We start from the raw sequence: 56,025 nt of genomic DNA, 5'->3' as shown, positions 1-56,025 counted from the left end.
GTACGGGGTCGGGTCCGAGGGCAGCGGCGGCGTGGACGCGGCCGGGGTAGCGGCGGGCCTCGGCGGCTACGTCGACGTACACGTGGTAGCCCGAGCTGAGCAGGAGCGGTACGACGACCGCCTCGGCCGCGTCCGTGGTGATCCGCCGGACGAGCGACGGCAGCGCCGGGGTCAGGAGATCGACGAAGCCGAGCGAGATCGGGAGATCCGGGCGTTGGGACGCCATCTGGCGGACCAGGTCGTGCAGGACCGTGATGCCGGCCGCGTCGGCCGTGCCGTGCGCGACCGCGACAAGGTCGGGGGCGGGCCCGGGGGCGGTGGGCGAGCGGCGAAGCGGGTCGGTCATGTTGGGACCCCGGCGGGCTCGACAGCCAACCGATAACCGCGACGTACGACGGTGCGGACGAGTTCGGGGCGGCCTACCGCGGTGCGGAGGCGGTTGACCGTGACCTCGACGGCGTGGACGTCCTCTGCTCCGGGGAGTACCGCGAGGAGTTCGGGGCGCGAGACCACGTCGCCGCCGGCTGCCACCAAAGCGGCGAGGACCGCGCGGGGTCCAGGGCCCAACGGCAGTACGACGCCGTCGAGCACAGCGGCGCCGCCACGGATCACCAACTGTCCGAACGCCGTCTCGATCGACCGCGCGTTGTCGTCGGTGAGCCGGTCCGTGACGATCCGGATCAACGCCCCCAGCCGGTACCGATCCGGCACCAGCGGCTCCAACCCCAACGCCACAAAGGGTCCCGCGGTCACCGGGCCGACGCACGCGTTCAGCGCCCGCCCGGTCCGCAAGGCCGCCACCAACTCGTCGTACTGCCCGGCCAGCGCCGCCGCGTCGAGCATCGCCTGCGCGCCGGGCGCCGACGTGTGCACGACGGCGTCGACCATCCCGCCGCAGACCTGCGAGATCATCCGCTCCACCACCACCGGATCCGGCGCCGGCCCCCACCGGTACACCTCCAGCCCACGCACCGAAGCACCCGCGGACCGCAACGCGTCCTGCAGCGAAGGATCCGACAACCCGTGCAGCTGGACGACGATCTTCCGGCCGTCGACGCCCTGGTCCCGCAACCACTCGACGACCTCGGCCGTCGTCTCGGACCGCGCCGACCAGTGCTCGACCAGCCCGGCCGCCCGGATCGCGCCGCGCGCCTTCGGCCCGCGGGCCAGGATCCGCGACTGCTCCAACGTACCGAGCAGCTCGGCCGCGAGCCCCGCGGTGTCGGCCGCCTCGATCCACCCGCGGAACCCGACCGCGGTCGTCACCACGACGTCGTCCGGCGGGTTCGCGATCACCCGCCGGGTCGCCTCGATCAGGGCGTGGTCGTCGGCGACCGGCACGATCTGCAGCGTCGGCGCGTGCAGCACCTTCGCGCCGCGCCGCTCGAACGACGCCACCAGGTCCTCCGCGCGCCGGTGCGCGGAGATCGCGATCGTGCAGCCGCTGAGCGGCCCGTTCCTAGTGCTCACCCGAGCCCACCACGACCTGACCGTCCAGCACCGTCACCGGGTACACCGGCAACGACACCGACGGATCGTCCAGGCACACCCCGGTGCGCAGGTCGAAGACCTGTTTGAACATCGGCGACGCGACCGTCGGTACGTCGCCGCGGCTGCCGACGATGCCGCGCGACATCACGTTCGCCCCGCTGTACGGGTCCTGGTTGCCGATGGCAAACACTTCGCCGGCGTGGGTACGGAACAACGCGATCTGCGCGTCCCCGAGCAGCGCGGCGACCCCGCGCTCCGGCAACAGGACGTCGAACGCACACACCGCCGTCGAACCAACAGCCGCGATACTCATCGGCGTACCTCCAATCGGGGGCCGGCCAGCAGTACCGGCTCGAGCTGCCCGCGTTCGGCCGGGGTGGCCGGGCGCGGCTGGTTCCGCTCGACCACGTACCGCAGGTCGGCGTCGGGCTGGTCCGGTGCGTTCACGAACGACACGAACCGGGCCAGCTTGTCGGGATCGTCGAGCGTCGCCTTCCACTCGTCGACGTACGCGTCGACGTGCTGCGCCATCGCAGCATCCAGGTCGGCGGCGATCCCGAGGCTGTCGTTCAGTACGACGTCGCGTACCTGCTCCAGCCCGATCTCCCGCATCCACACCGACGTACGCTGCAACCGGTCGCCGGTGCGGACGTAGTACATGAGGAACCGGTCGATCGCCTGGAACAGCTGCTCGTCGGTCAGATCGGAAGCGAGCAGTTCGGCGTGCCGCGGCGTCATCCCGCCGTTGCCGCCGACGTACAGGTTCCAGCCTTTCTCGGTCGCGATCACGCCGACGTCCTTGCCGCGCGCCTCGGCACACTCGCGGGCGCAGCCGGAGACGCCGAGCTTGAGCTTGTGCGGCGACCGCAGCCCTCGGTACCGCAGCTCCAGCGCGATCGCCATCCCGACCGAGTCCTGCACGCCGTACCGGCACCAGGTCGACCCGACGCAGGACTTCACCGTCCGCAACGCCTTGCCGTACGCGTGTCCCGACTCGAACCCGGCGTCGACCAGCCGCTTCCAGATCGCCGGCAGTTGCTCGATCCGCGCGCCGAACAGGTCGACCCGCTGCCCGCCGGTGATCTTCGTGTACAACCCGAAGTCGCGCGCCACCTCGCCGATCGTGATCAGCCCTTCCGGGGTGATCTCGCCACCAGGGATCCGCGGCACGACGGAGTACGTACCGTCCTTCTGCATGTTCGCCATCACGTGGTCGTTGGTGTCCTGCAGCGTCGCGCGCTCGCCGTCCAGGACGTGCCCGGCCGGGTCGATGCTGGCCAGGATCGACGCCACCACGGGCTTGCAGATGTCGCAGCCGCGGCCGGTGCCGTGCCGTTCGACGATCTCGCTGAAGGTCCGCAGTTCGGTGATCCGGACCACGTCGAACAGCTCGGCGCGGGACAGCGCGAAGTGTTCGCAGAGCGCCTTGCTGACCTCGACGCCAGCCTTCGTCAGCTCGCTGTTCATCAGGTTCTTGACGATCGGCAGGCAGGAACCGCAGGACGTACCGGCCTTGGTACGCCCGCAGACCGACTTGATGTCGGTGCAGCCCTCGTCGCGTACGGCGCACCGGATCGTGCCGGCCGATACGTTGTTGCACGAACACACCGGCGCGTCGTCGGGCAGTTCGAGCTGGACCGGCCCGGCGCCTTCGGGCAGCAGGAACGCGGCCGGGTCGGCGCCCAGTTCGCGGCCGACCATCGGGCGCAGACCGGAGTACGCCGACGCATCGCCGACCAGGATGCCGCCGAGCAGCGTCCGGGCGTCGTCGGACAGTACGAGCTTCTTGTACACACCGGCCACCGGGTCGGCGTACACGATGTCCAGCGCACCTTCCGTCGTACCGAAGGCGTCACCGAAGCTCGCGACGTCGACGCCGAGCAGCTTCAGCTTCGTCGACGTGTCGGCGCCCGGGAAGGTCGCCTCGCCGCCGAGCAGGCGGTCCGCGACGATCTCGGCCATCGTGTAGCCGGGCGCGATCAGGCCCCACACCCGGCCCTCGATACACGCGACCTCGCCGATCGCCCAGACACCAGGTACGGACGTACGGCACGCCTCGTCGACCACGACACCGCCGCGTTCGCCGATCTCCAAACCAGCCGCACGTCCCAGCTCGTCGCGGGGACGCACACCGGTAGCAAACACCACCACGTCGGCCGGCAGATCGGGGCCGTCGGCAACGGCCATCGCGCGGGCCGCGCCCTGCGAGGTGAGCTTCACCCGCTGGCACGCGGTCTCGGTCAGTACGTCGACGTCGAGGCCCTCGATCAACCGCGACAGCGCCGCGCCGCCGCCTTCGTCGACCTGCAACGGCATCAGCCGCGGCGCGAACTCGACGACCTTGGTCGCGGCACCCAACGCGCGCAGCGCGCCGGCCGCCTCCAGGCCGAGCAGACCACCGCCGACGACCACACCACTGACCTGCCGGCCCTCGCTCTTCAGGCGCTCCACGTAGACCCGCAGCGCGGCGACGTCGTCGATCGTGCGGTAGACGAAGCAGCCCTGCGCGTCGTTGTTCTTCACCGGCGGGACGAACGCGGCGGAACCGGTCGCGAGGACGAGTTCGTCGTACTCGACCAGTTCACCGCGGGCCGTCGTGACGGTCTTGGCGGTGGTGTCGATCGCGGTGATCCGCACGCCCTTGCGGAGGTTGACCGCCGGGTCGTCCCACAGCTCCGGGTCGCCGAGCGAGAGGTCGTGCGGGTCGCGGCCGGAGAAGTAGCTGGTCAGCGCTACCCGGTCGTACGGGAGCCGCGGCTCCTCGGCGTACACGGTGATCCGGTAGTCGACGTTCGTGTCGCGCTGCCGGAGCGCCTCGACCAGCCGGTGGGCGACCATACCCCCGCCGACCACCACCACGTGCTTGGCCTTGTTCAGCTCTGCCATCGTCGCCCTCCTGCTCGGGACTGGTTCGGTCTCGCCGCGCCGGAAGCGGTCGAGCAGTTCGCCGACGGCGCCGGTGCAACTCCCGCACCCGGTCGTCGCCCGCGTCGTGGCGGCGATGCCGGCGACACTGTCGGCACCCCCACGCCAGGCCGCCTCGATCGCGACCCGGGTCACTCCGTTGCACCGACAGACCGTCGGCACCCTCTTCTGCTGCTGAGGTACGTCGGTTGCCCCCAGCAACCCATCCGCCACGACCGGCGTTCCTCGATCCGCCAGCAGCACCAGTTCCGCCGCAACCTCCGGCGCACCCACCGCCACCGCGGCCCGGACGACGCCGTCCCGCAGAACAGCCCGCACGTACCGTTTGTCGTCTTCGAGCCGGACAACGGCCCCGTCCTCGTCCTTGTCCCCGAGAACCAGCACGTCCAGCCCACCCGCAGTAACCCGTACAACCTCGTAATCAGGCACCTCGACCGGCTGTCCGGTCAGGTGCTGCGCGAGCGCCTCGGCCTGCAACCACGCCGACTCGACGGTGCCCCCGACCCGCCCGTCCACCTCGGCGCAGTCCCCGATCGCATGCACGGTGGGGTCATCGGGACTCGTGAAGGTCCGATCGACGACGATCCCCGTACGCACGGTCAGCCCGGTCGCAAGCTCGGTCCGCGGCCGCACACCGCACGCCACCACGACAAGATCGCCGTCGGCGCGCTCGTACGTGCTGTTGAGCAGCACCTCGACACCGAGCCGCCGTACCGCCCGAGTCACCCGGCGACCGGCCGACGCGCGAACGGTCTTGTCGAGCAGCGTCGCACCGTCGTGGACGAGGGTGACTGCGACACCGCGTTCGCGCAGGGCACAGGCCGTCTCGACGCCCAGCACGCCACCGCCGAGTACGACGGCCCGACGGGCAGCGCCAGCTGCCGCAACGACCGCGCGCGCGTCATCCACCGACCTGAGCCGCAGCCCGCGCTCGGCGCCGACGGGTACCACCGGTGCGGCACCGGTCGCGAACACCAGGTGGTCGTACGCGTACTCACGCCCCGCGCTGTCCACGACGACCCGGCGCGTGCGATCCACGCCAGTCACCCGCGCCACCGGTTCGTTGCCAACAGCAACCTCGGCCCGGCCGGCGACATACTCGGTCAAGCGGCTCCGGTTGTACGCCGGCTCGTCACCCAGCACCGTCACGTCGACCGCAGGCAACAGCTCCGCCAGCCGGCGCCCGGCCATCCCGCCGCCGATGATCACGACCTTCATGCCGGCACCCCCGTCGCGCCCAGCTCCGCCGCCGTGACCTCGACCGCGCACGCCTTGAACTCGGGCATCCGCGACACCGGGTCGAGCGCGTCGTTGGTCAGCTCGTTGACCGCTTCCGCGCCGCCGAAGTGGAACGGCACGAAGACGGTGTCCGGCCGTACGTCCGGCGTGATCCGGGCCGGCAGCACCATCGAACCGCGCGCCGTCCGCAACCGCATCGGACGCCCGTCGCCGATCCCCAGCTGCGCCGCCACCCGCGGATGCACCTCCGCGTAGACCTCCGGCTCGGCCTCGGCCAGCTCCGGCACCCGCCGCGTCTGCGCGCCGCTCTGGTAGTGCTGGAGCAACCGCCCGGTCACCAGGTACATCGGCGCCGCCCCGTTGAGGTCGTCCGCCACCGGCCGGTGATCGACCGGTACGACGTGCGCGCGGCCGTCCGCGGTCGGAAACCCGTCGGCGAACAGCCGCGGCGTCCCCGGATGCCCGTCCTGCGGCACCGGCCAGAACAACTCCTCGCCGGCGTCGAGCCGATCCCAGGTGATTCCCGAGTAGTCGGCCCTGCCGCCCGCGCTCGCCCGGCGCAGCTCGTCGAAAACCTCGGCCGGATCGGTCGAGAACCCTGGTACACCGAGCCTTTCGGCGATCCCCGCGAACACCGCGAGATCGCTCCGCACCTCCCCCGGCGCAGCCACCGCCGCCCGCCGCCGCAGCACCCGGCCCTCGAGCGACGTCATCGTCCCGTCCTCCTCAGCCCACTGAGTAACGGGAAACACGACATCCGCCAACAACGCAGTCTCGGACGGCACCACATCCGCAACCACCAACAGTTCCAGAGAAGCCAGCCGATCCCGCACCGAGGAAAGATTCGGCGCCGACACGAGCAGATTGCTCCCATGCACGAACAGCGCCTTGGGCCCACCCGCCGTACCGAGCGAGTCGATCAACTCAACAGCACTCTTACCGGCGCGCGGCAAGTCCTCCGCCCGCACACCCCAGACGTTCGCAACGTACGTACGCGCTGCTGGGTCCTCAATGCTCCGATAACCCGGTAGCTGATCCGCCTTCTGCCCGTGCTCCCGCCCGCCCTGCCCGTTCCCCTGCCCGGTAATACACCCGTACCCACTGCCCATCCGCCCAGGAAGCCCGAGCGCCAGCGCGAGATTGATGCACGCGGTCACGGTGTCCGTGCCCTTACTGTGCTGCTCCGCGCCACGCCCGGTGAGGATGTACGCGCCCGATCCACCATGCACCGGAGCAGCCGCGGCCAGCACCCGCGCGGCCTGGCGGATCGTCGCGGCGGGTACACCAGTTACCCGTTCCGCGCGCTCCGGCCACCACGAGGCAGTCGAACGAATCAGCAAGTCGGGGTCGTCGACCCGATCGCCGAGGAACGCGTTGTCCGCAAGGCCTTCCTGCAGTACTACGTGGGTCAACGCGAGGAGCAGGGCCAGGTCTGTGCCGGGGGTTGGTTGTAGGTGGAGGCCCTTGCCCTCGTCGGTGAGGCCCGCGGTGGCCGAGTGGCGCGGGTCGACGACCAGAAGTCCACCCGCGTCTCGTGCGCCCTGCAGATGCGCCACCGCCGGCGGCATCGTCTCCGCGAGGTTGCTGCCCACCAGCAGTACGGCGCCCGCGCCGCCCAGATCGGCCAGCGGAAAGGGCAGCCCACGGTCGATCCCGAACGCCCGGTTCGTCGCGGCGGCCGCCGACGACATGCAGAACCGTCCGTTGTAGTCCACGTTCGCCGTCCGCAGCGCGACCCGCGCGAACTTCCCCAACGCGTACGCCTTCTCGTTGGTCAGACCACCGCCGCCGAACACCGCGACCGAGTCCCGGCCGTGTGCGGCCTGCAGCGCGGTGATCCGCGACGCGACGAAGTCCAGTGCAGCGTCCCAGCTCGTCTCCTCCAGCTCGCCCGCGGCGTTGCGGACGAGCGGCACGGTGAGCCGGTCCGGCACCGTGAGTACGTCGGGAGCCGTCCAGCCCTTACGGCACAAGCCGCCCCGATTCGTCGGGAAGTCCCGAGGCTGCACCTCCACCGCACCCGGTCGCGAGACCGGGTGCAGCGTGGTGGCGCACTGCAGAGCGCAGTACGGACAATGCGTCGCGATAGCTGTCACACGCGCTCCCGGCTGAGCGGGCCACCCTTGCGCAGGTAGCAGAAGTACGTCACCGCGAGGCAGAGCACATAGAACCCGCAGAACACGTAGAGCGCCGGGATCAGCGAACCGAAGTGGCTGGTCGACATCGCGAAGCCGCGCGGTACCAGGAAACCGCCGTACGCGCCGACCGCGGACGCGATACCGATGCAGGCCGCCGCCTCCCGCCGGGCCCGACCCGGGTCGTCCGCAGTGGTGAGCCGGAAGACGGCCGGGATCATCCGGTACGTCGATCCGTTCGCGATGCCGGAGGCCACGAACAGGACCAGGAAGCTCATCAGGAACGCCGCGAAGCTTTCCGCCTTGAGCGCGAAGATCGCGGAGACGATTCCGAGTCCCATCACCACGAACGAGCAGACGGTGACCCACGCGCCGCCCACCCGGTCGGCCAGCTTGCCGCCGAACGGCCGCGACACCGACCCGACCAGCGCGCCGAGGAACGCGTAGTGCGCGGGGACGACGCCCGGGAACGTGGTCTTGATCAGCAGCGGGAACGCCGCCCCGAACCCGATGAACGACCCGAACGTACCGATGTAGAGGAACGAGATCACCCACGTGTGCGGGCGCTTCGCCGCGGCGATCGAGGTCCGGAACGAGGAGTTCGCGACCGACAGGTTCGCCATCGCCTTCCAGGCCCAGAACGCGGCCAGCACGATCAGCGGCAGCCACATCAGGCCGGACCGGTTCAGCGTCAGGCCGGCACCGGCGACGATCACGATCGGCACCAGGAGCTGCACGACGGCGACGCCGAGGTTCCCGCCGGCCGCGTTCACGCCGAGTGCGAAACCCTTCTCCTTCTCCGGGTAGAAGAAGGAGATGTTCGTCATGCTGCTGGCGAAGTTCCCGCCGCCGACACCCGCGGTCGCCGCGACCAGCGCCATCAGCCAGAACGGCGTGTCCGGCTGCGTCATGAAGTACGACAGCCCGGCCGTCGGGATCAGCAGCAGCAGCGCGGAGAACGTGGTCCAGTTCCGCCCGCCGAACCGCGGTACGGCGAACGTGTACGGCAGCCGCAGCGTCGCGCCGACCAGGCTCGGCAGCGCGACCAGCCAGAACAGCTGGTCCGTGCTGTAGGTGAAGCCGGCCTTCGGCATCGACACCACGACGATGCTCCACAGCTGCCACACCGAGAAGCCGAGGAACTCGGCGAAGATCGAGGGCCACAGGTTCCGGCGCGCGACCGCGCGGCCCTTCCCGGCCCAGAACGTGGTGTCCTCGGGATCCCAGACATCGATCCAGCGCCCGCGCCGCGGGGCCTCGACCGTGCCGACCGCGCCACTGCCTTCGCGGGTGGCGACAGCCGCTTGTCCTGCCTCGAGCGTCATCGCAAGTCTCCGATCATCCGACCTCATCGATTAGGCCTGGACGTTATGACCGGGGTGTTTCCGCGTAGTCATCTTGTTGTTACGCCGCCGAAACGGCTCCCGCACACCCGTCGGCGGGTGGTGAGAGATCCCGGGTACCCTGCGTCAGGTGAACCGGTGGAGGTGGAGGGCGGGGATCGCCGCCGTACTGATCGGCTGGCTCGTCCTGGGCGCGATCGGCGGTCCGGCGGTCGGCAAGCTCAGTGAGGTCCAGCAGAACGACAACGCCAACTTCCTTCCGAAGAAGGCCGAATCGACGATAGTTGCCAACGAGGCGGCCAAGTTCGTCAACTCCAAAGCACTCCCGTACTTCGTGCTGATCGAGCGTGACACCCCGATCACCGCAGCGGACCAGACCGCTGTGCAGGGGTTCGTGGCCAAGATCCCGGCGCTCGAGCTGGGCGACGGCAAGAAGCTCGGCGACTACCTGACCGCCCCGGTCGGGGCCGCGATCCCTTCGGCCGACCACAAGGCGCTGCTGCTCACCGTGCAGATCGACGGCGACCGCGCGGACGAGGTCGTCGGGCAGGGCGAGACCGTGCTGTACGCCGTGGCGAAGGCGCTCCGGGCCGAGATCAAGCAGGACCTGACGCCGAGCGGCCTGCAGGTGTACGTCACCGGTCCGGGCGGGGTGTTCGCGGACTTCGTGGTCGCGTTCAGCGGGATCGACGGGATCCTGCTCGGCGTCGCGCTCGCGGTCGTGTTCGTGATCCTGCTGATCGTCTACCGCAGCCCGATCCTGCCCATCGCCGTACTGCTCACCGCAGTCTTCGGCCTCGCGCTCGCCGCGCTGGTCGTGTACCCGCTGGCGAAGCACGGCGTACTGCAGCTCAACGGGCAGAGTCAGGGCATCCTGTTCATCCTGGTCGTCGGTGCCTCGACGGACTACGCGCTGCTGCTCGTTTCCCGTTACAAAGAGGAGTTGCACGACTACGACAGCAAGTTCCAGGCGATGCGGGTCGCGTGGCGGGCGTCGATCGAACCGATCGCGGCCAGCGCGGCGACCGTCATCCTCGGCCTGCTCTGCCTGCTGCTGTCGAAGCTCGGCAGTACGAAGGGACTTGGTCCGGTCGGTGCGCTCGGGATCGCCGGTGCCTTCGTCGCCGCGATGACGTTCCTGCCGGCGGTCCTGCTCGCGTTCGGGCGGCGGATCTTCTGGCCGTCGATCCCGCGCCTCGATCACGTGCACTCCCGCGACCAGGTCGGCGGGCGCCGGCTCTGGGGCCGGGTGTCCGGGCTGGTCGGCCGGCGGTCGCGGCGGGTCTGGGCGATCACCGCGCTCGCGTTGCTCGCCTGCGCGGCGTTCATCCCGACGTTCAAGGCCACTGGTACGTCCCAGGAGGACCTGTTCCTGAACAAGGTCGAGTCGGTCACCGGCCAGCAGCAACTCGGCAAGCACTTCGACGCCGGCGCCGGTACGCCGGTCGAGATCCTCACTCCGCAGTCGATGGCTGACCAGGTCGTGCAGACCGCGCTCCAGGTCGACGGTATCGGCGCCGCCTCCGCCTCGGTCGCACCCGGCGTACCGCCGAAGGTTGTCGACGGCAAGGTTCTCGTGCAGGCGACGCTGAAGATCCCCGCCGATTCGCCCGGCGCGACCAAGGTGGTCAAACACCTGCGGAGCGAGCTGGACAAGGTGAGTCCGGAGATCCTGGTCGGCGGGAACACCGCCATCAACCTCGACGTACTCGACGCCGCGCAGCGGGACCTGCGCGTCATCATCCCGACGATCCTCGCGGTGATCTTCGTCGTGCTGATGCTGCTGCTCCGCTCACTGGTCGCCGCGGTCCTGCTGGTGATCGCGAACGTGCTGTCGTTCGGCGCGACCGTCGGCGTCAGCGCACTGATGTTCAACCACGTCTTCAAGTTCCCGGGCGCCGACCCCGGGATCCCGTTGTACGCCTTCGTGTTCCTGGTTGCCCTAGGCATCGACTACTCGATCTTCCTGATGACCCGGGTACGCGAGGAATCCCAGGAACAAGGCACCAGACCAGGCATCCTCGTCGGCCTGGCAGTAACCGGCGGCGTCATCACCTCCGCCGGCGTCGTCCTGGCCGCCACCTTCTCGGCCCTGGCAGTCCTCCCCATCCTGTTCCTGGTCCAGATAGCCTTCATGGTCGCCTTCGGCGTCCTCCTCGACACCACCGTCGTCCGCTCCCTCCTGGTCCCCTCCCTGGCCCACGACCTAGGCAAGAAAGTCTGGTGGCCCAGCAAACTCGCGTCCTAGGCTGCGGGGCATGGAGACGTTCGAGGGCAGCATCAGTGTGAATGACGGCGGGGGTGCCTGGGTGGAGGTGCCGGGTGAGGTGATCGCGGCGCTTGGTGGGGGTGGGCGGATCCCGGTGCTGGCGACGTTCGACGGGGTGGCGTACCGCGGGTCGATCGCGTCGATGGGTGGGTGCATGGCGCTCGGGATCCTGAAGAGCATCCGCGCCGAGTTGGGGAAGGGCGACGGTGAGGTGGTGACTGTGACCGTCGAGCGGGACGCCAACGAGCGGACGATCGACGTACCGGATGATCTGGCCGCGGCGCTAGCCGAGGCGGGGCTGCGCGAAGCGTTCGACGCGATGAGTTACAGCCATCGGCGCGAGCACGTGAGTGCGATCAACGACGCGAAGAAGCCGGAGACGCGGCAGCGGCGGATCGCGAAGGCGGTGGAGATGATCAAGGCTTTTTGAGGGAGGCCAGTTCGGTGCGGTTGGCGACGCCGAGTTTCGTGTAGACGTGGGCGAGGTGGGTCTTCACGGTGCCTCGGCTCATGAACAGGCGTTCGCCGATCTCCGGATTACTGAGGCCTTCGACCGCCAGCGCGACGACCTGTTCCTCGGTCGGGGTGAGGCTGGCCCAGCCTGAGGACGGGCGGCCGCGGGTTCCTCTGGTACGGCGGGCGTACGCGACGGCCTCGTCCAACGGCAGGGGCGGCTCGTCCGAGGTCGGTAGGTCAGGATGATCGGCCGGTGTCGCCAGGCCCAGGTCGGTGCGTGCGCCGGCTGCCGCAGCGGCCAGGCGGGCGGCGTCCGCGGGGCGGTTGGTGTGGATCGCCAGCAGGGCAAGGGATTCCAGGCTGTCGATGAGGTACGTACGCAGGCCGTGGTCGACGCGGATCGTCAGCGCTTCGTGCAGGAGCTCGGCGGCCTTGTCCGGCTGTACGGCGATCGCAGTACGGCCGAGCTGGTCGAGCGCATCGGCGAGGATCCGCGGGAGGTTGTAGCGGCGGGCAAGGTCGGCGGCCCGTTCCAGCAGGTCGGTCGCGTCCTCGCCCAGAGCTCGCTTCGCGGCGGCGACGGTCGGCAGCAGCATCGCGGGTACGAACGTCTGCGCCAGCGGGCCGTCCGGCGCGACGGCCGGGGCGAGCCACTCCACCGCGGCGTCGTACTCGCCGGTCCAGTAGCAGACCACGCTCATCACCTGAGCGAGATTCGGTACGACGGAACCGGTGTCGGCGAGGTCCAGCAGCGGGCGCAGCAACGTACGGGCCTCGTCGGCGCGACCTACGCGGACCAGTACGGAGGCGAGCTGGGCGCGGGCGGAGCCGACGCGGTGGAAGTCGGCGAGCGGTTCGGCCGCGGCCAGGGCGCGTTCGGCGAGTTCGACGGCCTGCCGCGGTTGCCCGGTGGACATGGCGCTCTCGGACCAGGTTGTCAGTACGGTCGACGCGATCCCGCGTTCGCCGCTGGAGATCAGGCCGTCGGCGGCCCGGTCGAGCAGTGGGCGGAGGTCGTCGTGGCGGTCCCAGAGCGAGAGCAGTACGCACTGCAGGGCGACGTTCGCGTTCCGGGCGTGCTCGTTGCCGATGCCGTCGGCCAGGCGGACGCCCTCGGCGGTGAGGTCCCAGGCCTTCTGGAAGTCCGTGAAGAACTCGCCGACCGCCTTGAGCGCGAGGAACAAGGACTTCAGCCGGTCGTCGCCGAGTTCAGTCGCGAGGTCGAGGCCGCGGCCGGCCGCGTCGTAGCCGAACGGGTCGACAGTGTCGGCGACGGTCGCGTACCCGTACAGCAAACGGGCCTGCAGCAACGTTCGGTCATCGGGGGCGCGGTCGATCGCGCGGCGCAGGTAGCCGATGCCTTCGTGGCCGGTCGCCTGCAGGTTCCACAACCAGCGCAGCGCGGCGGCGAGCCGACGGCCGCGGTCCGGGTCCGGGGCGGACAGGCCGTGTTCGAGCGCGGCGCGGAAGTTCTCGCGGTCGGGTTCGATCAGCGCGCGCCAGGCGTCGCGGTCCTTGTCCAGCAGGGGTTCCGCGTTTTCGGCGACCGCGAGGTAGTGGTCGAGATGCCGGTCCTGTCCGGTGTCGTCCGCGGCTGCGCGGGTTGCGGCGTACTCGCGGATCGTCTCGAGCAGCCGGTACCGCCCGCCCTCCGCCACCACAAGCGATTTGTCGACAAGCCGCGCAAGGATCTCCAGTACGCCGGCCCGCTCCGTCACCGCCTGCACCGCGTCGAGCGCAAACCCACCGGAGAACACCGCCAACCGCCGGAACACCTCCCGCTCGTCCGCGTCCAGCAGCTCGTAACTCCAGTCGATCGACGCTGCCAACGTCCGCTGCCGAGCCGCCACCCCACGAACGTTCTTCGTCAACAGCCCGAACCGATCCCCCAGCCCCGCCTCGATCTGCACCGGCGTCAAAACCCGCCCCCAAGCAGCCGCAAGCTCCAACGCAAGCGGAATCCCATCCAACCGAACACAGATCGACCGAACAGCCTCCTCAACCACATCCCCCGACGCCCCAGACTCCACCTCGTGCTCCGTCGGCATCTGTTGAAGTCCTGGGAGAACGGTGCCTGAGCGTTCGAGGAAGAGGGTTCGGGCCTCCTCCGGGGAGAGAGCGGGCACCTGCCAGATGGATTCGCCGGGGAGGTTCAGTGGCTCGCGGCTGGTGGCGAGGACGGTGATCTCAGGGCAACCGGACTGCAGCGCGACCACGAACTCGGCCACACCTTCGACGATCTGTTCGCAGTTGTCGAGGCAGACCAGCGCCTGCTTGGTACGGAGCTGGCCGATCAGCAGCCGATCGCCCGGCTCGACCAGCAGACCGATCGCGGCAGCAACAACCTCCGGGATCTGCGAACTGTCGGTGACGGCAGACAGGTCGACCCACCACACCCCATCCACCCAACCCTCGGCCACCTGCGCAGCCGTCTGCGCAGCAAGCCGGGTCTTACCGCTACCACCCGGCCCGGTGAGCGTCACCAGCCGGCTACCGGACAACTGCGTCCGCACCGCGGCAACCTGCGTCGCGCGCCCCACGAAGCTGGTGAACATCACCGGCAGGTTGTTCGGCACCAGCTCCAGCGAACGCAACGCCGCACCGGTGGAGGTCAGCTCGAAGATCCGCTCCGGCGACCCGAGATCCCGCAACCGATGCACCCCGAGGTCGAACAGGTCCTGGCCTTCAGCAGCTGTTGCCGTGAGCAACGTTTGTCCGGGGTTGGTGACGGACAGGAGATGATCAGCGTGGCGGGCGGCGAGGACTGCAGTTGGTGCTGTGTGGAGCGCGATGCGGAGGAGTTCGCCCGCGGGCACCTCCAGGGCTGACTCACGAAGGGCTGAGGCGGCAGCGATCGCATCGGCGGCGGATGGGTACGCGAGCGCCGGCGACCCCGCGTCACGACGTACCAGGTGCTCGCCGGGCAGCGCAGCGACCAGGCCGGCCAGTCGGGCGTAGGCGGGCGCGCTTGCGGCGCCGGCGTACGACGCGGTCAGTACTGTCACCCCACCCATGGGCGCCAGTTTGCCACTCGCCTGTGTCGACAGTATCCGTTACCCTGCGGAACCGGGGGGTCGACAGTGAGGAGCCTGAATGACAGACACCGCACCTACCGACCATGGACGATTCGCACTGCCTACCAAGAATCTGCCCGCACCGCAGGTTCGCGATCTGCCCGAACCACCGGCGAACACCTGGAAGATCATCGGACCCGGCATGGTCGGCGCCGGGGTCGGGCTGGCGTCCGGGGAGTTCATCCTCTGGCCGTACATCTCCAGCCAGGTCGGCCTGGTGTTCCTCTGGGGCGCCGTCGTCGGCGTGGTCGTGCAGTGGTTCCTGAACATGGAGATCGAGCGGTACACGCTGGCCACTGGTGAGACAGCGTTGACCGGCTTCAACCGGTACGGGAAGCACTGGGGCCTGTTCTTCGCGATCATGACGTACTTCGCCAACCTCTGGCCCGGCTGGGCGACCAGCTCCGCCAGCATGCTGACGTACCTGTTCGGCGCCGGCGACCCGCGCTGGATCGCGATCGTGATGCTGCTGGTGATCGGCGCGATCCTGACCTTCGCGCCGGTGGTGTACGTGATGCTGGAACGGCTGATTGCGGTGAAGATCGCGGCCGTCGCGCTGCTCGTCGTACTCGCGCTGGCGTTCGCGATCCGCGGGAAGACGTACAGCGCGCTCGGCGATGCGGTCACGCAGCCGGCGTTCCCCGCCGAGCAACTCGGGTTCGCGCTGGTGATGGGCGCGATCGCGTACGCCGGCGCCGGTGGCGGTCAGAACCTGGTGCAGAGCAACTGGATCCGCGACAAGGGCTTCGGGATGGGCGTGCACGTGCCGCGGCTGACGTCGCCGGTGACCGGCGAGTCCGAGGCCGACCCGACCGCCAACGGGTACACGTTCCCGCCGGACGACAAGAACCTGGCGCGCTGGCGGCTCTGGTGGAAGTTCGCGAACATCGAGCAGGCCGCGACCTTCGTGGCGATCACCGTGGTGACGATCGCGTTCACGTCGATGCTCGCCCATGCCACGCTGTTCGGCAACGACAACGTGAAGAACAACATCGGCTTCCTGAAGATCGAGGGTACGACGCTGCAGACCCTCGTCGGCGGCTGGTTCGGCTACCTGTTCTGGGCGATCGGCGCGTTCTCGTTGTTCGCGGCGGCCGCCGGGATCGTCGACTACACGTCCCGGCTGGCCTCCGACATGATCAAGGCCCGGTACCTCCGCACGTCGAAGATCACCGAGTCCAAGCTGTACTTCTGGCTGGTCTGGGGACTGGTTGCCTTCGGCATCATTGTTCTGCTGGCCGGCGTCACCCAACCGTTGGTGCTACTGATCATCTCCGCCTGCACCGCGGGCACGATGATGTTCGTCTACTCCGGCCTGCTGTGGTGGATGAACTCCAGGGCGCTCCCGGAGGCCATCCGCATCACCACCTGGCGAACCGCGGTCCTGGGCTTCTCGTTCCTGGCCTTCGGCTTCCTCGCCGTCTTCACCCTCATCGACCAACTGAAAAAGCTCTGACAAAGTCAACCGCGGGCGAACGGATTACCGGGTCGGGCCGTAGGCCTCCGGGGTGCCGTTGGCGGTGGTGAAGAGGGAGTAGACGGAGGTGGTGGCGGTCAGGAAGAGGCGGTTGCGTTTGGGGCCGCCCCAGGTGAGGTTGCTGACGGTTTCGGGGACGAGGAGTTTGCCCAGCAGGGTGCCGTCGGGGTGGTAGATGTGCACCCCGTCGGCGGCGGACGCCCAGATGCGGCCCTGGGTGTCCAGGCGGATGCCGTCGAAGACGCCGTTGCCGCATTCGGCGAACAGGTCGCCGCCGGAGAGCTTGTCGCCGTCGACGGTGAAGGCGCGGATCGTGCCCTCTTCGGAATCGGTGATGTAGAGCAACGACTCGTCCGGCGAGAACGCCAGGCCGTTCGGCCGGTTGAAGTCGTCCGCGACCCGGGTCAGCGTGCCGTCCGGCCCGACCCGGTACACGTGGCAGCCGCCGGTCTCGATCTCGCCCTGGTAGCCCTCGTAGTCGGAGTCGATGCCGTACGCCGGATCGGTGAACCAGACCGACCCGTCGCGCTTGACGACCACGTCGTTCGGGCTGTTCAGCCGCTTGCCCTCGTACTCGTGGGCGAGCACCGTGATCGCGCCGTGGTGCTCGGTCCGGGTCACGCGACGGTTGCCGTGCTCGCAGCTGACCAGCCGGCCCTCGGTGTCGCGGGTGTGGCCGTTCGTGTTGCCGGCCGGGTGCCGGAAGACGGAGACCTGGTACGACGTCTCGTCCCAGCGCAGGATCCGGTCGTTCGGGATGTCGCTCCAGAGCAGGTACCGCCCGGCCGGCGAGTACACCGGGCCCTCGACCCAGCGTCCACCGGTCCACAACCGCTCGAGCCGGCTGTCGCCGCGGATGCCGGCGAACCGGTCGTCCAGCTTCTCCCAGACCGCCGGAGCAGATCCTGCCAACGGCTCGAGAATTCCGGTCATCACGTCTCCTCTGGTTGGACCTCTGGGACGGAAGGATATGCGTGGCGCCGCAAACGGGGGCTTCAGGTCCGGCGCCGTCCAAGTGACCGTGGAGACATCCTCTTGAAGCTTGACACCGTTCGTGAAGAGAAGGCGATCGAGAACCTGACCAGCAGGCTCACCGACGCCTTCGCCGACATCCATACTCCCGAAGACATCGAAACCGCGATCCGCACCGCCCGCGAGTCCTTCGCCGGCGACCCGGTCCGCGACTATGTACCCATCCTGATCGAACGCATCGTCCGCGCGGAGCTCGCGCCGAAGCCCGAGCCCGCCGAGCAGGCCACGACGGCCGAACGGCAGGCGCGGTGGACAAGGCCGGCCGTGACGCTGGAACCCGGCGACGACGCAACAGCCGCGCCGGACGGCAGCGCCGCCGATCAGGCCTCAGCCGGCGCCGGCGGCGGGGGTACGGCAGGCACCGGGCTCGGCGAGTTCCGGCGGCGTTTCCCGATCGCCCTTCCCGCCGCCGTTGCCGGCGTCCTCGTGCTGGCGACGATCGCGACCGTGCTCGTCGTACGCAACGGTGGCGACGCGGCCGCCAAATCCCCTGCCAACTCCGGACTGACCACGGTCGGTGGGGTGATCGGCTCGGAGAAGCGGGCGTTCTTCGAGGATCCGGACGTGAAGGCCGTACTGGCCAAGCACGGGTTCGCGGTGAACGTCGACACCGCCGGATCGCGCGAGATCGCGACCAGCGTCGACCTGAGCAAGTACGACTTCGCGTTCCCGTCCAGCAGTACGGCGGCGGAGCGGATCCTGCAGCCGACGTCCGGCCGGCCTGCCGTGGGCGGGAAGAAGTTTGCGGTGTTCTCGTCGCCGATGGCGATCGCGACGTACCAGCCGATCGTGGACCTGCTGTCCGCCACCGGGATCGCCCGGCAGGTGAACGGTGTCTGGTACTTCAACGTACGCAAGTACGTCGACCTCGCGAAGGCGAACTGGCGCTGGACGAACATCCACGGCAACACGACGTACCCGGTCAACAAGCGGATCCTGATCACCACCACCGATCCGCGCACGTCGAACTCGGCGGCGATGTTCCTGTCGATCGTCAGTTATGTTGCCAACCACAACACCGTTGTGCAGAGCGAGGCGGACGAGCAGAAGGTCCTGCCGCTCGTCGCGCCGCTGTTCGTGAACCAGGGGTACACCGACAACTCCAGCGAAGGCCCGTTCGACGACTACCTGTCGCTCGGGATGGGCAAGTCGCCGATGGTGAACATCTACGAGGCGCAGTTCGTCGAGGCCGCGGTGGAGCGCAAGCTGAAGCCGGGGATGGTGCTGATGTACCCGTCGCCGACCGTGCAGTCGAAGCACACGCTGGTCTCGTTCGACGCGAACGGTGAGAAGCTCGGCCAGCTGCTCGCCACCGATCCGGAACTGCAGCGACTCGCGGCCCGGCACGGGTTCCGCACCGCGGACGAGTCGCAGTTCGCGAGCGTGGTGAAGCAGCACGACGTCCCGGTCGCGCAGGAGGTCATCGACGTCGCGGACACACCGACGTACGACACCCTCGAACGACTCCTGGACGCGGTCTCGAAGTCCTACCGCTGAACGTTCGTCAGCCACGACCACACCGACGTGGTCGCGGTGACGAACAGGCGGTTCCCCTTCGCGCCGCCGAAGGTCAGGTTGGACACGACGTCCGGCAGCAGCAGCTTGCCGATCAGAGTGCCGTCCGGGTCGAAGCAGTGCACGCCCTCGTGCGTGGCCGCCCAGACCCGGCCGGTGCTGTCCAGCCGGATCCCGTCGAACATGCCGGCCGTACAGGGTGCGAACACCTCGCCACCGGTCAGCTTGTCGCCGTCGACCTCGAAGCGGCGGATGTGCTTGCGGGGCGTGTCGACGACGTACAGCTCCAGCTCGTCGTTCGAGAACGCGAGACCGTTCGGCCGCTGGAAGTCGTCCGCGACCACGGTCAGCGTGCCGTCCGGGTCGATCCGGTAGACGTGGCAACCGTCCAGCTCCTGCTCGGCGGCGTACCCCTCGTAGTTCGAACTGATCCCGTACGGCGGGTCGGTGAACCAGATCGACCCGTCGCTGCGTTCGACCACGTCGTTCGGGCTGTTCAGCCGCCGCCCGTCCAGCTGCGACGCGAGGACGGTCAGGCTGCCGTCGTACTCCGTCCGGACGACGCGGCGGTCGCCCTGCGAGCAGCTGATCAGCCGCCCGGCGCGGTCGATCGTGTTGCCGTTGACGTATCCGGACGGCTGCCGGAACACGCTGACCTGGCCGGACAGCTCGTCCCAGCGCAGCATCCGGTCGTTCGGGATGTCGCTGAAGACCAGACAGCGCCAGGCGGGCGAGTACGCAGGCCCTTCGAGCCAGCGGCCGCCGTCGTACAGGCATTCGAGGTACTCGTCGCCTGCGACGGTCTGGAAACGGTCGTCGAGAACTACCAACTCGGCCCGGAGCCGCGGCGGCGCGGCGTTGATCGTGACGGTCATATTCTGAATGTAGTCTGGTCATCGACCATCTGAACAGAATGAGGTTCGGTTTGTGAGCCAGGTAACCATAGATGATGTGGACCGTCGGCTGATTGCCGCACTGCAGGAGGACGCCGGCCAGTCGTACGCGGCACTCGGCGAAGCGGTCGGCCTGTCCGCCGGTTCCGCGCACGAGCGGGTCCGGAAACTGAAGGCAGCCGGGGTGATCCGCCGGACGACTGTTGACGTGGATCCGGGTGCGGTAGGGCTCGGGGTGCTGGCGTTCGTGCTCCTGGAATCCGGTGCGTGGATGGGCGACGAGCCGACGCTGACAGCGCTGCGGAAGATCCCGGCGGTCGAGGAGGCGCACATCATCGCCGGGCCGGCCTCGGTGCTGGTGAAGGTCCGGACGGCGACCACCGAGGACCTGCAGGCAACGTTGCGCGCGCTCCACCAGGTGGACAGCGTGACCAGTACGCAGACAGTCGTCGTGCTGGAGACGTTCTTCGAGAAACGACCCAGCGTGGTGTGAGCAACACCCTGCTCCTTCGGCGGCCGCTTGACCCTAGACTCGGGCCAGCCGAAGGGAGTCAGCTGTGTCCGACAGCAAGCAGATCACCAAGGTGCTGGTCGCGAACCGGGGCGAGATCGCCGTCCGGGTCGTCCGGGCCGCCGCCGACGCGGGGCTCGGCAGTGTCGCCGTGTACGCCGACCAGGACCGGGACGCGCTGTTCGTCCGGCTCGCCGACGAGGCCTACGCCCTGGACGGGGCGACACCGGCCGACTCCTACCTGAACATCGCCAAGATCCTGGACGCCGCGGCCCGCTCCGGCGCGGACGCCGTCCACCCGGGCTACGGGTTCCTGGCCGAGAACGCCGAGTTCGCGCAGGCGGTGCTCGACGCCGGGCTGATCTGGATCGGCCCGCCGCCGTCGGCGATCGACTCGCTCGGCGACAAGGTCAAGGCCCGGCACATCGCGGAGAAGGTCGGCGCGCCACAGGTTCCCGGTACGCCGGACCCGGTCGCGGACGCGGCCGAAGTGGTCGCGTTCGCGGAGCAGTACGGGCTGCCGATCGCGATCAAGGCGGCGTACGGCGGTGGTGGTCGCGGGATGAAGGTCGCGCGGACCATGGAGGAGATCCCGGAGCTGTTCGAGTCGGCCACCCGCGAGGCGGTCAGCGCGTTCGGGCGCGGCGAGTGCTTCGTCGAGCGGTACCTGGACCAGCCGCGGCACGTCGAGACCCAGTGCCTGGCCGATGCCCACGGCAACGTTGTGGTGGTGTCGACACGGGACTGCTCGCTGCAGCGCCGGTACCAGAAGCTCGTCGAGGAGGCGCCGGCGCCGTTCCTGTCCGCCGAGCAGCTCGACATCCTGTACTCCTCGTCGAAGAAGATCCTGCGCGAGGCCGGGTACGTCGGCGCCGGGACGTGCGAGTTCCTGGTCGGGCAGGACGGGCTGATCTCGTTCCTCGAGGTGAACACCCGGCTGCAGGTCGAGCACCCGGTCTCCGAGGAGGTCACCGGGCTGGACCTGGTCCGGGAGATGTTCCGGATCGCCAACGGTGAAGAGCTCGGGTACGAGGACCCGAAGGTCTCCGGGCACTCGATCGAGTTCCGGATCAACGCCGAGGACGGCGGCCGCGGGTTCCTCCCGGCGCCCGGAACCTTGCTGCGCTGGCATGCGCCGTCGGGTCCCGGCGTACGGCTGGACAGCGGGTACGACCAGGGCGAGACCGTGCCGGGTGCGTACGACTCGCTGGTCGCGAAGCTGATCGTCACCGGTCGGGACCGGACGCAGGCGCTGGAACGGTCGCGGCGCGCGCTGCGCGAGTTCGTCGTCGAGGGCATGCCGACGGTGATCCCGTTCCACGCCTCGGTGGTGTCCGACCCGGCGTTCGTCGGGACGGACGGGTTCAAGGTGCACACCCGGTGGATCGAGACCGAGTACGACAACCAGCTCACGCCGTACGAAGGCCCGACGGCCGAGGCTCCGCTCGACGACGAGCGCTCCCGGGTCACCGTCGAGGTCGGCGGGAAACGGCTCGAGGTCGTACTGCCCGGCGGGCTCGGCGCGGTCGCAGCGGCTCCCGCCGGTGGTGCCGCGAAGAAGAAGCCGTCGCGGCGGGCCGGTGGATCCAAGGGCGCGGCCGCGTCGGGCGATTCGCTGACGTCGCCGATGCAGGGCACGATCGTGAAGATCGCCGTCGAGGAGGGCGCGACCGTTGCCGAGGGCGACCTGATCGTGGTCCTCGAGGCGATGAAGATGGAGCAGCCGCTGAACGCGCACAAGTCCGGCACAGTCACCGGCCTCAGCGCCGAGGTCGGCGCCACCGTCTCAGCCGGCGCCACCATCTGCGAAATCAAGGACTGACGTCCTGGAGCCCGTCCAGAACCGAACTCGAACGTGTCGTCGGCGGCGGCGTACTCCTTGATCGTGCGCTCGGCGTCCTGCCCGCCGCGGCTCAGCCGCCGGTTGAGCGACACCTCCGCACCCGCGCCACCACCTCCGCCCCGCACCACGTAGTACCCGACCTCGCGCCGGGACCCGCGCTCGGTAGTGGTCGGCGCACACCCGCCGAAGGCGGCAACAGGCAGCCGCCGCGCGGCGGTGACGTTTCCAGCCGTGGAGTGGTGTCTGTTTTCAGGGTGGGCGTGGCATAGTGCGCTGGTTGGGTTGGGAGTGAGGAGCGGGGTATGTGGCGGGAGCGGGCCCGGTACTGGTTCGACAGCACGATGTCGCGGGGTACGCCGGCGTTGATCGGGTGGTTGGGGTTTGCCTCGACCGGTCTGGTGCTGGTGGTTTCACTGCTGGTGATCTGGCTGGTGCCGAAGGACGTCGTACAGCACGGTGGCTGGCCGGAAGTGTTCTGGATGACGTTGATGCGGGCGATCGACGCGGGCACGATCGGCGGTGACACCGGGAGTCCGTTGTTCCTGTTCCTGATGTTGCTGATCACGATCGGCGGGATCTTCGTCGTGAGCGCGTTCATCGGTGTGATGACGAACGGCCTGAACGCGAAGATCGAGGACCTACGCAAGGGCCGGTCGCGGGTGGTCGAGCGCGGGCACACCGTCGTACTGGGCTGGTCCGAGCAGGTCTTCACGGTCGTCTCCGAACTCGTCCAGGCGAACCAGAGCCAGCGCCGCGCCTGCGTCGCGATCCTCGCCGACAAGGACAAGGTGGAGATGGAGGACGAGCTCCGCGCCCGCGTCGGCGATCTCGGCAGGACCGTGGTCGTCTGCCGTACGGGCAACCCGCTCCGCCCGGCCGACCTCGACCTCGTGAACCTGTCCGCGGCGCGCTCGGTGATGGTGCTGCCACCCGCGACCGAGGACGCGGACATCCAGGTGATCAAGGTCCTGCTCGCGCTCGGCGACCGGGCCCGCAACACCGACGGCCCGCACGTGGTCGCCGCGCTGCGCGATTCCGACAACCTCGCGGCGGCGCAGCTCGCGGGCGGGCCGCGGGCGCAGCTGATCGGCGCGGACGATCTCGCCGTCCGGCTGATCGTGCAGGCGCACCGCCAGTCCGGGCTGTCCGCGGTGTGCACGGAGCTGCTCGCGTTCAGCGGCAACGAGTTCTACCTGCGCGCCGAGGTGCAAGCGACCGGGCAGACGTTCGGCGACGTCAGCCGTACGTTCGATCGCGGCGTCGCGGTCGGCATCCGGTACGGCGACGGCCGCATCTCGCTCAACCCGGCCGCCGACGTGCTGCTCGGCAACGACGACCAGCTGGTCGTACTCGCCGAGGACGACGCCCTCGTACGCCGCTCGACGATCCCCGCGCAGATCCTCGAGGACGCGATCGCGGACGCGGCGCAACCGGCGCCCTGCCCCGCGCGGACCTTGATGATCGGCTGGAACAAGCGCGCCGCGAAGATCCTCGACCTGCTCGACGACTTCGCGACGCCCGGCTCGCACCTGCAGATCGCCGGCCTGGACGAGGCCGCACCCGGCGAGTACGAGAACCTGACGATCGGTACGACGCACTGCGACCCGACGAACCGTGCCGCGCTGGAGTCGCTGGACGTCAGCAGCTACCAGCACGTGATCATCCTGGCCGCGGACGACCTCGACGAGCAGCAGGCCGACGCCCGTACGCTGCTGACGCTGCTGCACATCCGCGACCTCGAGCAGCGGCTGAACGCGCCGTACTCGATCGTCAGCGAGATCAACGACGACGCGAACCGGGAGATCGCGCAGGTCACCGAGGCCGACGACTTCGTGGTGAGTGAGAAGCTGATCAGCCTGCTGCTGACGCAGCTGAGCGAGAACCGGCACCTGGCCGACGTGTTCGCCGAGCTGCTCGGGCCGGAAGGCGCCGAGATCTACCTGAAGCCGGCCGCCGACTACCTGGTTCCCGGTGCGCCGGCGAACTTTGCGACGCTCGCCGAGGCCGCGCGCCGGCGGGGCGAGACCGCGATCGGATACCGGGTCGCCAGCGCGTTCCACCGGCCGCCGGGGTACGGCGTCGTGCTCAACCCGGCGCGGGACGTACCGCTGACCCTGACGGCTGCCGACCGGGTGATCGTCCTGGCGGATCTGGGCGCGACGGCCGGATTGACAGACAGTTCTCAGGTTGAAGCTGTAGGTTCCGTCCAGACATCCGGTTGAGGAGGGTTACTGCATGTCCAAGAAGACCCACCAGCAGCAGCTGGCGGCCCGTAAGGCGAGGCGGCAGGCCGAGCGCGAGGCGGAACGGCATCGGCAGCGGCGGAACCTCGCGGTCACCGTGGCGTCGGTCGTGACGGTGGTCGTGGTCGTGGTCGGCGCGTTCGTGGTCTTCGGAGGCAGTGACGACAAACCGGCGGCGACGCCGTCGGTGGCGCCCGAGAACAAGCCGTCGAGCATCCCGACCGCGATCTTCCCAGCGCCGAAGCGCCCGAAGCCGCTCGCGGCCGAGGTGAACTGTACGTACAAGAAGAGCGCCGAGCCGGCCGCGAAGAAGGTGAATCCGCCGGCCGACGGCAAGACCAAGGCGTCCGGTACGTCGAAGGTCAGCCTGGACACGTCGATCGGTGACCTGCAGCTCACCTTGGACAGCTCGGTTGCGCCGTGTGCGGTGAAGAACTTCCTCAGCTTGGTGGGCCAGAAGTACTTCGACAACACCAAGTGTCATCGGCTGACCGTTGGTGAGGGTCTGCAGGTGCTGCAGTGCGGCGATCCGACCGGCAGCGGGTCCGGTGGTCCGGGGTACACGTTTGCGGACGAGGTTTACCCGACGTTGAAGTACGGGCGCGGCATTCTCGCGATGGCCAATTCCGGGGCGAACACGAACGGGAGTCAGTTCTTCATCGTGTACGGGGATGCCTCTGGGTTGAGTGCGCAGTACACGGCGTTCGGCACGATCGACGAGCCGAGCCTGAAGCTGATCGACAAGGTCGCGGAGGCCGGCGTCACGCCCCAACAGAGCCCCCAGGACGGGACGCCGATCACTCCGGTAGACATCAAGACGGCAACAGCAGCAGCCTAAGCAAGGAGGCCGTAGTGGGAGCGGGGCCAGGCTAGTAGGGCGTGGATTTGGGTTATGCCTGACTGCTGTAGGAGTTCTACTGAGCCGGTGCCGAACTTGTAGAGGTTTGTGGCTGGGTCGCGGGTTGTGGTCCAGTTGTAGTCGGCGTAGGACTGCATCGCCTTGCGGTACCGCGGGTCGGGGCTGACCGAGTCCAGGATCAGCAGGTTCTTGAACCAGATCGAGTTGAACGCCGCGCCCTGTTTGGCGAGCATCTCCGGGGTGTTGTAGAACGCCAGCGACGCGTCCGCGACCGACTTCGCGTCGCGCAGGTAGCGCGCGTCACCGGTTGCCTTGAACAACAACACTCCGGCGCCGAGCATCACGCCCTGGTTGTAGCTCCACTGCGTCTTCTCGACGTTGCCGGCCAGGTCGATGTGGTCCCAGTACAGGCCGTTCGGCGCGAGCATGCAGGTCTGCGCCCACTGGTACATCTTCTGCGCCCAGGTCAGGTACGACTTGTCCCGGGTGAGCAGGTACAGGTGTGCGCCGAGCTCGGCGCCCGGGCCGTTCGACACCGTGTTGCGGTCCTGGCTCCACGGCGCCTGGGTCCAGTACACCCCACCGGCGCACGAGTGCGACGGATCGGTGTCCCAGCCGTGCACGACGAGCGCGAAGATGTCCTTGGCCCGGGCCAGCGCAGCGCGGTCACCAGTCCGCCTGTACCGCTGGATCAGGTTCAGGCCGATCCACTCGTTGTCGTCGTAGAACTTGTCGCCGCCCTGCCCGTTCGGCGGTCGGACGTACGAGTCGTAGCCGGTCGGCGTGGTCCCCGAGTTCCAGTAGAACTCGTATGCCGCGATCCGCCGGTCCGCCTCCGCGGAACCGGCCCGGCCCGCGCCCGGAACGCCGGCCAGGTCCTCGGCCGCGATCGCCGCCTGCGAGTACGGCCAGACGTACGAGTACGCGTTGGACTGCGTGTTCGGGTACTCCTCGAGCAGCAGTCCGCGGCCGGCGTCGAAGTACTTGTTGATGGCGTCGTACGACGCCCGCGCCCGAGCTGCCGCGGTGGGATCGGCCCCAGCCATGCCCTCGGCGCCGGCCGTGGACATGTTCAGGCCTCCGAGGACCGCGACCGCGAGAACTCCGGCGGCCAGACGTGTTGATATACCAAGCTTTCTGCGCATCGACCTGCTCCTCCTGGGCGGTGGTTGACATCGATGTCACGTTCTAACCGCCGCAGCACAGCTACGTCAATGGCTCAGCGAACAGGCAAACTTGGCATATCAAGTGATCGGACCGCCGGGAAGCTGATCCAGGACGAGCGCAGGTGCAGCCGGATCCGGACCTGGTCGGCGGTCAGCACCCGCGACCCGCGCGACCCGACGGCCTGCACCGTGAGCGCCCGCCCGCCGCCCGGGCCGACACCGGTCCGCTTCAGCACCCGGACGTACCGGATCGTGCCGACCTGGAACACCGCCTGCAGCTCGGCAGCCGTCCGGGTCACCTTCCAGGTCACGTTCGGGTTCCCGTTGCGCGGGTACGCGTCCCAGCCGTCCACTTTGGTCAGCTGGTACGGCGCGTCGCCGGCTGCCGTGGCGCCGCCGTTCGACGACGAGAACTCCGCGATGATCGGCTTGCCGTTGTACAGCCGGATCTGCCCCGCGGTGGCCGCGATCGCGTTGTTCGTCGACGTCTCCTCGTCGTCGTACCCGCCGTACACCTGACACGACGTCGTGTCGCACAGGTCGTACGCCCGCGCCGTCGCCCGGTTCCGGTGGAAGACCGAATAGGTGCGCGCGGCAACGGCCTGCGCCTGCAGGGCGGCCGGTCGCCAGCTCGTCACCGCCTCCCGCGGCACGACGCCACGCAGGTAGTACTCGAGCGGAAGGACATTGACGGTGTCGAGGTGCGCGCCGTCGACGTCGATCGCCCGCAGCACACCGCGGTACCGGCGGACGGCGCCGCTCGGCAGGATCAACCCGATCACGGCGGCGCCCTCGAACTGCGCCATCCCCGTGAACGTCTTGTACAGCGTCCACTTCTTGGTGGTCGCGTTGTACGAGTTGAGCTCGGTGCCGTGCTCGCCGTTCGGATCGATCGACCACTGGTTGATGGTCGATGCCTTCGGCAACGTGTACACCTTGCCGGTAGCCATCGACCGGACCGCCAGCCCGTTCACCGCGGCGACCCGGACCCCGTCGGTCGTGTCCGCGCTGATCCGGACCCGGATGCTGCCGGTCGCCTTCCCGGTGGTCGTACCGGGGTAGTAGAAGTCCAGGATCTGCTTGACCGACTTCCCTGCCAGCGCGGCACCTTGAGCCCCGTACTGCGACAGTCCCCGGCCGTGCCCGAACCCGCGCCCGGTGATCGCCGTGTCCGGCAGCGCCGCGGCCGGTGTGATCTCGCGGGCGTGTGCGGTCGTACTCACCACTGTCGACGACAGCACCACCGCCGCGATCACACGTTTTCTCATAGTTCCCTCCCGTAGACGACCTGAACCTGCCGGGCGCGGCGGTCCCAGACCAGCCAGCCCCGCTGGAACTTCTGCCGCGCCCCGCCGTGCACCTGGTACGCGTCGGTGATCGGCAACCCGAGCCGCGCACTCCCCGCGCCGAGCCGCCGGTACCTCGTCCGGAACGCGCCGGCGGTGGAATGCGGGCCGGTGGCAACGGAGTAGAAGACGTCGACGGTCGCGAAGTACGTCGCCCGGCCGGTCCGGGTCGGATGCTCGCCCCAGAACGGCTGGCCGATGTTGCGGAAACCGAGCTTCCGGGCGTACCGGTAGATCGGCGTCGAGAAACTCCCGCCCATCAAGGCGTTCACCCGTTGCCGCAGCCACCCGAGTTTGTCGTACAACTGGGTGCCCGGACAGTCGGTCGCCTTCGTGTCGCGATGCCCGGAGACCGTGTACAGACTCTTGCCGTCCAGCCGGATCGTTGCCGAGGGCGACCGGTAGTTGGCGTCCAGTTTCCAGGCCAGTACCCGGGCGGTCGACTCCAGCATCGCCGGCGGCGGCGCCACCTGGTCGAAGTTCCCGATCACCGCGACGCCGAACGAATTCGCGTTGTACGACGCGGTGTGCGCGCCGAGCACCGGCAGCTGCGCACCCCCGGCGCGGCCCTCGAAGATCCGGCCGAACCGGTCGACGAGGAAGTTGTACCCCAGGTCGCACCAGCCGCGGCTCTTCACGTGGTACGCGTAGATCGCCCGCACCATCGCCGGCACCTGCGTCCGCGTGTAGTCGTTGCGATCGGCGGTGTGGTGCACGAACGCCCCGAGCACCGTCGTCGTGTACCGCGGCCGCACGCAGTCCGCGCCGTTGTACGCCCGCAGCCGCTCGTCGGCACCCCAGCGCCGCCGGCTCACCATCAACGGCATCGGGTACGGCGACGCGCTCGACTCCGGACCCACCGAGCCGGGATCGTCCGCGTCGGACGCCAGCACGCCGGGCTGGATCAGCACCACCTTCGCGCCGGAAACCGTCGTACCGGCCGCGGTGACCGCACTGGCCTGAATTCCGGTCGCATTCCCGACCCACAATGGTTCGGTGCCGGCCCGCTCAATTCCTTCGGGCGCCAATGGATCGGGCCCGTGGTCATCCTCGACCGATAACGATTGCCAATCGGTCCACTTTCCATTCTGCTCGACCCGGACCTTGGCGGTGACGTTCCGCACACCTTCGGGCCAGGTCACGCCGACCATGCCATACGGTTTGGTATGCGCTTGGACGGTCACCCCGTCGAGCGGAATCTCCTGGTAGGACGGGTCGTCGGTCACCGCTTGCGGTACGAGTCCGGTCGCGGTCAGCACGAGCGGGAGCAGTCGCGCGGTGATGCCCATGAACAGCCTTCCGGCGGGAGTCGGACAGGCGCTGGGCGGGGCGCGTCTCCATTGTGCGCCGCGGGTGACCGCTTTCCCGGCATTGCGTCACCCTGCGTGGCGGGTCGGCGTTTGCGGGATTGGATAGGCTCTACCCAAAGGACCCCCGAGAGAGGCCCGTCATGGAATACATCCTGATCATCGCCGTCGTGGTGATCGCGGTGCTGGCGTACAACTCCTACCGTCGCACCCAGCTGCAGAACAAGAAGCAGCACGAGATCAGCGCGGCCGAGCTCGAGGCGGTCAAGCGGACCGCCGACGAGGACATCACCCGGTTCGGCGAGGAGCTGCAGGACCTCGACCTGGAGATGGTCGGCAAGGACCTCGGCGACGGTGCACGGCAGGACTACCAGCGGGCGCTGGACTCGTACGAGTCCGCCAAGCAGGCCGTCGGCCAGGTCACCCAGGCCGACCAGATCAAGCACGTCGTCGAGATCCTCGAGGACGGGCGGTACGCCGCGGCCTGCGTGAAGGCCCGGGTCAACGGCCAGCCGCTGCCGCAGCGCCGGCCGGCCTGCTTCTTCAACCCGCAGCACGGTCCCTCGGTCGTCGACGTCATGTGGTCGCCGCCGAACGGCGCGCCGCGTGAGGTGCCGGCCTGCGCGGCCGACGCCGAGCGGGTCCGGGCCGGCGCCGAGCCGGACGTCCGCAAGGTCATGGTCGGCCCGCAGCGCGTTCCGTACTGGGAGGCCGGCCCGGCCTACTCGCCGTACGCGCAGGGTCTGTTCGGCGGCGTCGGCGGGGTGCTGACCGGCATGTTCATCGGTACGGCCCTCGGCGGCATGTTCGCCGGCGGCGGGTACGGCGACTACGCCGCGGGCTACCAGGACGGGATGGCCGACGGCGGCGACAACGGTGGTGACAACGGGGACTACGGAGACGGCGGCGGTGACGGCGGGAGCGACTACAACCCGTTCGACAGCGGCGGCGACTTCGGTGGGGACTTCTAGACCAAGCCTGCTAGTACGTCACTCGCCGAACAGCGGCGGCTGTCCTTCGGGGGTGCCCAGCGAGTAGACCGGGTCCTTGAAGGTCCCCGGAACCTTGCCCAGTCCCCTGATCACCGTCGACGTACCGTTGGCATGGCCAACGGCGTACAGGTACGCCGAGCCGGTGTCCTTGTCGATCGCGGTCAGCAAGCTGCTCTGCGCACCGCACTTCTCCACGACCAGCGACTCGAACGTCTGCCAGGTCGAGGTCCGCACCTTCTTCACGATCGGCTTCAGCGGCGAGGTGCGCGGGATCCGGATCGTGTACAGCGCACCGCCCCGGGTGTTCGCCAGGAACGTGTCGTAGGTCTGCGTCTCGCTGATCAGCGCCATCGTCTTCACCGAGGAGAAGCCGGTCGCGGTCTCACCGTGCCAGACGCCCTTCGAGTCCGGCACCCAGCGGTGCAGGTAACCAGGTGCGCCGTCGAGGCCGTACCGCGCGCTCTTCGTCACCGTCGAGCCGGGAGGGACGCCGGACATGTCGGAGTAGTACGCCGAGTAGAGCGAGTCGTTCAGTACGACGAGACCGGTCGTGGTCGAGCCGGCCGGTACGTCGAGTGCCGTCGTCCAGGTCGACGCCGCCTTCGCGATCCCGGCCGTGAACAGGCGCCGAGGAGTACGGCGGACGCGGTGGCAGCGGAGGTTCGTCTCAGGGTCTTCACAATCTCCACGATGCGGTACAGACCAGCAAAGTTGCGGGAGATACCCGCGGTAACTTTTCCGGGGCCGACGGTATCGAGTTGATCGACACCTCATTCCGGAAAGGACCCTGGTTCGACATGAGCCTGACCAGAAGCTCCGCGGTCGCGGCCTCCGCCGTACTGCTCGGCGCGCTCGCCATCACTCCCGCGATCACCCCCGCCACGGCGGCCCCCGCAGCCGCCACCGCGGCCTGCACCATGACCCTCGGATCCATCACCGCCGGCGGCGACATCGGCGACTCGAAGATCACCGCCGGCTCGCCGGTGACCGCCAAACAGAGCACCGGCGTCCACATGTTCACGCCCGGCATCACCAAGCTGAGCACCACCTGGAGCCTCGGCACCAAGACGGCGTCCGGGCAGTACACGTCCGGCGAGGTGATGCTGAACACCAACCTCTACAACGCCTGGTACGGCACCGACAAGAACGGCAAGGCTGTCACCGGCTTCAGCAACTCCGGCAAGAACTACCAGGGCTACACGTACGAGGAGCAGACGTCGTACCTGTCGACCAGCGCCGACCTGAAGACGTACCGCCTCCGGTCGGACGGCACGCTGTACCGCTTCGACCACCACTGGGAGGCCGACTTCCCGTACGACGACGTGTACCACTACTCGGGCTTCTCCGCCGTGAAGACGATGGCGCTGATCAGTGAGACCAAGACGTACGACACGTTCCTCGCCAACACCCGCGGGGGCGCGCTCTACACGATCCACATCCCGAAGAACCCGGCGCAGAAGCCGGTCGTGAAGAAGATCGCCGCGTCGACGTGGCAGACCTTCGAGAGCCTCGTCGCCGAACGCTGCGGCACCCAGAGCACGCTGCTCGCCGCGGTCGACAAGGACACCGGTTCGGCGTACCTGTACGCGGTCAGCCACGGCGCGTCGGCGATCAAGGGCCTCGGAAAGATCCCCGGTACGTACAAGGACCCGGTCTACTACCTGCACACCACGTACCAGGTCCCGCCACTGTACGGCGAGTAGCACCTAGCGCTTGTGGACGGCGTACGTCAGGTGGGTGACGTTCGGCGCGTGTTCCGCGTGGACCTGTTCCAGTGCCACGCGGGACGCGTCCACGCCCTCGAACAGGCGTACGCCCGACCCGAACAGCACGGGTGAGAGCGCGATCGAGAACTCGTCGATCAGTCCGGCGTTCAGGTACTCGAGGATCGTCGTACCACCGCCGGCGATCCGCACGTCGCGATCGCCGGCGGCGTCGCGGGCCTGCTCGAGCGCGACGTCGATGCCGTCGGTGACGAAATGGAAGACAGTACCCCCTGGGCGTTCCCACGGATCCCGCTTCTGGTGCGTCACCACGTACACCTCGGTGTGGAACGGCGCTTCCTCCGGCCACATCCGCTCGCCGGCGTCGAACATCCGCTTGCCCATGACGCTCGCGCCGGTGCGCTCGAACGTCTCGCGCGCGATGTCGTTGTTGCGGCCCTCTTCGCCGCCCTCGCCGAGCTTGAGGTTCTGCCGGAAGAACTTCAGTGGGAAGACCCAGCGCTGCAGTTCCATCCACTGCTTGCCCATCAGCTCGCCGAGCGAGCCGGGTGCAATGTATCCGTCGAGCGACATCGAGACGCTGAAGAACACTTTTCCTGCCATCAGCTTTCCTTTCCGGTGACGTATGCGGCGAGGTTCGCCAGCGTCTGCCGGCCGCCCTCGATCGCGTGATACTTCTCGATCGCCTCGTCGCGGACTTGCTTGCTGGGGAACACGGTGCGCATCTCGATCCGGGTCGCCGCGCCGTCGGGCTCGAACGTCAGCACCGACTCGAAGGCGTTCGGGTCGTCGCGGAACTCACCGTGCCGCAGCGCGATCCGCTCCGCGGCGGAGATCTCGGTCCAGGTGATCCATTCGGAGTAGTCCGTACCGTCCGGTCCGTGCAGCAGGAAGTCCCACTCGCCACCGACGCGGAACTCGAACGACCGCGTGGTCGTCGTGAACCCGGCCGGTCCCCACCACCTGGACAGGTGCCGGACCTCCGTGAACGCCTCGAACACCAGCTCCGGTGCGGCGTCGATGATCCGGGAGATGACGATCTCGCGGTCGGCGGTCGTCGTGTCCATCAGTCCTCCTGCCTTTCCTGCTTGAGGTCCTGGACGTACGCGTCCAGGCGGTCGAAGCTCTCGTTCCAGAACCGCTCGAACCCGCCGGTCCACTCGTGCACCGGCCGCAGCCCCCGCGCGTCGAGCCCGTACAGCCGTTGCTTGCCGGCCTGGCGGTCCCGGACCAGCCCGACCTCGCGCAGCACCCGCAGGTGCTTGGACGCGCCCGGCTGGCTGATCGCCAGCTCCCGGGCGACCTCGCCGACCGGCCGCTCCCCCGCCCGCAGCAGCATCAGGATGTCCCGCCGCTGCGGCTCGGCGATCGCATTGAACACGTCCGACGTCGTCGCTGCCCTGGCCATGACCACGATCATATGCCTATATCGGCATACGTCAAGGCGAACATAACAGGCGGGGCAGCCCGCCTGTTGTTCTAGTTGCGGAGGTGGAGGCGGCGGGCGGCCTCGGCGACCGAGCCGGAGATCGAGGGGTAGACGGTGAAGGACTGTGCGACCTGGTCGACGGTCAGGCGCGCGCCGACCGCCAGCGAGATCGGGTGGATGAGTTCGCTGGCGCGCGGAGCGACGACCACGCCACCGACCACGATGCCGGTGTTCGGCAGGCAGAAGAGCTTCACGAAACCGTCCCGGACGCCCTGCATCTTGGCGCGGGCGTTGTCGGCGAGCGGCACCTTGACGACGAGCGCCGTACTGCCGCCGGCGTCCACCACCGCCTGGGACAGGCCGACGGTGGCGATCTCCGGGGCGGTGAAGACGTTCGCCGAGACCGTTGACTGGTCCAACGGTGTGACGGCGTCGCCGAGCGCGTGCGCCATCGCGATCCGGCCCTGCATGGCGGCGACCGAGGCGAGCATGAGGACGCCGGTGCAGTCGCCGGCCGCGTAGACCCCGCGAGCGGTCGTCCGGGACACCCGGTCCACCTGCACGAACCCGCCGTCGGTCAGCGACACGCCCGACTCGACAAGGTTCATGTCGTCGGTGTTCGGCAGCGACCCGACCGCGAGCAGCGCGTGCGAACCCTCGACCTTGCGCCCGTCGGTCAGCGTCACCACGACGCCGTCGCCCGACCGCTGCACCGACTCGGCCCGGGACTTGCTCAGTACGGTCAGCCCGCGCCGCTTGAACACGTCCTCCAGTACCGCCGCCGCGTCGGCGTCCTCGCCCGGCAGCACCCGGTCCCGGGACGAGACGAGTACGACATCACTCCCGAGTGCGTCGTACGCGCTGGCGAACTCGGCGCCGGTCACACCCGACCCGACCACGATCAGCCGCTCCGGCAGCTCCTCGAGTTCGTAGACCTGCTCCCAGGTGAGGATCCGCTCGCCGTCCGGTTCCGAGCCGGTCAGGATGCGAGGCCTTGCCCCGGTAGCGATCAGGACCACGTCGGCGTCCAGCCGCTCGTCGCCGACCACCACGGTCTCCGGGCCGTCCAGCCGGCCGCGGCCCTTGATCACCCGTACGTTGTCCCGGTCCAGCCGGCGGCTGATCCCGGAGGACTGGGCGGCGGCCAGCGCCTTCACCCGTTTGTTGACGACGGAGAGATCGACACGCACGGAGTTCGCCGGATCGTCGTCGCCGTCGTCGAGGCGGACCCCGAGTTCGCCGGCCTCCTCCACCTCGGTCATCACCTCGGCGGTGGCGATCAGGGTTTTGCTCGGAACACAGTCGGTGAGCACCGCGGATCCGCCGATCCCGTCGGAATCGACAACCGTCACCTCCCCACCGAGCTGGGCGGCCGCACTGGCCGCTTCGTACCCGCCTGGACCGCCTCCGATGATCACAACTCGCGCCACGAGAGGCCATTGTTCCGTATCCTCTGTTTCCGTGACCCTGTACGCCGCGTTTGCGTCGAATCTGGACCCGAACCTGATGGCCGAGCGGTGCCCGTACTCGCCGCTGCGCGGGACCGGGTGGATCGCCGGCTGGCGCCTCACCTTCGGCGGCGAGGAGCTCGGCTGGGAGGGTTCGATGGCCACCGTGGTCGAGGACCCGTCCGATCCGGCCAACCAGGTCTTCGTCGCGCTGTACGACGTACACCCCAAGGACGTCGAGCGGCTGGACGAGTGGGAGTGGATCGACCAGGACGTCTACAGCAAGATCCAGGTCCGGGTGCAGACCCTGGACGGCGAGCAACTGGCCTGGATGTACGTGCTGAACGCCTACGAGGGCGGCCTGCCCTCCGCCCGCTACCTGGGCATCCTCGCCGAGGCCGCGGAGGCCGCCGGCGCACCGGACGACTACGTGGCGGACATCCGGTCCAGGCCATGTCAGTCGTCGGGTCATTAGAGTTCGCATGTGAGCGATGATCTGAAGGCCGCCGCCGAAGCCTGGCTGAGCGAGGACCCCGACCCCGACACCCGCGCCGAGCTGACCCGGCTTCTGGACGCGGGCGACACCGCCGAGCTGGCCGACCGGTTCGACGGCACGCTGGAGTTCGGTACGGCGGGGTTGCGCGGCGCCGTCGGCGCCGGGCCGAACCGGATGAACCGCGTGGTCGTGATCCGCGCCGCCGCCGGGCTCGCGGCGTACCTGAAGGCGAAGGGCCTGACCGACGGCCCGGTGCTGATCGGGTACGACGCCCGGCACAAGTCGGACGTGTTCGCCCAGGACACGGCAGCGGTGATCCGCGGCGCCGGCCTGGACGCCGTACTGCTGGACCGCCCGACTCCGACTCCGGTCGTCGCGTTCGGGATCCGGCACCTGCACGCGGTGGCCGGCGTGGTCGTGACCGCGTCGCACAACCCGCCGCAGGACAACGGCTACAAGGTGTACCTGGGCGACGGCTCGCAGATCGTGCCGCCCGCGGACGCCGAGATCGCGGCCGCGATCGCCGCGGTCGGTCCGCTGGCCGAGGTACCGCGCGGGGACGACTGGCAGACCGCCGGGGACGACCTGCTGAAGGCGTACCTGGACCGGATCGCCGAACTCGTACCGGCCGACGCGCCGCGGGAGCTGAACGTCGCGTACACCCCGCTGCACGGCGTCGGGCGGACCCTGGTCGAGGCGGCCGTCGCCCGCGCCGGGTTCGCCGTACCGCAGGTGGTCGCGTCCCAGGCCGACCCGGACCCGGACTTCCCGACCGTCTCGTTCCCGAACCCGGAGGAGCCCGGCGCGATCGACGCGGCGCTCGAGCTGGCCCGGTCGATGAACGCGGACATCGCCGTCGCGAACGACCCGGACGCCGACCGCTGCGCGGTCGCGATCCCGGACGCCGCCGCCTCCGGTGGCTGGCGCATGCTCCGAGGCGACGAGCTGGGCAGCCTCCTAGGTGAGTTCCTGCTCCCAGGGTCTCAAGGTGTTGCCGCCTGCTCGATCGTGTCGTCGTCGTTGCTCGGCAAGATCGCGGCTTCGTACGGCGTGGAGTACGTCGAGACGCTGACCGGCTTCAAGTGGATCGGACGCGTGCCCGACCTGGTCTTCGGGTACGAGGAGGCGCTCGGGTACTGCGTGGACCCGGCGGCGGTGAAGGACAAGGACGGCGTGTCAACGCTGGTCCGAGTACTGCAACTGGCGGCGCAGGCGAAGGCGGCGGGCCGGACGCTGGCGGACCTGCTGGACGATCTGGCGGTCAAGCACGGCCTGCACGCGACCGACCAGTTGTCGGCGCGGGTCGAGGACCTGTCGCTGATCGGCAAGGCGATGGAACGGCTGCGGGCGACCCCGCCGAAGACGCTGGGTGCGTACGCCGTCGAGCGGATCGACGACCTGAGCCAGGGCTCGGAGTCGCTGCCGCCGACCGACGGGCTGCGCTACACCCTGTCCGACGGCGCACGCGTGGTCGTGCGCCCGTCGGGGACCGAGCCGAAGCTGAAGTGCTACCTGGAGGTGGTGGTGCCGGTGACGACCGACGTCGCCGGCGCCCGCACCCAGGCAGCGGATGCGTTGGCAGCCATCAAGACCGACCTGGCTGCCGCGGCAGGTATCTAGCGGAGCACTTGGCGGGTGGCTCCGAGAGGTCAGCGGGCTGCTGCGGCCGCTTCGGCTTCCTCGGCGTGCAGCGAGCTCTGCAGCGACGAGTGCAGGATGCGGAGCGTGCTGGTGGACTGCATCAGCGCGTCCCGCTCGTCCGGGTTCCGGTTCGCCAGCGCCGCGATGTCGTTGATGGCGCCTTCGATCCGGGCGATCCGGTCGGCGACCGTACCCTCCTGGCTGCTGGCCTTGCGGATCGCGTCGGACGTGACCGTCCAGACGTCTTCCTTGTCGTTGGTACGACGGGACATGTCCACCATCTGGCTGAGCGCCGCGAGGTCGTGGTCGACCTGGGTGCGCTCCACCGGCACGGTGATGCCCGCGGTCGCCTGGCGCAGCCGGGTGACGTGCCCGGACAGCTCCGACCAGGTGGACCGGCCACTCTTGATCTTGTCCAGCACCTTCGCGTACTCGGTGTTGAACTCGTCGTAGTTCACTGTCGTTGACTCCTGCCGTTCGACGATCGACCTCAGAACTGTAGGGCGTCCGCACCCGGAACAAGTAACTGCATGGTCGCAGTTCGTGCAGGTGTCGCCAAAACGCAACAGCCGCCCGGTACGCCAACGCGTACCGGGCGGCCGAGTTACGAACTGCGTCAGGAGACGTACGCCGACGACGCGTTGAAGGTGTTGCAGTTGCCGGCGATGGTGTAGCTGTGCTTCGCGTTGAAGCCCTTGGTCGACCAGAACGCGTGGTTCTTCATCGAGCCGTGGTCACGCGGGTAGCCCGGCTGGTCGCCGCTGTTGGTGACGACGTTGTTGAGCTGCGTCATCAGACCGCCGCTCCACGGGTAGTACCGCTTGTTCGCACCGAGGACGGCCGTACCGAAGCAGGACGCCTGCAGCTCGCGGCGACGGCTCTCCTCCATCTGCGCGGCGTAGGTGCTGAACGCGTACTGACGCTGCCAGGAGGCGTTGATGATGCCGGTCAGCCACTGGACGTGGTGACCGTACTCGTGCGCGATCGTGAACGACGCGTACGCACGGGCCCAGGTCGGGTTCTGCTTCCAGTAGCTGATCACCGGGCTGACCGGGAAGTAGATGTACGACTTCCCGCCGGCGGCGCACTGGAACGCGCGGCCCGAGGTGTCCAGGCCACAGGCCGAGTTGACCCGCGACGAGGTGGTGAAGATGAGCTTCGGGGCCACCTTGTAGGCCGCACCGGCCTGCTTGAGCGGCAGCGCCCAGGCAGCGTAGATGCAGCGGTCGAGCTGGGAGACGTACGCCTCGACGCCGGCGACCGTGCGCAGCGAGACGTTCACCTCCTTGCACTTCGACGGGGTGATCGCCCCGGTCTTGTAAATGCGGTTGTAGCGCACGATGGTCGTCGGCGACGACGCCTTCGTGCTCACCAGGTCACCGGCCGGCGGCGGGCTCATCGGCTTCGAGGTGCCGTCGATCGGGCCCTGCGGGGTGACGGCCGCTGCCGTCGTGCTGGTGCTGGAGGTCTGCGCGGCCTGCGCGTTCGGCAGCGCCATGGCCGCGAAACCGGCCAGGGCACCGACCGCTGCGAAGCCACGCAGGGTGGTACGGGAGAGGTTGACCATGAGCTCCACTCTCGATGTGTCTTAGGGACCTGTCGGACCAATCCTGAGGTGCACAGGGGTTCACCTGGGCTCGGACAGGGGGTCAGACGCAGCGATTCACGCCACAGTTCCGCTGAGATTCCACTCAGATCGAAACTCAGTGCGCGAGTTTCGTTCCCAGGAACCGCAACTGGTCGGGGAGCATACGCCGCCAGTACCCGCCGGTATGCAGCCCGGCCTGCTGCCCGCCGGCCGCGTGCAGTTCGGCCCGCAGGTCCTGGGCCGCAGCCGCGAACGGGTCGTCCCGGCCGCAGTCGATGCGGACGGCAACATCCTCGAAACCGACCCGGCGGCCGAACACCTGGCTGCGTTCGAAGTCCGCCTCGTCGTCGAACGCGCCCGGCTGCGCGTCGGCGTACCGGTGCCACAGCGCCGGGCTGAGCGCGCCGACGGCGACCGCGCGAACAGACGGCGCGACCCGGCGCTGCCAGTACAGCAGGGCGACCTGGAGCAGGGCGCCGTACCCGCCCATCGACCAGCCGAACACGCCGTACCTGCTCGTGTTCAGGCCGCGGGCAGCAAGTAGCGGCAGGAACTCCTGCGCGAGCATGAAGCCGGGATCGTTGCCGTCGGCCCGGCGGTGCCAGTAGCTGTCCTGGCCGCCGTCGACAGTCGCGACCGCGAACGGCGGCGTACCGTTCCGGACCGCCGAGGTCAGGAACCGGTCCATGCCCAGGTCATTCACCGCCGAGCGATGGTCGCCCCCACGACCGTGCAGCGCGAGGACGACCGGCATCCTGGCGGTCGCGGCGTACCCGTCGGGATAGATCACGCTGTAGCCGACGTCGGTACCGCGGCCGCGCGACGCGAACGTCCCGGACACGACCGGACCGGCCGGTACGTCGGGCACGACGCCGTCCGGGCCGGTGACCCCGAGCAGGTCGTGGAACCGCCCTCGGCCGGGGATCGCGCCGCTCTCGAGAGCCGTCACTGCGACCACACCGGTGATCGCCGCCGCGACACCGGTCCGGACGAACGTACGCCGGGTCAGCACGGCCTCAGCATGACGCCGTCACCGGGTCAGCGGAGGAACGCGGCGACCACAGCGATCAGGGCGAGTACGCCGAGCACGATCAGCTCCGGCCGTGCCCACTCGCTGACCACGTCGCCCTTGGATGTCCCGGCGAACTGCGCCATGTGGTTCTCGATCCGGCCGACCACGATGTCGGCCTTCGAGATCGAACTGTCCGCGGCGAGCTTCCGGCCGCCGACCCGTTGCTTGCGCAGATCGCGCATCACCAACTGGACGCCGGACGCCCGGAACCGGTTCGCGTCGGTGTGCACCCGGAGCAGGTCGGCGACGTCCGCGCCGGTCACCTTCGACCACGGGATCCGGTGGTCGCGCAGGTGGTTGCGGATCAGCAGGTCCTCGGGACTGAGCGTGACCGAAGGGCGGATCAGGCCGACGTACGCCAGCACCATGAAGATCGCGATGATGCTGCCGACCAGCAATCCGGTGGCGGTCCGCCACTCCAGGATCACGTCGAGCAGGCCGAGCGCCCCGATCACCAGGACGATGGTCCCGGTGATCCGGTTCGACGCGGACAGGTAGTGCTCGCTCTCGGGCGAATTCGACTTCACCAGCACAACGTAACCGGCGCGCGCTACCCACACTAGAATCCGCACTAGACTGCCGTGCGTGACCACACTCGACAGCGGCGTCGACACCCTGGCCGACGTGACTTCCTCGGAGGACCGGCTGCGCCGGTTCCTGCTCGGGCTGCCGGGCGTCGACCAGGTCGGCGCGGAGGCCCGCGCCGCCACGTTGAGCACCCGGTCGATCAAGACCACCGCGAAGCAGTACGCGCTGGATCTGGCCATCTCGATGATCGACCTCACCACGCTGGAGGGCCAGGACACCCCGGGCAAGGTGCGGGCCCTGTGTGCGAAGGCGAAACGGCCCGACCCGGCCGACCCGACCGCGCCGCAGGTCGCCGCGGTCTGTGTGTACCCGGACCTGGTCGCCACCGCGAAGCGCGAGCTGCAGGGCTCCGGGATCAACGTGGCGAGTGTCGCAACCGCCTTCCCCAGCGGGCGTTCCAGCCTGGCGATCAAGATCCAGGACACCAAGGACGCGGTCGCTTCGGGTGCCGACGAGGTCGACATGGTGATCGACCGCGGCGCGTTCCTGTCCGGGCGGTACGCGATGGTCTTCGACGAGATCGCCGCGATCCGCGAGGCCGCGGGTGACGCACATCTCAAGGTGATCCTGGAGACTGGCGAGCTGGTCACCTACGACAACGTCCGGCGGGCGTCCTGGCTGGCGATGCTGGCCGGCGCGGACTTCATCAAGACCTCCACCGGCAAGGTGTCCCCGGCGGCGACGCTGCCGGTCACGCTGGTGATGCTGGAGGCGGTCCGCGACTACCACGAGGCGACCGGGCTGCACATCGGCGTCAAGCCGGCCGGCGGGATCCGGACCGCGAAGGACGCGATCAAGTACCTGGTCACCGTCAACGAGACGGCCGGCCCGGACTGGCTGGACCCCGAGCTGTTCCGCTTCGGCGCCTCCAGCCTGCTGAACGACCTGCTGATGCAACGCACCAAGCTGGCCACCGGGCACTACCCGGGCCCCGACTACTTCACCTTGGACTGACAGGCATGAGCAGATTCGAGTACGCACCCGCGCCGGAGTCGCGCGCGATCGTCGACATCAAGTCGTCGTACGGCCTGTTCGTCAACGGGCAGTTCACCGATGCCACCGACGGCAAGCCGTTCAAGACCGTGAGCCCTTCCTCCGAAGAGGTGTTGGCCGAGGTCAGTGAGGCCGGACCTGCCGACGTCGACAAGGCCGTACGCGCCGCGCGGAAGGCGTTCGAGAAGGTCTGGGGCCCGATGGCGGGTCGCGACCGGGCGAAGTACCTGTTCCGGATCGCCCGGCTGATCCAGGAGCGCTCGCGGGAGCTCGCGGTGCTGGAGTCGCTCGACAACGGCAAGCCGATCCGCGAGTCCCGCGACGTCGACATCCCGTTGGTGGCAGCGCACTTCTTCTACTACGCGGGCTGGGCCGACAAGCTCGAGTACGCCGGTGTCGGTGACGACCCGCAGCCGTGGGGCGTCGCGGGCCAGGTGATCCCGTGGAACTTCCCGATGCTGATGCTGGCCTGGAAGATCGCTCCGGCGCTTGCCGCGGGCAACACTGTCGTCCTGAAGCCGGCCGAGACGACTCCGCTGACGGCGCTGGCGTTCGCGGAGATCTGCCAGCAGGCGGATCTGCCGCCGGGCGTCGTCAACATCGTCACCGGCGCGGGCCGTACCGGTCAGGCGCTGGTCGAGCACCCTGATGTCGACAAGATCGCCTTCACCGGCTCGACTGCCGTCGGCCGGGCAATCGCGAAGGCGATTGCGGGGACCGAGAAGGCGGTGACCCTGGAGCTAGGGGGCAAGGCGGCGAACATCGTCTTCGAGGACGCGGCGCTCGACCAGACCATCGAGGGCATCGTCAACGGCATCTTCTTCAACCAGGGCCACGTCTGCTGCGCCGGTTCGCGGCTGCTGGTCCAGGAGAGCGTGTACGACGAGGTCCTCGGCCGGCTGAAGCGCCGGATGGAGACGCTGCGGGTCGGCGACCCGCTGGACAAGAACACCGACATCGGCGCGATCAACTCGCCGGCCCAGCTGGCGAAGATCCGCGAGCTCTCGCAGATCGGCGAGGACGAAGGCGCCGAGCGCTGGTCGCCGGAGTGCGAGCTGCCCACGCAGGGATACTGGTTCCCCCCGACCGTCTTCACCGGGGTGTCCCAGGCGCACCGGATCGCCCGCGAGGAGATCTTCGGCCCGGTGCTGTCGGTGCTGACGTTCCGCACCCCCGCCGAGGCGGTCGAGAAGGCGAACAACACCCCGTTCGGGCTGTCGGCCGGCATCTGGACCGAGAAGGGTTCCCGGATCCTCTGGATGGCGAACCAGCTGCGCGCCGGCGTCGTCTGGGCGAACACGTTCAACCGCTTCGACCCCACGTCGCCGTTCGGCGGTTACAAGGAGTCGGGCTACGGCCGCGAGGGCGGTCGCCACGGTCTGGAGGCCTACCTTGCCCACTAAAGAGACCCCTAGGCTGGAAGTGCGAAAGACCTACAAGCTGTACGTCGGCGGCGCGTTCCCGCGCAGCGAGTCCGGCCGGTCGTACGTGGTGAACAACGCCAAGGGCAAGTTCCTCGCGAACGCGTCCCAGGCCTCCCGCAAGGACGCCCGGGACGCGGTGGTCGCGGCCCGCAAGGCGTTCGCCGGCTGGCACGCGCGGACGGCGTACAACCGCGGCCAGGTGCTGTACCGGATCGCCGAGGTGATGGAGGGCCGGCACCAGCAGTTCAGCGCCGAGGTCGCCGCCGGTGAGGGCCTGTCGATCTCCAAGGCCCGCGCGGTCGTGGACGAGTCGATCGACCGCTGGGTCTGGTACGCCGGCTGGGCCGACAAGCTCGCCCAGGTGGTCGGCTCCTCGAACCCGGTGGCCGGCCCGTACTTCGACTTCTCGTTGCCTGAGGCAACCGGTGTGGTCGCGGTACTCGCCCCGCAGGACTCGTCGCTGCTCGGTCTGACCAGCGTGATCGCGCCCGCGATCGTGTCCGGCAACACGGTCGTGGCGGTCTCGTCGTTCGAGCGCCCGTTGCCGGCCGTGACGCTGGGCGAGGTGATGGCGACGTCCGACCTACCGGGTGGCGTGGTCAACATCCTCACCGGTTCCGCGTCCGAGATCGGGCCGTGGCTCGCGTCGCACCAGGACGTGAACGCGATCGACCTGTGCGGGATCTCGTCTGCCGACGAGGCGACCCAGTTGGAGATTGCGGCGGCCGACAACCTCAAGCGGGTCCGGCGTCCCGGCGAGGAGGACTGGTCCGCGGACCAGGGCCTGTCGCGGCTCACGCAGTACCTCGAGCTCAAGACCGTGTGGCACCCGATCGGAGTCTGAGTGCTGAAGCCAGGTGACCGGGTCGCGATCGTCTCGCCGTCCCGCGGGCTGCCCGCGATCTTCCCCGGTCCGTACGAGCTCGGCCTGCAGCGGCTCCGGGAGGACTTCGAGCTGGTCCCGGTCGAGTACCCGACGACCCGCAGGTTCGGCGCGACGCCGGAAGAGCGGGCCGCAGATCTGCACGCGGCCTGGTCGGATCCGTCGATCCGCGCGGTGTTCGCGACGATCGGCGGCGACGACCAGATCACCGTACTGAAGCATCTCGACCCGGCGGTGTTCCAGGCGGACCCGAAGCCGTTCTTCGGGTACAGCGACAACACCAACCTGCTCAACTTCCTTTGGTCGTTGGGGTTGCCGGGGTTCTACGGCGGCAGCGTGATGGTGCAGTTCGGGCGGGGCGGCGCGATGCACCCGGACACCGAGCGGTCGTTGCGTGCGGCAATGTTCACCGGCGGCGACTTCGAGCTGACGCCGGCCACCGGGTGGACCGACATCGACCACGACTGGAACGTACCGGCCAACCTGGAGACCGAGCCGGAGCTGTTCCCCGGCACCGGCTGGACCTGGAGCGGCACGCGGACCGTGACCGGGAAGCTCTGGGGTGGTTGCCTGGAGATCCTCGACTTCCAGTTGTCCGCGAACCGCTGGATGCAGCCGACCGAGTCGTACGGCGGCGTCCTGTTCTGCGAGACCAGCGAGGAGATGCCGTCCGCGGAGACGGTCTACCGGATCCTGCGGAACATGGGCGAACGCGGCCTGCTCGAACGCTTCGACGCCGTGCTGTGGGCACGGCCGAAGTCGCGGTCGCTGTTCCAGGAGCTGACGCCGGAACAGTCGGTGGCGTACGTCGCCGATCAGTACATCGCGGTCGACCGGGCGCTGACGGAGTACAACCCCGATGCCGTGCTGGTGAAGGGCCTCGACATCGGCCACACCGATCCGATGCTGACCCTGCCGTACGGCGGCCAGGTCCGGGTCGACCCGGCCGCTTCGCGGATCACTGTTACCTACTGAACCTTGGTCGTGGTGAGCGCCGGGTTCGGGTCGGGGTAGCAGGCGACCGGGGCGGTCGTGCTGATGAACTTCCACTTGATCTTGGCTCGCAGGGTGAGGCCGGGGTCGTCGTAGCTGGTGCCTTTGAGTTTGGTTTCGATCGTGGTGCCGCGGCGGCCTGACTTGAGGCGGACGCTGAGGGTCGGGAGTTGGAAGGTGGCGCCGCCGGGGATCGGGCCGGGGACCTTGAGGACCGCGGTGTTTCCCTCCAACTGCACAGATGGGGTGGAGTTGAGGCCTGAGCCGCCGGTCAGTTGCGAGCTTATGTAGGCAGCGTTCGCGGGGACGGGGACGCGGAGGGTGAGGTCGCGGACTTCCTGGAGTTTGAAGCCTTTGATCTCGGTGGGGAGGGTGCCCTGCTGGGAGTGGACGGCGATGGTGAAGCGGGTGTTGGCATGGACCGTGGCGGGTGCCTGGGCGTCGACTCCCTGGTGGAGCGAGACCGTGTGCTTGCCGAACTTGGTGTCGGCTCGGCAGGAGTAGGCAGCTTGGGGCTGATCGGCGGGGGCAAGTAAGGCGAGAACCACCACAAGACTGCGGTAAGTAGCCATATGACTACTCTATGCAGTCAGCGGCCGAAGAGGAACCATCCGCTGACGCCGGCAGCCACGAACACCACCGGCAGCGCGAGCAGGAACCACGCCCGCCGCCTGCGCCTGCGCCGGACCGGCGGGTCCGTGGCGACGGTGGTGTCCAGGTCGTCCTCGGTGATCGTGGTGCGCTCGGCCGCGCGCAGCGGCGCCTCCCGTTCCAGCCGGAACGCCTCGGCCTCGAGCCGGTCGGCCAGGGTGTCGGCGCGGTCCCAGCGGTCCGCCACCCGGTACGCGAGCGCCCGGGCGAACACGTCGTCGAGCTGCCCGACCGTGTCGTGCAGTACCGAACGCAGGCTCGGCGGCGGCAGGTCGGGGTCGCGGTTCAGTACGTCGCCGATCGAGCCGGCGGAGAACGGCGGGTGGCCGGTGACCAGCGCGTACGTGACCGCGCCGACCGCGTAGATGTCGGCGCGTTCGTCGAAACCACCGTCACCGCGGCCCTGCTCGGGCGCCATGTACGACGGTGTGCCGACGGCCTGCGTGAGTCCGGAGGCCTCGGCCGCGCGTTTCGCCAGGCCGAGGTCGGCGAGCACGATCCGGTGCGTACCGCCGCCGGCCTCGTCGCCTGGGCGCAGCAGCAGGTTCGCGGGCGTGACGTCGCGGTGTACGACGCCCTCGTTGTGGAGGGCGGCGACCGCGCGCGCCAGGTCGGCGCCCCACCAGAGCGCGTCCACGGCGTCGAGTGGACCTTGCCGGAGTACGTCGCCGAGGGTGCCGCCGCCGACGTAGTCCATGACGAAGTACGGCCGGCCGTCGTCGAGCTTGCCCAGGTCGAAGACGCGCACCACCCGGTCGCTGGAGATCCGGCGCATCAGCCGTGCCTCGGACAGGAAGCGTTCGCGGACGTCGGCGCGCGACGCCCAGTTGTCCGCCAGCACCTTGACGGCGACGTCGACGTCCAGGTCGTCGTCGTACCCCCGCCACACGGTCGCGAACGCGCCCGCGCCGATCTTGTCCCGTAACCGGTAACGCCCGATGACATCCATCCCCGCTATTGTCGGTCACAACCGAGCTCAAAAGGGGGAGCATGACCGAGGAGTTGGAAGAACTCGCGGCCCGCGCGGCAGCCGGGGACCAGACAGTGCTTCCACAACTTCTGCAGGCGATCCGGCCGCAGGTGCAGCGGCGGGTGGCCAAGTTCCTTCCGTACCGGGAGGACGCGGAGGAGGCGGTCCAGGACACCCTGCTCCAGGTGGCGAACAAGGTGCACACGTTCAAGGGCACCGGCAGCTTCGCCGGCTGGGTCACGATCGTCGCCACCAATCAGGCGCGGCAGACCTACCGTTCGCTGAAGCGCCGCTCGGTCGAGCAGTCCGCCGAGGTACTCCCCGAAGCCGTCGACCCCCGTACCACCTCGGTCATCGCCGGCTCCCGCCTCGACCTGCTGGAAGCCCTGGAAGCCCTCGAATCCAGCCACCCCCAGCTGGTCCAACCCCTCGTCCTCCGCGACCTCGGCGCCCTCTCCTACGCCGAAATAGCCGACGAACTAGACGTCCCCCTAGGCACCGTAAAAGCCAGAATCCACCAGGCCAGAAGAGCAGTAGCCGAACGCCTAACCGTGCGCTGACGTCATCCGCGCAGCGGGGCAGCGCCAGCAGGTCCGCTACCCGCCGAGCCGTCGTCGCCGCGGGCGCGCCCCCGCGCCACGGGACAGCGCGGCGCCAGGCCATCACAATCCGCGCGCCTGCGGCGCGCTGAGCGTTGGGTGAGCTGCGCCCGACCGATTGCGATGGTGTGGGTGTCCGGCCCGCCGCGCAGCGCCCCCCACACCCGGCGCGGACTACCAGCCCCGGCGAGCCGTCGTCGCCGCGGCAGGCGCGCCCCCGCGGCATGCGCTCCGTGCGGTCTGCTATCCCCTCCGCGCCGTCGTCGCCGCTAGGGCGGCGACGGCGCGTACCTGGTCGTCTTGTGTGGTTTCTAGGACAGTGGTGATCAGGGCGAGGTCTGCGGGTTGTGCCAGGGTGGTTAGGACGTTGAGGGCGCTCACGTGGTCGAAGGCGGCGGTGATTTCTTCGGTGGGGTCGGCGGGTGGGCGGGAGAGGATTTCCAGGGCGACCTGGCGGACGTCGGCGGCCAGGGGTTCGAGGGGGTTGCCGCCGCTCAGCTGGGTGTAGGCGGCGGCGACCTGGTACATGTTCAGCGCCCGGCAGACGGTCGGTACGTTCGGGCTGTGCAGAAGGGCTTCGAACGCCTGCAGCGGAATGTCCACTCCCCCAACCTATTCGACCGCCCCGAAGAACCGCAGAACCTTCTGCGCCGCATCCGGCGGCGACATCATCTCGGCCACCTCGGCCGACCGCTTCGCAACCGCGGCCGTCCGCGCGTACATCGCCTGCTCGTACTCCTCCAACGCAGCATCCGAATCACCCGGATGCGCAGCAATCGCCTCCGCGAGCTCCAACCCGTCCCGCATCGCCTGGTTCGCACCCTCACCGTGCGACGGCATCAGATGCGCCGCATCCCCGAGCAACGTCACCCCGGACCGCCGCGGCCACTGCAGCCCGATCGGCAACAGGTACGTCGGCCGTACGGCGAACGGCTCGTCGCACGCGTCGAGCAGCCGCCGGAACTGCGGCGCCCACTCACCCGGCAGGTCCGTGACCGCGGCCGGATCCACGTCGGCCGCCGTACGCATCGAGATGCTGACCTGGATCACACCGTTCCCGTTGCGTTGCGCGCCGAGCATCCGGTCCGGCCCGAACACCCAATAGTTGCCTCGGCCAACCATCTCGGCCAGCTCCGGCTGCCGGCGATCGGCGTCCCGGATCGAGCTGTGGACGATGACCTTCCCTTCGTACGACGGCTCGGTGCCGGTGAGCAGCGGCCGCACCCGCGAGTTCGCCCCGTCCGCGCCGACGAGCAGGTCGTACGGCGCCGTGGTCCCGTCCGCGAAATGCAGCAGCCGCCCGTCCGCGTGCGTGAACGCACTCCCCCAGCGGACAGTCCCGTCCGGGAGCGAAGCCAGCAGCAGGTCCCGCAGATCGGCTCGGTCGATCTCCGGCCGCAGCATCGGCGCGTCGTCCGGGGTGTCTTCCCGCAGCAGCAACGTGCCGGTGTGGTCGAGCATCCGGAAGTCCTGCCCCTCCCGGCGGGCGACCGCGAGGAACTCCTGCTCCAGACCGGCCGCGCGTAGAGCGGCCTGACCGGTGTCGGTGTGCAGGTCGAGCATGCTGCCCTGCGTACGGGCGTCCGGCCCGGCGTCGCGTTCGTACACGACCGACTCGATGCTGTGGACGTGCAGGATCCGCGCGAGCGTCAGGCCACCGGGCCCGCCGCCGATGATCGCGATCATCAACTCAACTCCAATCGATACACTGTATTGGACAATACACTGTATCGAAGCGGATCGGTGTATCGTTCAGCACCGTGACCGTGATCTGGGAGCGGCCCGAGCCGTCCGAGCGCCGGCGTCCGAGCCCGCTGAGCCGCGAGCGCATCGTCCGGGCCGCGATCGAGCTCGCCGACGCCGCCGACCTGGAGGCGGTCTCGCTCCGGAAGGTCGCCGCCGCCCTCGACGCCGGCCCGATGCGCCTCTACCGGTACGTCGACACCAAGGACGAGCTGCTCGAACTCATGGTCGACGCCGTCTACGGCGAACTCCCGGCGCCTGCCGGTGCCCGCTGGGAGGACGTACTGCGGTCGATCGCGACAGGAATCCGCGACCTGGCGTTGCGGCACGAGTGGTTCGCCGACCTGCTCGGCAGCCGCCCGCGCTTCGGCCCGGCCACCCTCGCGCACACCGAGGCGTCGCTGAGCGCACTGCGATCCACCGGCCTCGACGACCTGGACGCGCTGACCGGCGCGCTCGAAACGCTGAACGTCTACCTGGTCGGCGCCGTCCGCAAGGAGATCACCGAACGCCGGGCCGAACGCGCGAGCGGGCTCGACCGGCGCGAGTTCCAGCGCGCGACCGGCCCGTACCTGACCCGGATGTTTGCCACCGGCAACTACCCCGCGCTGTCGGAATGGGTCCACGACGCCCGGCACCGGACGGCGGCCGAGATCTTCGACCTCGGTCTGGACTACCTGATCGACGGCATCCGGAATCGGCTGCCTAGCTAGCGGCGGCGCGCAGGTGGTCGGCGAGCAGGTACGCGGCCTGCGGAGCGTCGGTGGCGTAGCAGATCACGTGCCGCCGGCTGGACCACGCGTCCTGGAGCGGGCAGATGTCGACGTCGGCATTCGAGTCGACGGCGCGCCGCGGTACGACGGCCAGCCCGGCGCCCGCGGTGGCGAGTGTGATCAGCGCGTGCAGCGTCGGTACGAGCGTGCGGTACCGCGGGGCCGGGGCGTGCGGACCGAGGCGATCGTCCATCCACTGGCTGAGCGGGGAGTTCCGGTCGAGGCCGACCAGTGGATGTTCGGCGACTTCGGCGTACGCGATCGACTCCCGGCCGGACAACGTACCGCCCGCCTGGCCGATCACGACGAGCGAGTCGTCGGCCAGCGGTTCGGTCCGGAGCTGGGTCGGCTCGTCGTCGAGGATCACGCCGAGATCCGCCTCACCGGCCGCGAGCAGCCGGACCATCCGGACGGTACGCCGCTCGCTCACGTTCACGTCGTACTCCGGGTGATCGCGGAGGAACGTCGCCAGCGCCTGCGGTACGAGCTGGTGCATCGCGGCACCGCCCGCGACCAGGCGGATCGGCGCCGCGGTCGGGACGGCGTACGACGCGACCGCGCTGTCCAGGCGGGTCGTTTCCGCCAGCACCTCGCGGGCGTGCCGGGCCAGCGTCGCCCCGGCCGGGGTGAGCCGGACGCCGCGGCGCTCACGGACCAGGAGCGGTACGCCTGCCTGTGCTTCGAGCGCTCTGACCCGCGCACTTGCCGAAGGCAGGCTGAGGTGCATCACCCGCGCGCCGGCGGTGATCGAGCCCTCTGCCGCGACATGAGTGAAAAGCCGAAGATCGTCGAGGTCGTACCGCATCCCATCAGCCTACGTCCCAGCCTGAGGCTGACTACGGGGATCGCGCATTGTGGACCACCCACGAAACCCGGATCCTCGAAGGGTGCTGCTGATCCTCCTGGCCGGTGTCGCGGCCGGCGCGCTGAACGCCGTTGGCGGCGGGGGCAGCTTCGTGGCACTCGCCGCTCTCGTCGGCACGGGCATGCCGCCGGTGACCGCGAACGCGACCACGACGGTCGCCCTGCTGCCCGGGAACGCGACCAGCGCTTGGGTGTACCGACGGGAACTCGAAGGCTTCCACCAGCCGTCGCCGCTCCGGCTCACCCTTGCGAGTGTCTGCGGCGGTGCGATCGGCGCCGGACTGTTGCTGTGGCTGCCGTCGGCGTCCTTCGACGCGGCCGTACCGTGGCTGCTCGCGTTCGCAACCGTTGTCCTCGCTTTCGGCAAACGGCTGACAGCGGCGCTCCGGCTCGGGCGGCCCGGGCCGGCGGTGATTCTCGCTGGGCAATTCCTGCTGGCGATTTACGGCGGGTACTTCGGCGGCGCCGTCGGGCTGATGATGCTCGCGTTCTGGACGGCGACGACCACGCTCGATCCGGCCCGCGGCAATGCGTTGCGGGTGATTCAGGTGGCGGCGGTCTACCTGACGGCGGCGGTGATCTTCGTGTTCGCAGCCGACGTGCTCGCGCAGCCGTTGCAGCTCGTCGCGATGCTGGCCGGCGCGGTCATCGGTGGGTACGGCGGGGCGCATGTCGTGCGGCGGATGCCGGCCGGCGTACTGCGGGGGCTCGTGCTGAGCACCGCCGTACTGATGACCGGGTTGTTCTTCGTTCGGGCGTTCCGATGAACGCGGCGCGGTTGGTGGTGGCGTACCAGGCTTGCGAGGTCGCGGACCTGGCGGCTGCTGTGGTCTCGTTGGAGGATCCAACGGAAGCCCGGCAGCAGGCGGCGCGGGTGTTCGCGGCAGCTCAGCAGTTGGTTGCCGCGGCCAACCGACTCGACTCGGACGAACTCCCCGCGGATCCGCTCCAGCTGTTCGTGTACGAGCACCCCGAGGAAGCGGCCGAGGACGTGGCCGAGTGGGTCAGCCGCCGTCGGTAGACCGGCGGCCGGTCGGCGGTTGCTGTGGGAGCTGCTCACGCTGCTTCCGCAGGTAGAGGCCGGTAGCGGTCGAGACGCTGGTCAGCAGCCACATGAAAACGCCCGCGTCGTCGGTGACACCAATGATCGGGAGCAGGTCGGGCAGGATGTCGATCGGCGAGATCAGGTAGACGAGCGCGAGCAGCCACAGGAACGTCCGGTTCCGCGGCAGATCGGTGTACGCGCCGCGGCGGACGTCACGCAGCAGCCCGGGCAACGCCCGCGCCCGCTCGAACACGTTCCCGACCGGCACCGGCTCACCACGGGCAATCTTCCGCCGCCGAACCGCGCGCCGCCGCAGTACGCCGAGCACCCCGACCCCGACGCCGATCACCAACAGCCCGGCCCCCACGCCGACGGCCGGCAGCCCGACAACGTCGCCGTCCCGGAACAGCAACGTCAAGAGCCCGATCAACCCGAGCACGCCACCGACATACACCATTCCCCCACTGTAGGCGCCCGGCCGGGAAACAACTGGTCAGATAGCGCCGACTTCTTTCCCCACCGCTCGCGCCGGCGACCTTGACTGTTGTCGTGACGACATTTACTGTTGTCACGACAACAGGAGGCTGGGATGTACGAGATCAAGGCGGAGACCGTTATCACCGGCGAGGCGGCGGCGGTGTGGCGGGTGGTGACGGATGTGGCGCGGTGGCCGGAGTGGGATCCGCATGAGGACGTCGCGCGGCTGGACGGGGAGTTCGTGGTCGGGACCGCGGGATGGGTGAAGCAGAAGGGCAATCCTGGCGCGGCGTTCACGTTGACCGAGGTCGTGCCGGAGCGCCGGTGGGCGAGCGAGTGCGCGCTGCCGGGTGGCAGGTTGTGGGGCTCGAACGAGTACGAGCAACTGCCCGACGGGAAGGTCCGCTGTACGCGTACGGTTCGCGTGACCGGTCCGCTCGTACCCCTGTTCCGGTTCCACTTCGGGCGGCGGATGCGGCGCGACTTCTTCCGTACCTGGACCGCCCTCGAGGCCCGCGCCGCGGCGGCCGGATGACGGCCGGTGAGCCGGAAGGCCCGCTGGCGTCGCCCGGCTTCTGGCTCCACCACGCCGCACTCAAATGGCGCGCGGAGCTGGACCGGCGCCTCCGCGAGGTCGGCCTAACCCCCACCCAGTTCCTGCTGCTGGCGTCGACGGGCTGGGTCGAGCACACCCAAGGTGCACCGACCCAGCAGCAGGTCGCCCAGACCGCCGGCGCCGACCGCATGATGACCTCGAAGGTCGTCAAGAACCTCGAGGACAACGGCCTGCTGCGCCGCTCGCCGGATCCCGCCGACGCCCGCGCCTACCGGCTGCAGCTCACACCGGCGGGGCGCCGTGCGGCCGCCAAGGCGATCGCCGTCGCGCAGGCGCTCGACGAGGAACTGTTCGGCGACGCCCCGGCCGGTCTCCGGACCGCGCTCCGGCGGATCGCGGAGTCCGGCTGACCTCGTCAGCCCACGTTGTACGGCTGGGACAGGAGAGGGCGGGTGTTCGTCAGGACCTGTTCGTAGTTGGCGCGGATGGTGGTTGCGTCGATGGTGACGGGCGGTTCTGGTTTGCCCACGGGGATGTTCCAGGTGGGTGGGGTGGGGGCGCCGGAGAGGGCCCAGGCGGCTTGGCGGGCGGCGCCGAGGGCTACGTACTCGGCCGGCTCCGGGAGGACGACCTCGGCGCCCAGGAGTGCGGGCGCCAGGGCTTGTACGGAGCGGGCGCGGGCGCCGCCGCCGAGGAGCAGGACCCGTTGGACGGGGACGCCCTGGTCGCGGAGTGCGTCCACGGCGTCGGCGAGGCCGCACAGTAGGCCTTCGACGGCGGCGCGGGCCATCGTCGCGGGTTGCATCGTGGCGCGGGTCAGGCCGTAGATCAGGCCGGTGGAGTGCGGGAGGTCCGGCGTACGTTCGCCGTCCAGGAACGGGAGCAGTACGAGGCCGTCGCTGCCGGGCGAGGTGATCGCGGCCTCGTCGAAGGCGGAGAGCTCCAGGCCGAGCATCTGCGCGGTCGCCGACATCACCCGGGCCGCGTTCAGCGTGCAGACGAGCGGGAGGTACTCCCCGGTCGCGTCGGCAAACGCGGCGACCAGGCCGGTCGCGTCCTTGGTCGGATGGGACGAACGAGCGAACGCCGTACCGCTCGTACCCAACGACACCGCGACGTCGCCGGGCTGCAGGTCGAGGCCGAGTGCGGCCGCGGCGTTGTCGCCGGTACCAGCCGCGATCGCCGCGCCGAAGGAGGTCTCGCCAACGATCTCAGCCGGGCCTGCCACGCGCGGCAACGCCAACTGCCGCCCGAAGGCGAGTTCGACCAGGTCGGTCCGATAGCTGTTCGTGGTCGGCGACCACCACCCCGTCCCCGACGCGTCACCGCGATCGGTGGTGATGCCGGAGATCCCGGACCGATCCGCAGCCAGCCGATGCGTCATCCAGTCATGCGGCAGCACAACCGCTGCTGCCCTGGATGCCTCTTCCTTGTCACGCACCCAGCGCAGCTTGGTGACCGTGAAGGACGGGACGGGGACCGAGCCGATGGCTTCGGCCCAGGCTTCGGGGCCGCCTAGTTCGGTGATTAGCTCGGTGGTGGCGTCGGCCGAGCTGGTGTCGTTCCAGAGGACGGCCGGGTGGACCACCTCGCCGGACTCGTCCAGCAGGACCATGCCGTGTTGCTGGCCGCCGACCGCGATCGCCTGGACGCCGTCGAGGATGCCGTCGGAGGCCAGCTCCCACGCCTTCCACCACTCGGCCGGATCGACCTGGGTGGCGTCGGGATGGGGGGCACGGCCTTCGCGGACGACCTCTCCGGTCACAGCGTCGCACACCAGAACTTTGGTCGCCTGGGTGGAGCAGTCCACCCCGGCGACCAGCCTCAGCTCAGTCATGGCTCCCAGAGTAGAGGGCTTCGAGCGTCGCGCGGGCGCCGATCTCGTGCAGCGATCCCAACGCGGCCCGGTACGGCGTCACGAACCGCTCGTCGGAGGCGAGCTCCCCGAACAGGTCCGGGTCCGAGATGAACACCAGCGGGTCCTCGCGGTTGTGCTGCGCGCGTTCGACCAGCTTGTCGCGCAACCGGTCGACCACCTCGATCGGCTGCCCCTGTTCGTCGACGGCCTCGGCGTACCGGGCCCAGGACGCGACCACGAGCACCGACCGCCCGATCTCCCGTCCGGCCGCGAGCTGCTCCCGCACCACCGGCAGCAGCCACTTCGGGATCCGGTCCGAACTCTCCGCGCACAGCCGCGCGAGCGTGTCCCGCACCTCGGGATTCGCGAACCGCTCGATCAGCTGGTGCTTGTACCGGTCGAGGTCGACCCCGGGCACCGGCGGCAGCGTCGGCGTCCCCTCGTCGTCCATGTAGCCGAGCAGGAAGTCGACGAACAGCTTGTCCTGGCAGACCTCGTGCGCGTACCGGTACCCGGACAGGAACCCGAGGTACGCCAGCGCCTGATGCGACGCGTTCAGCAGCCGCAGCTTCATCAGCTCGTACGGCTCGACGTCCTCGACGATCTGGACGCCGACGTCCTCGTACGGCGGGCGCACGCCGCCGAAGTCGTCCTCGAGGACCCACTGCGTGAACGGCTCGCACACCACCGGCCAGCCGTCCTCGACGCCGAAGCGAGCGGCCAGCGCGTCACGGTCGGCGTCGGTGGTGACCGGCGTGATCCGGTCGACCATGCAGTTCGGGAACCGCACCTCGGTCTCCAGGAACGAGGCCAGCTCCGGATCCTTCAACCGTGCGAAGGCCGAGATCATCTTGCGCGCCACGTGCCCGTTGCCCGGGATGTTGTCGCAGGACATCACGGTGAACGGCGGTACGCCGGCCTCCCGCCGCCGGCGCAGCGCCTCGACGATGAACCCGAACGCACTCCCCGGCGTCGCCCCCGGTACGAGATCCGCCGCGAGCGCCGGATCCGACGCATCGAGCTCCCCCGTCACCTGGTTCACGTGGTACCCGCCCTCGGTGATCGTCAGGGAAACGATCCGCGTCGCCGGGTCGACCATCCGGGCCAGCACGGCGTCCGGATCGTCCGGCGCGAACAGGTAGTCCACGATCGACCCGACAACCCGAGGCTCCAACCGCCCATCCGGATGCTTGATCACCAACGTGTACAAACAGTCCTGGGCCGCCATCACCTCCGCCATCCGTTGGTCATTCGGCAACACCCCGACACCGACAATCCCCCAGTCGAGCGCCTTGCCCTCCGACATCAGCCGATCGAGATACATCGCCTGATGGGCCCGATGGAACCCACCGACCCCGAAGTGCACGATCCCCGGTGTCACCGCCGTCCGGTCGTAGCTGGGGGCAACGATCTGGAGCGAATCGAGCGTGGCTGTGGACAACTTCACTTGACCGCCCCCAGCGACAGACCCTGGACGAGTTTGTCCTGTGCGGCGAACCCGGCGATCAGCACCGGCAGCGACACCACGATCGACGCGGCACAGACCTTGGCGAGGAACAACCCTTGACTGGTCACGAACCCAGTCAAGAACACCGGAGCCGTCTGCGCCACCGTGCCGGTCAGCACCCGGGCGAACAGCAGCTCGTTCCAGCTGAAGATGAAGCAGATCAGCGCGGCCGAGGCGATCCCCGGAGTGACGACCGGAGCGACGACGGACCGCAACGTCCGCGTCAACGAGGCACCGTCGACCGAGGCCGCCTCGAGGATCTCCACCGGCACCTCGGACAGGAAGCTGCGCAGCATCCAGACCGCGATCGGCAGGTTCATCGAGGTGTACAGGATGATCAGCAGCCAGATGTTGTCCAGGAACCCGACCGACTGCGCGAACAGGTAGATCGGCAGCAGGCCCGCCACCACCGGCAGCATCTTCGTGGACAGGAAGAAGAACAACACGTCGGTCCACTTGCGAACCGGCCGGATCGACAGCGCGTACGCCGCCGGGAACGCGAGCAGGATGACCAGCGCGGTGGACAGGATGCTCGCGGTCAGCGAGTTCGCGATCGACGGCCACGGGCCGGTACTGAAGAACGACCG

52 protein-coding genes (2 of these 52 cut by a window edge) are annotated in these 56,025 nt (G+C 69.1%); 22 read left to right on the top strand and 30 right to left on the bottom strand.

Annotation, left to right across the window (positions count from 1 at the left end; translation table 11 throughout):
• The 6 genes in view from ACFYRU_RS27040 to ACFYRU_RS27015 are tightly spaced (each overlapping or abutting the next) and all read right to left on the bottom strand, a layout consistent with a single transcriptional unit that may run on beyond the window.
• Positions 1–346, bottom strand: the 5' end (the start) of a protein-coding gene (locus ACFYRU_RS27040) for a sirohydrochlorin chelatase (RefSeq protein WP_387663389.1). The gene continues 410 nt to the left of window position 1, outside the view; 346 of the gene's 756 nt are visible here — the first part of the coding sequence; it begins with the start codon at positions 344–346; its stop codon lies beyond the left edge, outside the window.
• The gene (locus ACFYRU_RS27035; RefSeq protein ID WP_387663387.1) at positions 343–1,470 is read right to left on the bottom strand and encodes a uroporphyrinogen-III synthase; all 1,128 of its coding nucleotides are present in this window, start codon (positions 1,468–1,470) and stop codon (positions 343–345) included. Before ACFYRU_RS27035 ends, ACFYRU_RS27040 begins: the two co-directional genes overlap by 4 nt.
• Positions 1,460–1,804, bottom strand: a complete 345-nt coding sequence (gene nirD, locus ACFYRU_RS27030) for a nitrite reductase small subunit NirD (protein WP_387663385.1) — start codon at positions 1,802–1,804, stop codon at positions 1,460–1,462. Before nirD ends, ACFYRU_RS27035 begins: the two co-directional genes overlap by 11 nt.
• Positions 1,801–5,634 (bottom strand): nitrite reductase large subunit NirB, encoded by a 3,834-nt coding sequence (nirB, locus tag ACFYRU_RS27025; protein WP_387663383.1) that lies wholly within the window; start codon positions 5,632–5,634, stop codon positions 1,801–1,803. Before nirB ends, nirD begins: the two co-directional genes overlap by 4 nt.
• A complete protein-coding gene (locus ACFYRU_RS27020; protein ID WP_387663381.1) occupies positions 5,631–7,751 on the bottom strand; it encodes a molybdopterin oxidoreductase family protein in 2,121 nt (706 codons plus the stop codon). The genes nirB and ACFYRU_RS27020 overlap by 4 nt, the downstream gene beginning before the upstream one ends.
• Complete coding sequence (locus ACFYRU_RS27015) at positions 7,748–9,115, bottom strand: MFS transporter (protein ID WP_387663379.1); 1,368 nt, start codon at positions 9,113–9,115, stop codon at positions 7,748–7,750. Before ACFYRU_RS27015 ends, ACFYRU_RS27020 begins: the two co-directional genes overlap by 4 nt.
• Positions 9,116–9,263: 148 nt before the next feature.
• Here ACFYRU_RS27015 and ACFYRU_RS27010 point away from each other — a divergent pair, with 148 nt between their 5' ends.
• Together ACFYRU_RS27010 and ACFYRU_RS27005 are read left to right on the top strand one after the other, a co-directional pair.
• Positions 9,264–11,381, top strand: coding sequence for an MMPL family transporter (locus ACFYRU_RS27010; RefSeq protein ID WP_387663377.1), 2,118 nt, complete (start codon positions 9,264–9,266; stop codon positions 11,379–11,381).
• Between the two features lie 10 nt (positions 11,382–11,391).
• Complete coding sequence (locus ACFYRU_RS27005) at positions 11,392–11,832, top strand: YdeI/OmpD-associated family protein (RefSeq protein WP_387663375.1); 441 nt, start codon at positions 11,392–11,394, stop codon at positions 11,830–11,832.
• Here the strand turns inward: ACFYRU_RS27005 and ACFYRU_RS27000 are convergent.
• Complete coding sequence (locus ACFYRU_RS27000) at positions 11,819–14,872, bottom strand: tetratricopeptide repeat protein (RefSeq protein WP_387663374.1); 3,054 nt, start codon at positions 14,870–14,872, stop codon at positions 11,819–11,821. The two genes, ACFYRU_RS27005 and ACFYRU_RS27000, sit on opposite strands and share 14 nt — an antisense overlap.
• 79 nt (positions 14,873–14,951) lie before the next feature.
• On the opposite strand from ACFYRU_RS27000, the gene ACFYRU_RS26995 reads away from it, so the two are divergent.
• On the top strand, positions 14,952–16,388 hold the full coding sequence (locus tag ACFYRU_RS26995; protein ID WP_387663372.1) for an Nramp family divalent metal transporter: 1,437 nt from the start codon (positions 14,952–14,954) through the stop codon (positions 16,386–16,388).
• A 24-nt stretch (positions 16,389–16,412) separates the two neighbouring features.
• On the opposite strand, the gene ACFYRU_RS26990 is transcribed toward ACFYRU_RS26995, so the two are convergent.
• A complete protein-coding gene (locus ACFYRU_RS26990) occupies positions 16,413–17,342 on the bottom strand; it encodes an SMP-30/gluconolactonase/LRE family protein (protein WP_387663370.1) in 930 nt (309 codons plus the stop codon).
• 102 nt (positions 17,343–17,444) lie between these two features.
• Between ACFYRU_RS26990 and ACFYRU_RS26985 the strand changes: the two genes are divergently transcribed.
• Positions 17,445–18,938, top strand: a complete 1,494-nt coding sequence (locus ACFYRU_RS26985) for a three-helix bundle dimerization domain-containing protein (protein ID WP_387663368.1) — start codon at positions 17,445–17,447, stop codon at positions 18,936–18,938.
• Here ACFYRU_RS26985 and ACFYRU_RS26980 read toward each other — a convergent pair.
• Positions 18,929–19,831 carry an SMP-30/gluconolactonase/LRE family protein gene (locus tag ACFYRU_RS26980; RefSeq protein ID WP_387663366.1) on the bottom strand — a complete coding sequence of 301 codons (903 nt, stop codon included), beginning with the start codon at positions 19,829–19,831 and terminating at the stop codon, positions 18,929–18,931. The two genes, ACFYRU_RS26985 and ACFYRU_RS26980, sit on opposite strands and share 10 nt — an antisense overlap.
• A gap of 76 nt (positions 19,832–19,907) precedes the next feature.
• Here ACFYRU_RS26980 and ACFYRU_RS26975 point away from each other — a divergent pair, with 76 nt between their 5' ends.
• The 4 genes from ACFYRU_RS26975 (at position 19,908) to ACFYRU_RS26960 (ending at position 25,284) form a co-directional block, all read left to right on the top strand.
• Positions 19,908–20,342 carry an Lrp/AsnC family transcriptional regulator gene (locus ACFYRU_RS26975; protein ID WP_387663364.1) on the top strand — a complete coding sequence of 145 codons (435 nt, stop codon included), beginning with the start codon at positions 19,908–19,910 and terminating at the stop codon, positions 20,340–20,342.
• Positions 20,343–20,406: 64 nt separating this feature from the next.
• Positions 20,407–22,182 carry an acetyl/propionyl/methylcrotonyl-CoA carboxylase subunit alpha gene (locus ACFYRU_RS26970; protein ID WP_387663363.1) on the top strand — a complete coding sequence of 592 codons (1,776 nt, stop codon included), beginning with the start codon at positions 20,407–20,409 and terminating at the stop codon, positions 22,180–22,182.
• 323 nt (positions 22,183–22,505) lie between these two features.
• Positions 22,506–24,425, top strand: coding sequence for a hypothetical protein (locus tag ACFYRU_RS26965; protein WP_387663362.1), 1,920 nt, complete (start codon positions 22,506–22,508; stop codon positions 24,423–24,425).
• Between the two features lie 13 nt (positions 24,426–24,438).
• Positions 24,439–25,284 (top strand): peptidylprolyl isomerase, encoded by an 846-nt coding sequence (locus ACFYRU_RS26960; protein ID WP_387663361.1) that lies wholly within the window; start codon positions 24,439–24,441, stop codon positions 25,282–25,284.
• Here the strand turns inward: ACFYRU_RS26960 and ACFYRU_RS26955 are convergent.
• The 3 genes from ACFYRU_RS26955 to ACFYRU_RS26945 all read right to left on the bottom strand — a co-directional run bounded on the left by ACFYRU_RS26955 (position 25,281) and on the right by ACFYRU_RS26945 (position 29,106).
• The gene (locus ACFYRU_RS26955; RefSeq protein ID WP_387663360.1) at positions 25,281–26,450 is read right to left on the bottom strand and encodes a glycoside hydrolase family 76 protein; all 1,170 of its coding nucleotides are present in this window, start codon (positions 26,448–26,450) and stop codon (positions 25,281–25,283) included. The genes ACFYRU_RS26960 and ACFYRU_RS26955 overlap by 4 nt on opposite strands.
• 74 nt (positions 26,451–26,524) lie before the next feature.
• Positions 26,525–27,739: a SpoIID/LytB domain-containing protein gene (locus ACFYRU_RS26950; RefSeq protein ID WP_387663359.1), complete on the bottom strand. Its 1,215-nt coding sequence runs from the start codon at positions 27,737–27,739 to the stop codon at positions 26,525–26,527.
• The gene (locus tag ACFYRU_RS26945) at positions 27,736–29,106 is read right to left on the bottom strand and encodes an N-acetylmuramoyl-L-alanine amidase (RefSeq protein ID WP_387663358.1); all 1,371 of its coding nucleotides are present in this window, start codon (positions 29,104–29,106) and stop codon (positions 27,736–27,738) included. Before ACFYRU_RS26945 ends, ACFYRU_RS26950 begins: the two co-directional genes overlap by 4 nt.
• A 161-nt stretch (positions 29,107–29,267) precedes the next feature.
• Between ACFYRU_RS26945 and ACFYRU_RS26940 the strand changes: the two genes are divergently transcribed.
• Positions 29,268–30,095 carry a hypothetical protein gene (locus ACFYRU_RS26940; RefSeq protein WP_387663357.1) on the top strand — a complete coding sequence of 276 codons (828 nt, stop codon included), beginning with the start codon at positions 29,268–29,270 and terminating at the stop codon, positions 30,093–30,095.
• An 18-nt stretch (positions 30,096–30,113) separates the two neighbouring features.
• Here ACFYRU_RS26940 and ACFYRU_RS26935 read toward each other — a convergent pair whose 3' ends face one another.
• The gene (locus ACFYRU_RS26935) at positions 30,114–30,614 is read right to left on the bottom strand and encodes a hypothetical protein (RefSeq protein ID WP_387663356.1); all 501 of its coding nucleotides are present in this window, start codon (positions 30,612–30,614) and stop codon (positions 30,114–30,116) included.
• Positions 30,615–30,913: 299 nt separating this feature from the next.
• Here ACFYRU_RS26935 and ACFYRU_RS26930 point away from each other — a divergent pair, with 299 nt between their 5' ends.
• Positions 30,914–31,819, top strand: coding sequence for a hypothetical protein (locus ACFYRU_RS26930; protein ID WP_387663355.1), 906 nt, complete (start codon positions 30,914–30,916; stop codon positions 31,817–31,819).
• Between the two features lie 3 nt (positions 31,820–31,822).
• Here ACFYRU_RS26930 and ACFYRU_RS26925 read toward each other — a convergent pair whose 3' ends face one another.
• The 4 genes from ACFYRU_RS26925 to ACFYRU_RS26910 form a co-directional block, all read right to left on the bottom strand.
• The gene (locus ACFYRU_RS26925; protein WP_387663354.1) at positions 31,823–32,443 is read right to left on the bottom strand and encodes a dihydrofolate reductase family protein; all 621 of its coding nucleotides are present in this window, start codon (positions 32,441–32,443) and stop codon (positions 31,823–31,825) included.
• Positions 32,443–32,907: an SRPBCC family protein gene (locus ACFYRU_RS26920; protein WP_387663353.1), complete on the bottom strand. Its 465-nt coding sequence runs from the start codon at positions 32,905–32,907 to the stop codon at positions 32,443–32,445. The genes ACFYRU_RS26925 and ACFYRU_RS26920 overlap by 1 nt, the downstream gene beginning before the upstream one ends.
• Entirely contained in the window at positions 32,907–33,248 is a 342-nt protein-coding gene (locus tag ACFYRU_RS26915; protein ID WP_387663352.1) for an ArsR/SmtB family transcription factor, read from the bottom strand. Before ACFYRU_RS26915 ends, ACFYRU_RS26920 begins: the two co-directional genes overlap by 1 nt.
• 71 nt (positions 33,249–33,319) lie before the next feature.
• The gene (locus ACFYRU_RS26910) at positions 33,320–34,699 is read right to left on the bottom strand and encodes an NAD(P)H-quinone dehydrogenase (RefSeq protein WP_387663351.1); all 1,380 of its coding nucleotides are present in this window, start codon (positions 34,697–34,699) and stop codon (positions 33,320–33,322) included.
• A 31-nt stretch (positions 34,700–34,730) separates the two neighbouring features.
• On the opposite strand from ACFYRU_RS26910, the gene ACFYRU_RS26905 reads away from it, so the two are divergent.
• Positions 34,731–35,192, top strand: a complete 462-nt coding sequence (locus ACFYRU_RS26905) for a gamma-glutamylcyclotransferase (protein ID WP_387663350.1) — start codon at positions 34,731–34,733, stop codon at positions 35,190–35,192.
• A 9-nt stretch (positions 35,193–35,201) separates the two neighbouring features.
• On the top strand, positions 35,202–36,833 hold the full coding sequence (locus ACFYRU_RS26900; protein ID WP_387663349.1) for a phospho-sugar mutase: 1,632 nt from the start codon (positions 35,202–35,204) through the stop codon (positions 36,831–36,833).
• Positions 36,834–36,862: 29 nt separating this feature from the next.
• On the opposite strand, the gene ACFYRU_RS26895 is transcribed toward ACFYRU_RS26900, so the two are convergent.
• From ACFYRU_RS26895 to ACFYRU_RS26880, 4 genes are all read right to left on the bottom strand, one after another.
• Complete coding sequence (locus ACFYRU_RS26895) at positions 36,863–37,312, bottom strand: hypothetical protein (protein WP_387663348.1); 450 nt, start codon at positions 37,310–37,312, stop codon at positions 36,863–36,865.
• Between the two features lie 158 nt (positions 37,313–37,470).
• Positions 37,471–38,421: a neutral zinc metallopeptidase gene (locus ACFYRU_RS26890; RefSeq protein WP_387663347.1), complete on the bottom strand. Its 951-nt coding sequence runs from the start codon at positions 38,419–38,421 to the stop codon at positions 37,471–37,473.
• Positions 38,422–38,557: 136 nt separating this feature from the next.
• The gene (locus ACFYRU_RS26885; protein ID WP_387663346.1) at positions 38,558–39,454 is read right to left on the bottom strand and encodes an alpha/beta hydrolase; all 897 of its coding nucleotides are present in this window, start codon (positions 39,452–39,454) and stop codon (positions 38,558–38,560) included.
• Positions 39,455–39,480: 26 nt separating this feature from the next.
• Positions 39,481–40,041 carry a PH domain-containing protein gene (locus tag ACFYRU_RS26880; protein ID WP_387663345.1) on the bottom strand — a complete coding sequence of 187 codons (561 nt, stop codon included), beginning with the start codon at positions 40,039–40,041 and terminating at the stop codon, positions 39,481–39,483.
• A gap of 58 nt (positions 40,042–40,099) precedes the next feature.
• Here ACFYRU_RS26880 and deoC point away from each other — a divergent pair, with 58 nt between their 5' ends.
• Genes deoC through ACFYRU_RS26860 form a run of 4 tightly spaced genes read left to right on the top strand, consistent with a single transcriptional unit; the run spans position 40,100 to position 44,377 of the window.
• Positions 40,100–41,056, top strand: coding sequence for a deoxyribose-phosphate aldolase (deoC, locus tag ACFYRU_RS26875; protein ID WP_387663344.1), 957 nt, complete (start codon positions 40,100–40,102; stop codon positions 41,054–41,056).
• 5 nt (positions 41,057–41,061) lie between these two features.
• Entirely contained in the window at positions 41,062–42,498 is a 1,437-nt protein-coding gene (locus ACFYRU_RS26870) for an aldehyde dehydrogenase family protein (protein WP_387663343.1), read from the top strand.
• A 19-nt stretch (positions 42,499–42,517) separates the two neighbouring features.
• The gene (locus ACFYRU_RS26865; RefSeq protein WP_387663342.1) at positions 42,518–43,363 is read left to right on the top strand and encodes an aldehyde dehydrogenase family protein; all 846 of its coding nucleotides are present in this window, start codon (positions 42,518–42,520) and stop codon (positions 43,361–43,363) included.
• Entirely contained in the window at positions 43,364–44,377 is a 1,014-nt protein-coding gene (locus ACFYRU_RS26860; RefSeq protein ID WP_387663341.1) for a S66 peptidase family protein, read from the top strand.
• Here ACFYRU_RS26860 and ACFYRU_RS26855 read toward each other — a convergent pair.
• Positions 44,371–44,967 carry a hypothetical protein gene (locus tag ACFYRU_RS26855; protein WP_387663340.1) on the bottom strand — a complete coding sequence of 199 codons (597 nt, stop codon included), beginning with the start codon at positions 44,965–44,967 and terminating at the stop codon, positions 44,371–44,373. The genes ACFYRU_RS26860 and ACFYRU_RS26855 overlap by 7 nt on opposite strands.
• Before the next feature lie 17 nt (positions 44,968–44,984).
• Complete coding sequence (locus ACFYRU_RS26850) at positions 44,985–45,995, bottom strand: serine/threonine-protein kinase (RefSeq protein ID WP_387663339.1); 1,011 nt, start codon at positions 45,993–45,995, stop codon at positions 44,985–44,987.
• Between the two features lie 41 nt (positions 45,996–46,036).
• Between ACFYRU_RS26850 and ACFYRU_RS26845 the strand changes: the two genes are divergently transcribed.
• Complete coding sequence (locus ACFYRU_RS26845) at positions 46,037–46,576, top strand: RNA polymerase sigma factor (protein WP_141858470.1); 540 nt, start codon at positions 46,037–46,039, stop codon at positions 46,574–46,576.
• 282 nt (positions 46,577–46,858) lie between these two features.
• On the opposite strand, the gene ACFYRU_RS26840 is transcribed toward ACFYRU_RS26845, so the two are convergent.
• Positions 46,859–47,218 carry a hypothetical protein gene (locus ACFYRU_RS26840; RefSeq protein WP_387663338.1) on the bottom strand — a complete coding sequence of 120 codons (360 nt, stop codon included), beginning with the start codon at positions 47,216–47,218 and terminating at the stop codon, positions 46,859–46,861.
• Between the two features lie 9 nt (positions 47,219–47,227).
• Positions 47,228–48,301, bottom strand: a complete 1,074-nt coding sequence (locus ACFYRU_RS26835) for an FAD-dependent oxidoreductase (protein ID WP_387663337.1) — start codon at positions 48,299–48,301, stop codon at positions 47,228–47,230.
• A gap of 74 nt (positions 48,302–48,375) precedes the next feature.
• Between ACFYRU_RS26835 and ACFYRU_RS26830 the strand changes: the two genes are divergently transcribed.
• On the top strand, positions 48,376–49,071 hold the full coding sequence (locus ACFYRU_RS26830; RefSeq protein WP_387663336.1) for a TetR/AcrR family transcriptional regulator C-terminal domain-containing protein: 696 nt from the start codon (positions 48,376–48,378) through the stop codon (positions 49,069–49,071).
• Here the strand turns inward: ACFYRU_RS26830 and ACFYRU_RS26825 are convergent.
• Entirely contained in the window at positions 49,064–49,936 is an 873-nt protein-coding gene (locus tag ACFYRU_RS26825) for a LysR family transcriptional regulator (protein ID WP_387663335.1), read from the bottom strand. The genes ACFYRU_RS26830 and ACFYRU_RS26825 overlap by 8 nt on opposite strands.
• An 82-nt stretch (positions 49,937–50,018) precedes the next feature.
• Between ACFYRU_RS26825 and ACFYRU_RS26820 the strand changes: the two genes are divergently transcribed.
• Positions 50,019–50,762, top strand: a complete 744-nt coding sequence (locus tag ACFYRU_RS26820; protein WP_387663334.1) for a sulfite exporter TauE/SafE family protein — start codon at positions 50,019–50,021, stop codon at positions 50,760–50,762.
• Positions 50,759–51,016, top strand: a complete 258-nt coding sequence (locus ACFYRU_RS26815) for a hypothetical protein (RefSeq protein WP_387663333.1) — start codon at positions 50,759–50,761, stop codon at positions 51,014–51,016. The genes ACFYRU_RS26820 and ACFYRU_RS26815 overlap by 4 nt, the downstream gene beginning before the upstream one ends.
• Here the strand turns inward: ACFYRU_RS26815 and ACFYRU_RS26810 are convergent.
• Positions 51,000–51,497 carry a YkvA family protein gene (locus ACFYRU_RS26810; protein WP_387663332.1) on the bottom strand — a complete coding sequence of 166 codons (498 nt, stop codon included), beginning with the start codon at positions 51,495–51,497 and terminating at the stop codon, positions 51,000–51,002. The two genes, ACFYRU_RS26815 and ACFYRU_RS26810, sit on opposite strands and share 17 nt — an antisense overlap.
• Positions 51,498–51,629: 132 nt before the next feature.
• Between ACFYRU_RS26810 and ACFYRU_RS26805 the strand changes: the two genes are divergently transcribed.
• Complete coding sequence (locus tag ACFYRU_RS26805; RefSeq protein WP_387663331.1) at positions 51,630–52,052, top strand: SRPBCC family protein; 423 nt, start codon at positions 51,630–51,632, stop codon at positions 52,050–52,052.
• A complete protein-coding gene (locus ACFYRU_RS26800; RefSeq protein ID WP_387663330.1) occupies positions 52,049–52,483 on the top strand; it encodes a MarR family winged helix-turn-helix transcriptional regulator in 435 nt (144 codons plus the stop codon). Before ACFYRU_RS26805 ends, ACFYRU_RS26800 begins: the two co-directional genes overlap by 4 nt.
• Before the next feature lie 5 nt (positions 52,484–52,488).
• Here ACFYRU_RS26800 and xylB read toward each other — a convergent pair whose 3' ends face one another.
• The 3 genes in view from xylB to ACFYRU_RS26785 are tightly spaced (each overlapping or abutting the next) and all read right to left on the bottom strand, a layout consistent with a single transcriptional unit that may run on beyond the window.
• Positions 52,489–53,910 carry a xylulokinase gene (gene xylB, locus ACFYRU_RS26795; protein WP_387663329.1) on the bottom strand — a complete coding sequence of 474 codons (1,422 nt, stop codon included), beginning with the start codon at positions 53,908–53,910 and terminating at the stop codon, positions 52,489–52,491.
• Entirely contained in the window at positions 53,903–55,378 is a 1,476-nt protein-coding gene (locus tag ACFYRU_RS26790) for a mannitol dehydrogenase family protein (RefSeq protein WP_387663328.1), read from the bottom strand. Before ACFYRU_RS26790 ends, xylB begins: the two co-directional genes overlap by 8 nt.
• Positions 55,375–56,025 carry the 3' portion of a carbohydrate ABC transporter permease gene (locus tag ACFYRU_RS26785; RefSeq protein ID WP_387663327.1) on the bottom strand. Its footprint extends 195 nt past the window's final position, so only the last 651 of its 846 coding nucleotides appear in the window; its start codon lies off the right edge, out of view; the stop codon is at positions 55,375–55,377. Before ACFYRU_RS26785 ends, ACFYRU_RS26790 begins: the two co-directional genes overlap by 4 nt.

Origin of the sequence: Kribbella sp. NPDC004536 (genome assembly GCF_042873835.1) — a bacterium.
In the GTDB taxonomy this organism is placed as follows: Bacteria; Actinomycetota; Actinomycetes; order Propionibacteriales; family Kribbellaceae; genus Kribbella.
The sequence above is the reverse complement of the archived record's forward strand: the minus strand, read 5'-3'. Positions and strand labels throughout refer to the sequence as shown.

Bases quoted from the DNA above. Each gene is read 5' to 3' on its own strand.
- nirD (WP_387663385.1), bottom strand. From the start codon at position 1,804: ATGAGTATCGCGGCTGTTGGTTCGACGGCGGTGTGTGCGTTCGACGTC.
- nirB (WP_387663383.1), bottom strand. From the start codon at position 5,634: ATGAAGGTCGTGATCATCGGCGGCGGGATGGCCGGGCGCCGGCTGGCG.
- ACFYRU_RS27015 (WP_387663379.1), bottom strand. From the start codon at position 9,115: ATGACGCTCGAGGCAGGACAAGCGGCTGTCGCCACCCGCGAAGGCAGT.
- ACFYRU_RS27005 (WP_387663375.1), top strand. From the start codon at position 11,392: ATGGAGACGTTCGAGGGCAGCATCAGTGTGAATGACGGCGGGGGTGCC.
- ACFYRU_RS27000 (WP_387663374.1), bottom strand. From the start codon at position 14,872: ATGGGTGGGGTGACAGTACTGACCGCGTCGTACGCCGGCGCCGCAAGC.
- ACFYRU_RS26995 (WP_387663372.1), top strand. From the start codon at position 14,952: ATGACAGACACCGCACCTACCGACCATGGACGATTCGCACTGCCTACC.
- ACFYRU_RS26990 (WP_387663370.1), bottom strand. From the start codon at position 17,342: ATGACCGGAATTCTCGAGCCGTTGGCAGGATCTGCTCCGGCGGTCTGG.
- ACFYRU_RS26980 (WP_387663366.1), bottom strand. From the start codon at position 19,831: ATGACCGTCACGATCAACGCCGCGCCGCCGCGGCTCCGGGCCGAGTTG.
- ACFYRU_RS26965 (WP_387663362.1), top strand. From the start codon at position 22,506: ATGTGGCGGGAGCGGGCCCGGTACTGGTTCGACAGCACGATGTCGCGG.
- ACFYRU_RS26960 (WP_387663361.1), top strand. From the start codon at position 24,439: ATGTCCAAGAAGACCCACCAGCAGCAGCTGGCGGCCCGTAAGGCGAGG.
- ACFYRU_RS26955 (WP_387663360.1), bottom strand. From the start codon at position 26,450: ATGCGCAGAAAGCTTGGTATATCAACACGTCTGGCCGCCGGAGTTCTC.
- ACFYRU_RS26950 (WP_387663359.1), bottom strand. From the start codon at position 27,739: ATGAGAAAACGTGTGATCGCGGCGGTGGTGCTGTCGTCGACAGTGGTG.
- ACFYRU_RS26945 (WP_387663358.1), bottom strand. From the start codon at position 29,106: ATGGGCATCACCGCGCGACTGCTCCCGCTCGTGCTGACCGCGACCGGA.
- ACFYRU_RS26940 (WP_387663357.1), top strand. From the start codon at position 29,268: ATGGAATACATCCTGATCATCGCCGTCGTGGTGATCGCGGTGCTGGCG.
- ACFYRU_RS26935 (WP_387663356.1), bottom strand. From the start codon at position 30,614: ATGTCCGGCGTCCCTCCCGGCTCGACGGTGACGAAGAGCGCGCGGTAC.
- ACFYRU_RS26930 (WP_387663355.1), top strand. From the start codon at position 30,914: ATGAGCCTGACCAGAAGCTCCGCGGTCGCGGCCTCCGCCGTACTGCTC.
- ACFYRU_RS26925 (WP_387663354.1), bottom strand. From the start codon at position 32,443: ATGGCAGGAAAAGTGTTCTTCAGCGTCTCGATGTCGCTCGACGGATAC.
- ACFYRU_RS26920 (WP_387663353.1), bottom strand. From the start codon at position 32,907: ATGGACACGACGACCGCCGACCGCGAGATCGTCATCTCCCGGATCATC.
- ACFYRU_RS26915 (WP_387663352.1), bottom strand. From the start codon at position 33,248: ATGGCCAGGGCAGCGACGACGTCGGACGTGTTCAATGCGATCGCCGAG.
- ACFYRU_RS26890 (WP_387663347.1), bottom strand. From the start codon at position 38,421: ATGGTCAACCTCTCCCGTACCACCCTGCGTGGCTTCGCAGCGGTCGGT.
- ACFYRU_RS26870 (WP_387663343.1), top strand. From the start codon at position 41,062: ATGAGCAGATTCGAGTACGCACCCGCGCCGGAGTCGCGCGCGATCGTC.
- ACFYRU_RS26855 (WP_387663340.1), bottom strand. From the start codon at position 44,967: ATGGCTACTTACCGCAGTCTTGTGGTGGTTCTCGCCTTACTTGCCCCC.
- ACFYRU_RS26850 (WP_387663339.1), bottom strand. From the start codon at position 45,995: ATGGATGTCATCGGGCGTTACCGGTTACGGGACAAGATCGGCGCGGGC.
- ACFYRU_RS26845 (WP_141858470.1), top strand. From the start codon at position 46,037: ATGACCGAGGAGTTGGAAGAACTCGCGGCCCGCGCGGCAGCCGGGGAC.
- ACFYRU_RS26835 (WP_387663337.1), bottom strand. From the start codon at position 48,301: ATGATCGCGATCATCGGCGGCGGGCCCGGTGGCCTGACGCTCGCGCGG.
- ACFYRU_RS26825 (WP_387663335.1), bottom strand. From the start codon at position 49,936: ATGCGGTACGACCTCGACGATCTTCGGCTTTTCACTCATGTCGCGGCA.
- ACFYRU_RS26815 (WP_387663333.1), top strand. From the start codon at position 50,759: ATGAACGCGGCGCGGTTGGTGGTGGCGTACCAGGCTTGCGAGGTCGCG.
- ACFYRU_RS26810 (WP_387663332.1), bottom strand. From the start codon at position 51,497: ATGGTGTATGTCGGTGGCGTGCTCGGGTTGATCGGGCTCTTGACGTTG.
- ACFYRU_RS26805 (WP_387663331.1), top strand. From the start codon at position 51,630: ATGTACGAGATCAAGGCGGAGACCGTTATCACCGGCGAGGCGGCGGCG.
- ACFYRU_RS26800 (WP_387663330.1), top strand. From the start codon at position 52,049: ATGACGGCCGGTGAGCCGGAAGGCCCGCTGGCGTCGCCCGGCTTCTGG.
- xylB (WP_387663329.1), bottom strand. From the start codon at position 53,910: ATGACTGAGCTGAGGCTGGTCGCCGGGGTGGACTGCTCCACCCAGGCG.